Raw genomic sequence first — 56,866 nt, 5'->3', positions numbered from 1 at the left:
CCAGCTCTTGGATCAGCGCGACACGGTTGATCAGCCGCTGGCTGTTGGTGGCGTAGCCGGGCTGCTCGGCCAGGTCGGGACGGCCCATGACCTGGCAGTAGGCCCGGTACTGCGAGTCGTTCCCGATCGCCACGATCAGATGGCCATCGCTGGCCGCGAAGACCTGGTAGGGCACCACGTTCTGGTGCGCGTTGCCGGCTCGCGTGGGCGCCACGCCCGACGTCATGTAATTCAGGTTCTGGTTTGCCAGCATCGCGACGTGGCAATCGAGCAGCGCGACGTCGATAAACTGGCCCAGGCCGCTGCGTTGCCTTTCCTGCAAGGCGCCCAGGACGGCAACGGTGGCGTACATGCCGGTAATCAGGTCGGTAACGGCCACGCCGGCTTTCTGCGGACCGCCGCCCGGCAGGTCATCGCGTTCGCCGGTAATGCTCATCAGGCCGCCCATGCCCTGGATCATGAAGTCGTAGCCGGGCAAAGGCGCCATGGGGCCGGTTTGCCCGAAGCCGGTGATGGAGCAATAGATCAGGCGCGGGTTGACTTGCTTGATGCTGTCGTAATCCAGCCCGTACTTTTTCAGGCCGCCGACCTTGAAGTTCTCGACCAGGATGTCGCACTGCTTGGCTATTTCCCGGACCAGCTCCGCGCCTTCCGGGCTGGCGATATCGATGGCAATCGAGCGCTTGTTGCGATTGGTGCTCAGGTAATAGGCGGCTTCGCTGGTGTCCTTGCCGTCGGCGTCCTTCAGGTAGGGCGGGCCCCAGCCGCGGGTGTCGTCGCCGGTGCCGGGGCGCTCGACCTTGATGACGTCGGCGCCCAGGTCAGCCAGGTTCTGGCTGCACCATGGTCCGGCCAACACCCGGGATAAGTCCAATACTCTGATGCCATCAAGGGGCGCCTTGCGTTCACTCACTCTATTATTCCTGCAATACCGTTGCTTAACACCACGATGCCGCGTTCGACGGACCGGGCCTGAAACTGTACGCGGCCCTTGTCCCCCTTCCACATGTCGACCGCGAGCGTTTCGCCAGGAAAAAATGGCGCCGAGAATCGCGTATTCAGGCAGGTAAGGCGTTCGGGGTCGTAGCCGCACAGAGTCTTGACAATAGCATGAGCCGCCACCCCGTATGTGCACAGCCCGTGAAGTATAGGCTGGGGATAACCGGCTTGGCGAGCCACGGCGGGATCCACGTGCAGGGGATTGGGATCGGCGTTCAAGCGGTACAACAGGGCGGCTTGAGGCAAGGTGGGCAGTTCGCAGACCAGGTCGGGGGCCACGGCCGGCACTTTTGGCAAGGCTTCGGGGGGCTCATCGCCCTGCCCGAAGCCGCCATCGGCCCGGCAGAAGGTCGTTTGCTCGACCGTGGCAAGCAGGGTGTCGTCGGCGGCGTTGTACAGCTTTCGCTCGACCACCACCAGCGCGCCCTTGTCGCTGCCCTTGTCGATCACATGCGTGACCCGGCTGCGGCCGATCACTTCGCCCGCGGCGGGAAAGGGATGATGGAAACGCATGCGCTGCTCGCCGTGCACAAGCTTGACCCAGGTAATGCCCGCCTTGGGATCCTGCATCCAGAAGCCCGGATAGCCCAGCACCGCGGCCATGGTGGGGAACACCTTGAGCCCGGCCTCGTACACAAAAGGCAGTTGCGACGGGTCGAGCGGGTCTTGCCCCAGGCCGATGCTCAAGGCATACAGAATGCTGTCCTTGTCCGTATAGGCCTGGCGCACATCGGCAAAGGCCCAGTTCTTGATCAGATCGTAATCCAGTGCCATGGCGGTCTCTTAGATGGGGTCCCAGCCGATGACTTCGGGCGAGCGCTCAAGCTTGAAGAAGCTGTTCTGCATGGCGGGGATGGCGATTTCGGCAATGCCTTCGGGCGTCCAGCCATCGGACATATGCACGGAACGCAGCGGGCGGGGCTGGCTGAACAGCATGATCTCGTTGGCGCGCACCGCAAAGATCTGCGCGGTCACCGCGGCGGCCGCGTCGCTGCCCAGGTACACCACCAGCGGCGCGATCTTGCCGGCTTCCATTTTTTGCAGTTTGACGACACGCGCTTTTTCTTCCGGCGTTTCGGCGGGAATGGAGCTGGTCATGCTGGTCCAGGCGAAGGGCGCAATGCAATTGGAGCGCACATTGAAGCGCGACATGTCGAGCGCGATGGACTTGGACAAGCCGACAATGCCCATTTTGGCGGCGGAATAGTTGGCTTGGCCAAAGTTGCCGATCAGGCCCGACGTCGACGTCATGTGGACATAGGCGCCCGATTCCTGTTCGCGGAAATGCGGGGCGGCCGCGCGGCTGACGTAGAACGAGCCGTTCAAGTGCACGTCCAGCACCTGCGACCATTCTTCGTCGTTCATCTTGTGGAACAGGCGATCGCGCAGATTGCCGGCGTTGTTGACGACGATGTCGATTTTGCCGAAGACATCGACTGCGTTCTGCACGATTTTCTCGGCGCTTTCGCGCGTGGCGACGCTGTCGGTGTTGGCCACGGCCTGCCCGCCCGCCGCCTTGATCTCGTCGACCACGCTTTGGGCCGGACCGGCGCCAATGTCGTTGACGACCACGCTGGCGCCCGATGCGGCCAGCGCCAGGGCGATGCCTTTGCCGATGCCGCCGCCCGCTCCGGTCACGACAGCAACCTTACCCTTGACTATTTCGCTCATTCTGTTGACTCCCTGTTCTTTTTTCAGTGTGGCCGCCGCCAGCGATCCCTGGCGGAAAGCGCCACAAAAGGCCTATTCACAATAGATGAAATGCAGCCGGCCCTCAACTTCGATTTCAAAAACATCGAGTTAATGAATGCTTAAGCGAAGCCGCCGCAAGCCGGTCTGCCGGGGCGCTAGCGCCCGGTAAAGCGAGGGGGGCGTTTTTCGCCGAAGGCTTGCATGCCTTCCAGGTAATCGTCGGTGTAGCCCAGCTCGCGCTGCAGATCGCGTTCAGCGTTGATCTGCGCTTCCAGCGAGTTGTCGCCGGACGCATAGAGCGCCTGTTTGGTGGCGGCAAAAGCGCGCGTCGCGCCATCGGCCAGGTGCCGATGCACGGACTCCAGGGTTTCTTCAAGCGCTTCGTCGGGAATGCAGCGCCAGATCAGGCCCCATTGCTCCGCCTTTTCGGCGCTGACCGGCTCGGCGAACAGGGCGGCGCCCATCGAGCGCTGCATGCCGACCAGGCGCGGCCAGAAATACGTGCCGCCCGCATCGGGCAGCAAACCGATCTTGGCAAACGCCTGGATGAATTTTGCCGATTTCACCGCGATGACGATGTCGCAAGCCAGCACGACGCTGGCGCCGGCCCCGGCGGCCACGCCGTTCACGATGCACACCACCGGCGCGGGCAAAGCACGCAGGCGCAGCACCAGTGAACGGTAGTTGCGGTCTATGCCTTCGGACAGATCGCGCCGCTGGCCCGCAGGCAGCGGCTTGCGTTCAGACAGGTCTTGTCCGGCGCAGAATCCGCGGCCCGTGCCGGTCAGGATGACGCCGCGCAAATCATCGCGCGATTCCAGGAAGTCCAGCGCCGCCTTCAGGTCGTCGTGCATGATCTGGGTGAAGCTGTTCAGCGTGTCGGGGCGGTTCAGCACAATATGGCCGACCCCTTCCCGGTAATTGAACTGAATATGTTGATAGACGTGCGCCATGTGCCTGCCCTTGCCCCTTATGTATGTTGGCCAGCGCCTGGATGCTGCCTGCGGCGCCCGAGCCGTAAGCTTAGCGCCTGCGCACGCGGCTTGCTATTAAGCACATCGAAAGCCCGGCCTAAGCAAAACGAAATTGCCAAGCGCCGGGTTTACGGGGGACACTGCGGCAAACCCTATAAAACGAGCACACTATGCCTTCTTCACAGACAAGCTCCGCCGGCGGCGGAGTGGCGGCCACCGGCGCCGACCTCTATTACCGCACGCAACTGGATCAGGGCCATTTCCAGATCCAGCGCTGCCTCTCGTGCCAGCACAGCGTTTTCTATCCGCGCATGATCTGTCCGCATTGCGGCTCGGATCAGCTAGAGTGGTTCGCCCCTTCCGGCCTGGGCACGGTGTATTCCACCACGGTGGTCCGGCGCAAGGCGGAACTCGGCGGCGACTACAACGTGGCGCTGGTCGATCTTGACGAGGGTGTGCGCATGATGAGCCGTGTCGAAGGCATACAGCCCGACGCCGTTGCGATCGGCATGCCGGTGCGGGCCAAGGTGGTGGACAGCAATGAAGGCAAGCTGCTGGTCTTCAATCCGGAGGCCAAATAATGATAGACCCACGATTCAGGGGCGCCACCGCCATTGCGGGCGTCGGACATGCCGGCATTGGTTTTTCGACCGGATTCACCGAAATGGAAATCCTGGTCCAGGCCGCGCATCGCGCGGTCTCGGATGCGGGCCTGACCATGCAAGACATCGACGGCATCGCCACGGCAAGCGTTGCGGCCACAATGTGGGTCATGCCCGTCATCGAACACCTGGGCATCAAGCCGACGTTCATCGAAAGCACCATGCTGGGCGGTTCCAGCTTCGTGGCCCACCTGATGCCGGCCATCCATGCGCTGGAATCGGGCCAGTGCAAGGCGGTGCTGGTGTGCTACGGCAGCACGCAGCGCACGTCTACATTAAGCCGCGCCGAGATCGGCGCGGTTCGCAGCAAGCTGGACCCGCAGCCTTACGAAACGCCCTACAACCCGCTGAACCCCTTGAGCTCGTACGCCATGGCGGCCGCCCGCCACATGCATCAGTACGGCACCACGCGCGAACAACTCGCCGAGGTGGCGGTGGCGGCGCGCAAATGGGCTCAGCTGAACCCGGAAGCGCTGATGCGCGATCCGCTGACCATTGACGATGTCCTGTCGGCACGCATGGTGTCCGACCCGCTGACCACGCGCGACTGCTGCCTGGTCAACGACGGGGCGGGCGCTTTCGTGCTGGTGCGCGCCGACCGCGCCAAATCGCTGAAGCACAAACCGGTCTACGTCTTGGGCAACTCCACCGCCGTGTGGAATCGCCAGGTTTCCTCCATGGAAGACCTGACCGTGACAGCGGCGCAGCAGTCGGGCAAGCTGGCCTACGAGATGGCGCAGGTCGCCCCCGCCGACATCGATGTGGTCGAGGTCTACGATGCCTTCACCATCAATACGCTGCTGTTCCTCGAGGACCTGGGCTTTTGCAAGAAAGGCGAAGCCGGCGGCTTCGTCAGCGACGGCGCGATTGCGCCCGGGGGGCGCCTGCCGGTCAACACCAACGGCGGCGGGCTTTCCTGCGTGCATCCGGGCATGTACGGCATTTTCATCCTGATCGAAGCCGTCAGGCAGTTGCGCGGCGCCTGCGGCGAACGGCAAGTGAAGGACGCGGAACTGGCGCTGGTGCATGGCAATGGCGGGACCCTGTCCAGCCAATCCACCGCCATCCTGGGCACAGAGGCTACGCTCTAGCGCGGCCAGCCTGCCGTCCCCCCAGCGGGACGGCAGCGCCCATCCGGCCGGCCAAAATAAAAAAAGTCCATCAGTACAAGTACTTGTGGTATCATACCTAGGCTAAACGCAAGCGTCGTCATCAAGAATTTAGCAGCAACCCGGCAACATCACGACCCCCACCTGACGCCTGCACCACATACGTTCCACACCGGAACGCAGCACCAAACGCCGCTTTTGGCGTCACGAAGCACCTGTTCACCATTTAACTGCAACATGCGGTTTGTCGGATGCTACGCAGCGCGAGTCCGACCCCAAGGTGCTTTTGTTAATTTTTACAGGAAACCATCTATGGCCAAAGAAGAATTGATTGAAATGGGCGGACTCGTCACCGAGGTATTGCCCGACTCCCGCTTCCGTGTAACGCTTGATAACGGGCACCCCGTGGTCGCTTACACCGGCGGCAAAATGCGCAAGCACCATATCCGTATTCTGGCCGGCGACAAAGTCTCGCTGGAAATGTCCCCCTACGACCTGAGCAAAGGCCGTATTACCTTCCGTCATATCGCCGGCCGCGCACCGGGCGGCCCCAGCCAACGACGCCGCTAAAAGGCGCACGCAGGCAAGGGCGGTTTCTGGCATTACAATCGATGCTCGATGTCATGCCTTCAGCAAGGAACGCCCGTGTCTTGTGCCTTAACCAGCTTGCCCGAATGGGCGGCATTCGAAGCTGCCGCCAAGCAATCGCCCATCCATGTCCACGACCTGCGCATCATCCATGCGGCGGGCATCGATCTGGACATCAGCGGCCAGGGCAGTTCCCCCGCACTCAGTGACGCCGCCCAGGCACTGCTGGACGCGCGCGGCTTTGCGCCCATGCGCGAACGCCTGCTGTCCGGGGGCATTGCCAACGTCACCGAAGCGCGCGCCGCCTGGCATACGGCCCTGCGCGCGCCCGCCCCCATCAAGGAAGTCGCCGCCGAGCGCCAGCGCCTGAATGCGTTTGTACGCCTGGCCGATTCCGAACGGCGCTGGCGCAATATCGTGCATATCGGCATTGGCGGCAGCGACTGGGGCGTGCGGCTGGCCGTCAGCGCCTTCGGCTATGCCGGCACATGGCGGCAGGTACATTTCGTGGCCAACATCGACGGCCATGCCATACAGGGCGGACTGTCGGGGCTGGACCCGCACGATACGCTGATTGTGCTGGCGTCCAAGTCGTTCACAACGGCCGAAACGCTGCAGAACGGGCAGCGCGCGCTGGAATGGCTGCAGGCCTCCGGTGTGGAAAATCCTTATGAACAAGTCGTGGCGATCACCGCCCGGCCCGATGTGGCCCAGGCCTGGGGCGTGCCTCAGGCCCATATTTTCAAGTTGTGGGACTGGGTGGGCGGCCGTTTCTCCTTGTGGTCGGCGGTCAGCCTGACTACGGCGCTGGCCGTCAATGCGGATGTGGTCGCCGGCATGCAGGCGGGCGCCGCCGCCATGGATGCCCATTTTGCCGAGGCGCCCACCGAGCGGAATGCGCCGGTGCAAATGGCGCTGGCGGGCATTGTGAACCGCAGTGTACTGGGCTATGGGTCGCTGAATATCGCGCCGTATGATTTCAGACTGTCGAACCTGGTGCCCTATGTGCAGCAGCTGGAAATGGAGTCGCTGGGCAAGTCGATCAACCTGGACGGCCAGGCCGTGGGCGTGGCCACCGGCCCCGCCGTATGGGGCATGCCCGGCACCGACGCCCAGCACACCTTCTTCCAGTGGCTGCACCAGGGCAGCGACGGCGCGCCCGTCGATTTCATTGTGTGCCAGCACGCCGACCACGGCTGGCCCGAGCATCACAAAAGCCTGCTGGCCAATTGCCTGGCCCAGCGCGAGGCGCTGCTCAAAGGCAAGACCTACGACGGCGCCCTGAAAGAATGCCTGGACGCGGGAATGACGCAGGATAAGGCCGAATGGCTGGCGCAGCATCGGGTCCATCCTGGCGGACGTCCCTCTAACCTGATCGTGCTGCCGCGCCTGTCGCCTTACACACTGGGCGCCTTGCTGGCCTTGTATGAACACAAGGTGTTTGTGCAGGGGGTGATCTGGGGCATCAACCCCTTTGATCAGTGGGGGGTGGAATACGGCAAGGTCCTGGCCAAGGGCATTTCGGCCGAACTGTCCGGCAAAGCGGCGGACGCCGACAGCGCGGCGCACGACGCGTCCACGGCGCATTGGGTCAAGTCTTTTGGGAAATCGCTTTAATCACCGCCGCCAATGACGTATCCAGGGGTTTGGGCCGTATGCCCAGGGCCTCGATCTTTTCACACGACAATACCGAATAGGCCGGCCGCTGCGCCGCAGTGGGGTAATCACGCGTGGCGATGGCTTGCAGGCGCGGCACGGGAAAGCGTTCATCCCACTGCCGCGCGCATTCAAAAATAGACTGCGCAAAGCCGTGCCACGATACCGGCGTGGCGCCGCAATAATGATAGACACCGGAAATCGGCTGCGGGCATGCCGTCAGGCCGATGACCGCGTCGGCCAAGTCGCCGGCATAGGTGGGGCAGGTATGCTGGTCGGCCACGATGCGCAGCGTGGCGGCATCGGCGGGTTGCGCATCGCAAGCGCCCGGTTTCGCCGTCTTGGCCGCGTTCACTGCCAGGCGCAACATGGTCTTAACGAAATTGTTCCCATATTCGCTGTAGACGCCGGATGTTCTGAGTACGATGGCCTGCGGCAGGCTATGCAGCGCAGCGCGTTCGCCTTGCAGCTTGCTGCGTCCGTATTCATTCACGGGTTCAGTGGCGTCCTGCTCGGTGTAGGGCCGGTTTTGCTGCCCATCAAAGACATAATCAGTCGAAATATGCAGCAGCCGGGCGCCCGCGACGCCAGCCGCTTGAGCCAGGTGGGCGGGCCCCTGCGCATTGACCGCGTGGGCCTGCGCGCTTTCGCTTTCGGCCTGGTCTACCGCCGTGTAGGCGGCCGCGTTGATGATCCAGTCTGGCTGTTCACTGGCCACGCGCTGCAAGACCGCCTGAGGATTGGCAATATCCAGCGCCGCGCGGCTCAGGGCAAGCAGTTCCCAGTGGGCGGGGCAGCGGTCTTGCAGGCAGCGCGCCAATTGGCCGCCCGCGCCGGTCAGCAATACCTTCATGAAGCCTGTTCCTGTGCCGCCACCTGGCCTATACCCGCTGGAATATGCCGGCCGCCCCCATGCCGGTGCCCACGCACATGGTCAGCATGCCGTAATCGAGCTGGCGGCGCCGCAAGCCGTGCACGACGGTGGCCGCGCGGATGGCGCCGGTGGCGCCCAGCGGGTGGCCCAGCGCAATCGCGCCGCCCAGCGGGTTGACGATGTCCGGGTCCAGGCCCAGGTCGCGGATCACAGCCAGCGCTTGCGCGGCAAAGGCTTCATTCAGTTCTATCCAGCCCATCTGGTCCAGTTTCAGGCCAGCCAGTTTCAAGGCATGCGGAATCGCTTCTTTGGGGCCGATGCCCATGATTTCGGGCGGCACCCCCTTGACGGCAAACGATACAAAACGCGCCAGCGGCGTCAGGTTGTGGGTTTTCAGCGCGCGCTCGGACACCACCAGCAGCGCGCCCGCCCCGTCGGAAATCTGCGAACTGTTGCCCGCCGTGACGCTGCCCCGGGCCGCGAACACGGGCCGCAGCCTGGCCAGCGCTTCCAGGCTGGTGTCGACGCGCGGACCTTCGTCCAGCGACACGGTGTGATGCTGGGCCTGAACCTTGCCGCTGTCCAGATCGGGCGTGCGCCGCACAACGTCGATAGGCAGGATCTCGTCGGCGAATTCACCGGCCTGCTGCCCCGCCAGAGCGCGCTGATGCGAGCGCAGGGCGAAAGCGTCCTGGTCTTCACGCGACACCTTCCATTGCGTGGCCACCTGTTCGGCCGTCAGGCCCATGCCGTAGGCAATGCCCAGGTTTTCATCGCGTGAGAAAATATCGGGGCTGAACGAGGTGCTGACCCCCATGGTGGGCACCAGGCTCATGGATTCGGTGCCGGCGGCGATGATGACGTCGGCCTCGCCCACGCGGATGCGGTCGGCCGCCATGGCAATGGCCGTCAGGCCGGATGCGCAAAACCGGTTGACCGTCACCCCCGCCACCGACGTCGGCAAGCCCGACAGCAGCGCGCCGATGCGGGCCACATTCAGGCCTTGCGGACCTTCCGGAATGGCGCAGCCCACGATCGCGTCCTCGATGGCGGCCGGGTCCAGGCCCGGGGTTTGGGCCAGCAAGCCTTTGATGACGGCGGCCAGCAGGTCGTCGGGCCGGGTGTGCGAGAGCACGCCGCGCGGCGCCTTGCCGATGGGGCTGCGGGTGGCAGCGACAATATAAGCTTGTTGCAAAGAGGTCATGTCTGATTCCCTATCAATTGCGTACGGGCTTGCCGGTTTTCAGCAGGCCGGCGATCCGTTCCTGGGTCTTGGGCTGCACCAGCAGCGCCAGGAAGGCCTCGCGCTCGCGCGCCAGCATCCAGGCCTCGTCCACCAGGGACCCTGGGTCGACATCGCCGCCGCACATCGCGTGTGCCACTTTTTCAGCCACCACGAAGTCGTAATCGGAGATGAAGCCGCCGACTTTCATATTGACCAGTTGGGCGGTCAGGGTGGCGATGCCGTCGCGCCCGGCGACGGGAAAGCGCTGCGGCAAGGGCGGACGCCACCCGCTGTCGGCCAGCGCGCGGGCTTCGCGCGCCGCCACGTAGAGCAGCTCGTAGCGCTGCATGACGATGGTGTCGGACGGTTGCAGGTAGCCGATCTTGCGGGCGTCGAGCGCCGAAGCCGAGACCTGCGCGCTGGCCACCGACAAGGCGAACTTCTTCACAAAGGCCAGCAAAGGCGCGTCGGGCGCGGCTTCGGCCTGCTGCTCGGCGGCCCGGCGCGCGCAGTAGCTCAAGCCGCCGGCGCCGGGCACCAGGCCAATACCGACTTCAACCAGGCCGATATAGGTTTCAAAGTGGGCAACCCGCTTGGCACAATGCACCGACAGTTCGCAGCCGCCGCCCAGGGCCATGCCCGCCAGCGCCGCCACCACGGGCACTTGCGCATAGCGCAGGCGCAGCACCATATCCTGCATTTCGCGCTCGATGGGTTCGACCGCCGCGGCGCCGCCCTGTTCAAAGGCAGGCAGCATGGCCTTCAGGTCGGCGCCCGCCGAGAACGGTTCATCCAGCTGGCCTATGACCAGCGCCTGGTAAGAGGCTTCCGCCAGATCGACGGCATGCACGATGCCGCGCACCACGTCCGGGCTGAGGGTGTGCATCTTGGTCTTGAACGACACGATGAGCACATCGCCCGGATGCGGGTCGGGCAGGGTCCAGCAGCATACGGCGTCGTTCTCATACACGATGTTTTGTTCAAGACTGCTGGTTTCGCCCACCAGGCGCGGCGCGCCGATCTGGCGTTCGTATACCGGCAGCGTGCTGCGCCCTTCGAAGCGCTTGTCGCGCGGGTTCCACGAACCCGCCGCCGTGTGCACCCCCCGGGCTTCCCAGACCGGCCCGCGCGTGACCCAGTCGGGCAGCGGCGCGCCGGACAAAGTCTTGCCGGCCTTGATGTCTTCTTCTATCCATTGGGCGACCTCGTGCCAACCTGCCGCCTGCCAGATTTCGAAGGGGCCTTGCGCATGGCCGAAGCCCCATTTCATGGCCAGGTCGAGCTGCCGGGCGGTGTCCGCGATATCGGCCAGATGCACCGCGCTGTAATGGAAGCTGTCGCGCAATACCGCCCAGACGAATTGGGCTTGAGGGTGATCGGACGCATGCAGCGCCTTGAGCTTCTTGGCCGGATCGCGCTCAGCCAACATGGCCGCCACCGCCTCGTCGACCTTTGCATCGGCCGGCACATAGTCTTGGGTGGCCGGGTCCAGGCGCTGTATGGCTTTGCCCTGCTTGCGGTAAAAGCCGGCACCGGTTTTCTGGCCCAGGGCGCCGTGTTCGATCAGCGCGGCCAGCGTGGGCGGGACGCCGAAATGGGCATGGAAGGGATCGTCGGGCAACTGGTCTTGCATGGTGCGGATCACGTGCGCCAGGGTATCCAGCCCGACCACATCGGCCGTGCGGAAGGTACCCGACTTGGCGCGGCCAAGCCGCGTGCCGGTCAGCTCGTCTACCTGCTCGTAAGTCAGGCCAAACCGCTCGGCCTGGGCAAATACAGACAGAATTCCGAAAACGCCGATGCGGTTGCCGATGAAGTTGGGGGTGTCTTTGGCGCGCACCACCCCTTTGCCCAGTTGCGACACCAGGAAGGTTTCCAGCACATCCAGCAAGGGCGGTTCCGTATCGGCCGTGGGGATGAGTTCGACCAGCGTCATGTAGCGGGGCGGGTTGAAGAAATGCACGCCGCAAAAACGAGGGCGCAGCGAGTCGGGCAGGGCTTGCGCAAGCTGGGTGATCGACAGGCCGGAGGTATTGCTGGCCACAATGGCATGGGGCCCGACGGCCGGCGCAAGCTTTTGGTACAAGTCGCGCTTCCAGTCCAGGCGCTCGGCAATGGCTTCGATGACCAGATCGCAGTCCGACAGCAAATGCAGGCCATCGTCGTAGTTGGCGGGCGTGATCAGGTCGGCCAGCTCGGGCGTGCCCAGCGGGGCCGGCTTCATTTTGCGAAGCTGGGCAATGGCGCGCTTGGCAATGCCGTCTTTATCGCCTTCTTTCGCGGCCAGATCGAACAGCACCACCGGTACGCCGGCATTGACGCAATGGGCGGCAATCTGCGCCCCCATGACGCCGGCGCCGCACACCGCCACCTTGCGGACATGAAAACGGACGGACTGATTCAACTGCATGGACAACCCCCTGGTATGGATATGCCGGCGAATACGCCGACAATGAAGCAAGGCAGCATGTTGCGTGCCGGAGGCTGGCCCGGCCGCGCACGCCCGCACGGGATGAAAACTTAGGTTAATTCATTATCGCCGAGGCTGCACGCGTTAGAATACATGGCCGACACCCGCTCTTGAACCTTGCCGCCATGGCCCGATTGCCACGCCTTTACGCTCCGCAGATCCCGCAGCTTGTACAAGCGGAATTTGCCTACCCGCTGGCAGCCGTCAACGACCCGACACCTGTTGCGCAACTTGACCAGTTGCTGGAATGGCTGCGGCAGGATGTGCGCAGCAGCCCGCTGGCCCTGCATGGCTGGCTGCTGCTGAACGACCGCATTACCTTGCTGGCCACCCCCGCGGATGCGCAAAGCATCTCGCGGCTGATACAGGGCCTGGGCCGGCGCATGGCCGCCGCCATGCGGCACGGCCGCGTCTTCACCGGCCGCTATCGCAGCGCCCTGATCGAGCCGGGCCAATGGCTGTTGCCCGCGCTGATCTGGCTGGAGTCCCTGCCCGTTCAGCTGCATTATGTGGACAAGGCCGAAAACTGGCCCTGGTCGTCGGCCGCCGGGCACACCGGGCTGCATACCCGCCACGACGCCTTGCTGACCGACCACGACGATTACTGGCAAGACGGCAACACCCCCTTTGCCCGCCAGGCCCGCTATCGCGAGCGCCTTGGCCATGGCCTGACCGCAGGACAAAGCCGCCGCATTCAGCAGGCCCTGTTCGGCCAATGGGTGCTGGGCGAAGCCGACTTTCTGGCGCGCGTGGCATCCCGCGCCACCCGCCGCATTGCCCCCGCCCCCCGCGGCCGGCCCAGAAAGGTCCAGCCGGAAACCGCGTAATACGCAACCCCAGGCCTTCTGCTGCCGAACGTCTTGGCGCAACCCGGCCTCCGCTGTTCATGTAATATGCCCAAGTATTCGAACAAGAAGGAAAAGGCAGTGGGAGACAAGGCAATACGCAGCACAACGCAACACGGCGAGGTCATAGGCTGCCGCGACAACGGCACGGCGGTATTCCGGGCCATACCGTATGCCGCGGCGCCCGTCGGGGCGCTGCGCTTTGAACCGCCCGCGCCGCCCGCCCCCTACGGCACGCGGGATTGCACCCAAGCCGGCCCATTGGCGCCGCAACTGCCCTCGCGCCTTGAAGACGTCATGGGCCCGCTGGACCTTCCGCAATCGGAAGACTGTCTGCACTTGACCGTCTGGACGCCCGGCATCGATCGCAAGAAGCGCCCGGTCGTCATCTGGCTGCACGGCGGCGCATGGCAAAGCGGCGGCGGCGCGCCCGACTGGTATTCGGGCGAAAAGCTGGCGTCGCGCGGCGACATCGTCGTGGTCGCGCCCAACTACAGGCTTGCCGCGCTGGGCTGGCTGTATATACCGGGCGCCACCGCCAACCTGGGCTTGCTGGACCAGGAAGCCGCCATTCAATGGGTTCACGACAACATCGCCCACTTCGGCGGCGATCCCTCTAACATCACCGTCATGGGACAGTCCGCCGGCGGTTCCTGCATCGCCGCCCTGCTCAACCGCAAGCCCCTGTTCCGCAAAGCAATCCTGCAAAGCGCATCTTTGGGCCGCGGCTTCCGGCCTGCTGCCGAGGCGGCGGAACTGGGCCGACGGGTACTAGATGCCGCCGGCGCGGCCACGCTGGAAGACGCACGCCGCCTGCCTTATCAAGACCTGCTCAAGGCGCAGCGCGCCCCTGCCGTGCTGGAAGCCCTGAAGTCGGATGAAATCGGCCGGGCGCTGTTCTGCCCTGTGGTCGACGGCGATGTGATTGCCGAACCCGTCGATGCCGTGCGCGAGAAAATGGCTGGCCACGCAGACGTCCTGATCGGCTATACCCTGAACGAAATGGCCGCCTTTCCAAACGTACGCATCGGGGAAGAGAGCCAGCGCGCAGGCGAGCAAGTCTTCGGCGCGCCCTCGATGGCGTGGGCCCGCCAAGCCAGGGACCAGGGGCGGTCCGCCTGGGCCTATCGCTTCGACTATGCGCCCACCGCGCGGTTCGGGGCCTGCCACTGCATCGAGCTTCCTTTCGTCTTCGACACCTTCAAGGCGTTCGGCGCCGCCCCCATGCTTGCCGGCAGCCAGCCTCACGACCTGCGCCGCATCAGCGACACGATGCAGCGCAACTGGATCAGCTTCATCCGCGATGGCGCTGTGGACTGGCCAGCTTATCCACACATCGAACTTATCAAGTAACCCTTGCCCCTGCCAATGCGGAGACACACCATGATCAAGAAAATACTGGGCAGCCTGTTGCTTGCGGGCACGGCCTGCCTGTCCACAGCCAGCTTTGCCGCCTACCCGGAACGGCCGGTGACCATTATTGTTTCCAATCCGCCAGGCGGCCCCGTGGATGTCATGTTGCGGCTGGTGGCGGAACGGCTGGGTGCCAAATGGGGCCAGCCTGTCATCGTCGACAACAAGCCGGGCGCCTCGGGCATCATCAGCACACGCAGCATCGTCGAAGCGCCCGCCGATGGCTACACCCTGGGCATGGTCGTGGCCTCGGCCGTTACCATCATGCCTTTCACCGTCAAGCAATTGCCCTTCGATCCGGTCAAAGACCTTACACCCATCTCCCTGGTGGCGCGTACGCCCTTCATTTTCATCGTCCCGCAAGACAGCCCCTTCAAGACCTGGAGCGACTTCGTCGACGCCACCAAGGCGCGCGACGTGACCATCGGCTCGTTCACCGTCGGGACCGCATTCCACCTGGTATGGGAGCAGACCTCGCGGCGGGCCGGCATTCAGGCCTTGTATGTGCCTTCGTCCTCATCCGGCAAAACGCAGAATGACCTGATCGGCGGGCAATTGGATATTGCGCTGGATGCGCCGTCCAGCGCCAAGGGCCTGATCGACGGCGGCCGTGTACGCGCCCTGGCCATTACCAGCCCGGAACGTTTCTCGGGCCTGCCCGACGTTCCCACCTTGAACGAATCAGGGCTGGATGGCTATTCGTCGCAGCCCTGGATCAGCCTGATGGGCCCCAAGGGCCTGCCGCAAGAACGGGTGGCGGACATCCGGACGGCCCTGGTCGATGTGCTGCAAGAACCCGCCCTGCAGGAACGCCTGGCCCTTCTGGGCATGATCCCCATCGGCAGCACACCCGAAGAACTGGCCAAAACCATCGCCGACGACCGCGCCGTCATGGAGCCCTTGATCCGCGAGCTCGATATCAAGCTGCAGTAAGGGCCTGTGCTCAGCGGCTCAATGACCATCGCCAGCTTATTCGCCGTCATACTGGCTGGTTTTTTGATTGGCGCCACGGGTATTGGCGGCGTGTTGCTGGTCCCCGTTCTGACAGGCATGGGAGGGGTCGCCGCAACGCAGGCGATTGCCGCGTCTTCTTTGGCCTTCGGGTTTCCCGGTGTCATCGCCTTGTGGTTTCTTCATCGTGACCGGAAGCGCTTGCGCGAGGCCCTGCCCGTGGTGATGGGCACCCTGCCGGGCGCGGTATTGGGCGCCCTGCTTGTGCATAGGTTCGACACCCGGGTCGTGCTGGCACTGGTCACCGCCACCATTTTCTTCGCGGGCTTGCGCGGCCTGCTCGGCAAGCGCATGGCGGCAGAAGAAACGACACAAGCGCCTGTGGCCGCAGCCCGGCTGGCCTGCATGGGCATGGTGGTGGGCATAGGATCCGCGCTGACCGGCACCGGCGGCCCGGTGTTGCTGATCCCCTTGCTGATGCTCTTTCATCAGCCGCTACGCCTGGCGATTGTGACCGGGCAGGCGGTGCAGCTGCCGATCGCCCTGGCGGCAGTGGCCGTACACGCGCGTGCCGGCAGCCTGGATTGGGTGCTGGGCTGCACCCTGGGCGTGATACTCGTGCTGGCGTCCTTGGCCGGACAATGGGCAGCCCAACGGCTTCGCGTCGGTCTTTTGCAATCGGCGCTCTCTGTTTTCCTGCTGCTTATCGGCTTTTGGTTTACTTACTTGCTGTTTCTGTAAAGGCTCTCCGCCACGCAAGCCGTCCGGACGTTGCCCCCAGGAATCAATTTTTTCAACGCTATTTTCAAGTTGAAATAATCGGTTGAGCCGCTTTTTCCTAACGGAGCAATAAAAAATATATATTTATATTAACTATTTAGATACGTCCCCTATTTAATATAAAGAAAATATACCCCTATTTAATTAGGGACGCACCCCTATTTTTTTTATTGCGCAAGCGCCCGGAATCGCAGTATCGTCAAATTCTTGCACTGCATCAATTTAGCGAGCCTGCCATGTCTCAGCCCCATACTTCCATTACGCTGCCCGACGCTGCCGCCCAAGCCAGCACCCACGGCCTGTACAGCCCCCATAACGAGCACGACGCCTGTGGCGTCGGCTTTGTCGCCCATATCAAAGGGCGCAAAAGCCATGCCATCATCCAGCAGGGGCTGAAGATCCTTGAAAACCTGGACCACCGGGGCGCCGTCGGCGCCGACGAACTCATGGGCGACGGCGCGGGCATTCTGATCCAGATTCCCGACGCGCTGTACCGCCTGGACATGGCCTCGCAAGGCGTGGAACTGCCTCCGCCCGACGAATACGGCGTAGCCATGGTCTTCCTGCCCAAGGAAACCGCCTCGCGCCTGGCCTGTGAGCAGGAACTGGAGCGCGCCGTGCGCGACGAAGGCCAGGTTGTACTGGGCTGGCGCGACGTCCCCATTGACTGCGACATGCCCATGTCCCCCACTGTGCGCGCCTGTGAGCCGGTGATCCGCCAGCTGTTCATTGGCCGCGGCCCCGACATCATGGTGCCCGATGCGCTGGAGCGCAAACTGTACGTAATCCGCAAGACCGCCAGCCACGCCATCCAGCACATGCAACTGGCCCACGGGCAGGAATACTTCGTGCCGTCGATCTCCGTGCGCACGGTGGTGTACAAGGGCCTGCTGCTGGCCAACCAGGTGGGCAGCTACTACCGCGACCTGGCCGACACCCGCGCCGTGTCGGCGCTGGCCATGGTGCACCAGCGCTTTTCCACCAATACATTCCCGGCCTGGCCCCTGGCCCACCCCTACCGCATGATCGCCCACAACGGCGAAATCAATACGGTCAAGGGCAACTTCAACTGGCTGCGCGCCCGCGAAGGCATGATGCAGTCCGCCGTGCTGGGCGCCGACCTGCCCAAGCTCTACCCCATCGTCTACGAAGGCCAGTCGGACACGGCCACCTTCGACAACTGTCTTGAGCTGCTGGTGATGTCGGGCTATTCGCTGGCCCACGCGATGATGATCATGATTCCGGAAGCGTGGGAACAGCACGCCGACATGGACGAAAACCGCCGCGCGTTCTATGAATACCACGCGGCCATGATGGAACCCTGGGACGGCCCCGCCGCCGTGGCCTTTACCGATGGCCGCCAGATCGGCGCCACGCTGGACCGCAATGGCCTGCGTCCCGCCCGCTACCTGGTCACCGACGACGATATGGTGATCATGGCGTCCGAGGCCGGCACGCTGTCGATTCCGGAACACCGCATCATCAAGAAATGGCGCCTGCAGCCGGGCAAGATGTTCCTGATCGACCTGCAGCAAGGCCGCATCATCGACGACTCGGAAATCAAGTCGCAGTTGGCCAATACCCGGCCCTACCGCCAATGGATCGAACGCCTGCGCCTGAAGCTGGAAGCCCTGCCCGCGCAGAATGCAGAAGCCCCGCACAAGTCCGAAACGCTGCTCAAGCGCCAGCAGGCCTTCGGCTGGACGCAGGAAGACTTCAAGTTCGTGCTGCAGCCCATGGCCGCCAACGGCGAAGAAGCCACCGGCTCGATGGGCAACGATGCGCCCCTGGCCGTGCTGTCCAACCGCGCCAAACCCTTCTACAACTACTTCCGGCAGTTGTTCGCCCAGGTCACCAACCCGCCCATCGACCCCATACGCGAACAGCTGGTGATGTCGCTGGTGTCCTTCATTGGGCCCAAGCCCAACCTGCTGGACATCAACAATGTGAATCCGCCGCTGCGCCTGGAAGTTTCGCAGCCGGTGCTGGATTTTGCCGCCATGGCGCAAATACGCCATATCGCCGGGATCACGTCCAACAAGTTCCGCAGCCTGGAAATGGACATCACCTACCCCACCGCCTGGGGTCCGGACGGCATCGAAGCCTGTTTGGCCGGCCTGTGCGCCAATGCCGCCGACGCCGTGCGCAGCGGCTACAACATCCTGATCATCACCGACCGCAAGGTCGACAGCGAACACGTGGCCATTCCCGCCCTGCTGGCCACATCCGCCATCCACCTGCACCTGATCCGCGCCGGCCTGCGCACCAATACCGGCCTGGTGGTGGAAACGGGCTCGGCCCGCGAGGTGCACCACTTCGCCCTGCTGGGCGGCTTCGGCGCCGAAGCCATCCACCCCTACCTGGCGCTGGAGTCGCTGGCGGCCCTGCCCCAGCCCGACACCGCCGTCAAAAACTATATCAAGGCCATCGGCAAAGGCCTGAACAAGGTCATGTCCAAGATGGGCATTTCGACCTATATGTCGTACACCGGCGCGCAGATCTTCGAGGCGGTCGGCCTGCATTCCAGCCTGGTCAACAAATACTTTACGGGCACGCCCAGCCATATCGAGGGCATCGGCATTTTTGAAGTGGCCGAAGAGGCGCTGCGCGTGCATACGTCGGCATTCAGCGCCGACCCGGTCCTGGCCAATGCGCTGGACGCCGGCGGCGAATACGCCTGGCGCGTCCGGGGCGAGGAACACATGTGGTCGCCCGACTCCATCGCCAAGCTGCAGCACGCCGCGCGCGCCAACAACTACAGCACCTATAAAGAATACGCCCAACTGATCAATGACCAGTCGCGCCGCCACATGACCTTGCGCGGCCTGTTCGAGTTCAAGGTCGATCCCGCCCGCGCCATCCCCCTGAACGAAGTGGAGCCGGCCAAAGAGATCGTCAAGCGCTTCGCCACGGGCGCCATGTCGCTGGGGTCGATCTCGACCGAGGCGCACGCCACGCTGGCCGTGGCCATGAACCGCATCGGCGGCAAATCCAACACCGGCGAAGGCGGCGAAGACGAGCTGCGCTACCGCGCCGAAATGCGCGCCGGCAAGCCCACGGTTCGCAAGGGCGATACCCTGGCGTCCTTCCTGGGTTCGGACCGCATCGAGGCCGACGTGCCGCTGGCTGCGGGCGATTCGCTGCGGTCCCGCATCAAGCAGGTGGCCTCCGGGCGGTTCGGCGTGTCGGCCGAATACCTGTCCAGCGCCGACCAGATCCAGATCAAGATGGCGCAGGGGGCCAAGCCCGGCGAAGGCGGCCAGCTGCCCGGCCACAAGGTGTCGGAATATATCGCCAAGCTGCGCTACTCGGTGCCCGGCGTCGGCCTGATCTCGCCCCCGCCGCACCACGACATCTATTCGATCGAAGACTTGGCCCAACTCATACACGACCTGAAGAACGTGAATCCGCGCGCCTCGATTTCCGTGAAGCTGGTATCGGAAGTGGGCGTGGGCACGGTGGCCACCGGCGTGGCTAAGGCCAAAGCCGATCATGTGGTCATTGCCGGCCACGACGGGGGCACAGGCGCTTCGCCGGTGTCGTCCATCAAGCACGCCGGCACGCCCTGGGAACTGGGCCTGGCTGAAACACAGCAGACCCTGTTGCTGAACAATCTGCGCAACCGCATCCGCGTGCAGGCCGACGGCCAGATGAAAACCGGCCGCGATGTGGCCATCGGCGCCTTGCTGGGCGCCGATGAGTTCGGTTTCGCCACGGCGCCGCTGGTGGTCGAGGGCTGCATCATGATGCGCAAGTGCCACCTGAATACCTGCCCTGTGGGCGTGGCCACCCAAGACCCCGTCCTGCGCAAGAAATTCAGCGGCAAGCCCGAGCATGTCGTCAATTACTTCTTCTTCGTGGCCGAGGAAGTCCGCGAAATCATGGCCCAGTTGGGCATACGAACCTTCGACGAACTGGTCGGACGCGTCGACCTGCTGAACATGCGTCCCGGCATCGAGCACTGGAAGGCGCAAGGCCTGGACTTCAGCCGCGTTTTCCATGCGGTGCCCAGCAGCGCCCCCCTGTATCAAACCGACACGCAGGACCATGCCCTGGACCATGCCCTGGATCATCAACTGATCGAGCGCAGCAAGGCGGCCATCGAGCGCGGCGAAAAAGTCTCGTTCATCACGCCGGTGCGCAACCGCAATCGCACCATCGGCGCCATGCTGTCCGGCGTGGTGGCGGCCCGCTATGGCCACGAAGGCCTGCCCGACGACACCATACACATACAGTGCAACGGCACGGCCGGGCAAAGCTTTGGCGCCTTCCTGGCGCACGGCATCACGCTGGACCTGGTCGGCGAAGCCAACGACTATGTCGGCAAGGGCCTGTCGGGCGGCCGCATCGTGGTCCGCTCGCCCAATGACTTCCGCGGCTTTGGCCCCGATCACATCATTGCCGGCAATACCGTGCTGTACGGCGCGCTGTCGGGCGAAGCCTTTTTCAATGGCGTGGCCGGCGAGCGCTTTGCCGTGCGCAACTCGGGCGCGGCCACGGTCGTGGAAGGCACGGGCGACCACGGCTGCGAATACATGACGGGCGGCACGGTGGTCGTGCTGGGCGCCACCGGCCGCAACTTTGCCGCCGGGATGTCGGGCGGCGTGGCCTATGTGTGGGACCCGCACAACACCTTCCGCCCATCCTGCAATCTGTCCATGGTCGAACTGGAGCGGGTCGTGCCCCACGACGAGCAGTTCGAACAAGGCCAGGTCGAGACCTGGCACAGCGCGGTGCGCGGCGGCGAGCGCGAAACCGACGAGGCGATCTTGCGCCGCCTGATCGAAGATCACTACCGCTATACCGGCAGCTTCCGTTCCCGCGACGTTCTGGATAACTGGAACCAGTCCCGCCAGGCCTTTGTCAAGGTCATGCCGACGGAATACCGCCGCGCCCTGGGCGAGCTTTGGCGCGCCGCCAACCCCCAACAAATTGCTGCCTGAGGAAAATGAACATGGGCAAAGTCACCGGCTTTCTTGAATTCCAACGCGTCAAAGAAACCTATGAGGCGCCGCAACTGCGGCTGAAGCACTGGAATGAATTCGTCAACACCCTGACCGACACCGAGGCCAAGCAACAGGGCGCGCGCTGCATGGACTGCGGCATCCCCTTCTGCACCAGCGGCTGCCCGGTCAACAACATCATTCCCGACTGGAACGACCTGGTCTACAAGCAGGACTGGCGCCGTGCGCTGGACGTGCTGCACTCGACCAACAACTTCCCGGAATTCACCGGCCGCGTGTGCCCCGCCCCCTGCGAGGCCGCCTGTACCCTGAACATCAATAACGAGGCGGTGGGCATCAAATCCATCGAGCACGCCATCATCGACAAGGGTTGGGCCGAAGGCTGGGTCGTCCCACAGCCGCCCACCCGCAAGACCGGAAAAAGAGTGGCCGTCGTCGGCTCGGGCCCCGCCGGGCTAGCCTGCGCCCAGCAGCTGGCGCGCGCCGGCCACTCGGTCACCGTGTTCGAGAAAAGCAACCGCGTCGGCGGCCTGCTGCGCTACGGGATTCCGGACTTCAAGCTGGAAAAAAGCCATATCGACCGCCGCCTGGCGCAGATGGAGGCCGAAGGCGTGGAGTTCTGCCCCTCGACCTATGTAGGCGCCCAGGAGCACGCCGAAGAAGGCCTGAACGTCCGCACGCCCGAATCGCTGCAGGCCGAGTTCGACGCCGTGGTGCTGACCGGCGGCGCTGAAAACCCGCGCGACCTGCCCGCGCCGGGACGCGAGCTGCGCGGCATCCATTTCGCCATGGACTTCCTGCGCCAGCAGAACAAGGCCACCAATGGCGATCGCCTGAGCAAGCAGATTTCAGCCAAGGGCAAGCACGTCATTGTGATCGGCGGCGGCGATACCGGTTCGGATTGCGTGGGCACCAGCAACCGCCAGGGCGCGGCATCGGTCACCCAGTTCGAGCTGATGTCCAAGGCCCCCGACGTCGAGGACAAGCCGCTGACCTGGCCATACTGGCCCATCAAGCTGCGCAGCTCCTCGTCGCACGAAGAAGGCTGCGAGCGCGATTGGGCGGTGGCCACCAAGGCTTTTGAAGGCAAGGGCGGGAAGGTCGAGAAACTGATCGCCTCGCGCGTGGAATGGTTCAAGGACAAAGCCACCGGCCAGATGAAAATGCGCGAAGTCGAGGGCTCGCAGTTCGAACTGCCCGCCGACTTGGTGCTGCTCGCCATGGGCTTCGTCTCGCCCGTCAAGAACGTGCTGGATGCCTTCGGCATCGATCTGGACGCGCGCGGCAACGCCCAGGCCAATACCGACGACTACGCCACCAGCGTAAATAAGGTATTTGCCGCCGGCGACATGCGCCGCGGGCAGTCGCTGGTGGTCTGGGCCATCCGCGAAGGCCGCCAGTGCGCCAAGGCCGTCGATGCCTTCCTGATGGGGAGCAGTGTGCTGCCGCGCTAAGCGGCTTGGGCGGGGCGGCATCCAGGCCGCTTTCATTGCGGGGCGAAAAGGATACAATGCAAAGCTGATTGCCAAGCCGCCGTGCCTATGAACTCAACCTCTGCCAACGACGACCCCATCGTAAAGTTCAATAACGTAGCCTTGGGCTACGGCGACTTTACTGTGCTGCAAGACATCGACCTTGAGGTCCACAAGGGCCAGGTCGTGGCCATGATGGGCGGCTCCGGTTCGGGCAAGACCACCTTGCTGCGCGCGGCCACCGGCCAGATCAGCGCCCAGCGCGGCACCATTCGCGTCTTCGGCAGCGACATGGCGCAGGCCAGGGGCGAACAGCTGCGCGAACTGCGCCAGCGCATGGGGGTGCTGTTCCAGCAGGGCGCCCTGTTCACGGACCTGAACGTGTTCGAGAACGTGGCCTTTCCCTTGCGCGAGCATACCCAGGTATCTGAAAGCCAGGTCGTGGAACGCGTGCTGGACAAGCTCGACGCCGTGGGCCTGCGCGCCGCGGCTCACCTGAAGATCTCGGAAATATCCGGCGGCATGGCGCGGCGCGTGGCCCTGGCCCGGGCGATCGTGCTCGAACCCGAACTGATTCTGTACGACGAGCCCTTTGCCGGGCTGGACCCGATCTCGCTGGGCATTACCGCCCAACTGATCCGCAACCTGACCGACCGCCTGCACTGTGCCTCTGTATTGATTACGCACGATGTGGCCGAATCCTTCGCCATCGCCGACCAGGTCTATGTGGTGGGCCAGGGCAAGCTGATCGCCAGCGGCACGCCGCGGTCGCTGTCCGACTCGCAAGACGCCTATGTGCGCCAGTTCCTGGACGGCGCGCCCGACGGCCCCATCGCTTTTCACTACCCCGCCACGCCCGCCTTCCAGGCCTGGCTGGATCAACACGGCAAACGCTCATGACATCGCCTGTTCAATCGATCTCAAGGCTGGGCGCGCGGGTCCGCAACGGCATCAGCGGACTGGGGGCTTTCATGCGCCTGGCCGGCGCCATCCTGGCGCGCAGCAGCGTCGCGCTCAAGCGGCCCGGGCTGGTCTCGCAGCAAATTCACTTTATCGGCAATTATTCTTTGTTGATCATTGCCGTCTCGGGCCTGTTCGTGGGCTTTGTCCTGGGACTGCAAGGCTATTACACGCTGAATCGCTACGGTTCCGAAGAGGCGCTGGGCCTGCTGGTGGCCCTGTCCCTGACGCGCGAATTGGGCCCCGTCGTGACCGCCTTGCTGTTTGCCGGGCGCGCGGGCACATCGCTGACGGCCGAGATCGGCCTGATGAAAGCCGGCGAACAGATCGCCGCCATGGAAGTCATGGCGGTGGACCCCATACGCCGCGTGCTGGTGCCGCGCTTTTGGGGCGGCGTGGTCGCCATGCCCATCCTGGCCGCCGTGTTCTCGATGGTGGGCATTATTGGCGGCTGGATCGTGGGTGTGCTGCTGATCGGCATCGACCCGGGCGCCTTCTGGTCGCAAATGCAGAACGGCGTGGATGTTTTCAAGGATGTGCTCAACGGCGTCGTCAAGAGCGTGGTGTTCGGCATTGCGGTCACGCTGATCGCCCTGCACGCGGGCTGGACGGCCAAGGCCACGCCCGAAGGGGTGTCGCGCGCGACCACGCGCACCGTTGTCAGCGGCTCGCTGGTCGTGCTGGGGCTGGACTTCATATTGACCGCGCTGATGTTCAGCAACTAACGTAAATACGGACCAAGATTAATCATGACACGTGAAAAAACCGATTTCTGGGTTGGCCTGTTTGTATTGCTGGGCGGCATCGCCCTGCTGTTCCTGGCTTTGCGGGCCGGCAATATGAGCTCGTTTTCCTTTGCGCCCACCTATCAGGTGCAGGCCTATTTCGATAACCTGGGCGGCCTGAAGGTCCGCGCCCCGGTCAAGAGCAGCGGCGTGGTGGTGGGCCGCGTGGCCGCCATCGGCTTCGACAATGAACGCTTCCAGGCGGTGGCCACGCTCGACCTTGAGCAGCAATACCAGTTTCCCACCGATTCGTCGGCCTCGATCCTGACCTCGGGCTTGCTGGGCGAGCAGTACATTGGCCTGACCCCGGGCGGCGAAGACAAGAACCTGGCCCAGGGCAACCAGATTCAGTACACCCAAAGCGCGGTGGTGCTGGAAGAGCTGATCAGTAAATTCCTGTACAGCTCGGCCGACAAAGGGGGCAGCGCCCCCGCCGAACCCGCGCCGCCCACCTTGACGCCTCCGGGCGCCCAGCAGTGACTTTCTTTCGCCAACCCGGCCGACACAGCAGATTACAATCGAACGACTGTTGCCTACCCATATCCATCATATGACTACTTCTCCTGCCCCCTCGTCCACGAAACGGTTCCTGCGGCTCGGCAGCCTGATCGGCGCCACCGCGCTGGCCGCCGGCTGCGCCAGCGTGCCCAACCCCACCCCCGACGATCCATGGGAAAGCTATAACCGCAGCATGTACGCGTTCAACGACACCGTCGACCGCGCCTTCCTGAAACCCATCGCCACGGGCTATGACACGTTGATGCCGGATCCGGCGCAAACATGTGTCCACAACATATTCAACAACCTGGCCGATGTGTGGTCGGCCATCAACAGCTTCCTGCAGGCGCGCGGGCACGACTTCTTCAATACCCTGGGCCGCGTGCTGTTCAACTCCACCATGGGCCTGGGCGGTTGTATCGACGTGGCCTCCATGAACGGATCGACCCGCATCCGGAACGACTTCGGCACGACGCTGGGCGTCTGGGGCTTTGATTCCGGCCCGTATGTGGTGCTGCCTTTCCTTGGCGCCAGCTCCCTGCGCGACGGCACCGCCACGCTGGGCACCTTCGCCGCCGGCGTGTCGCCCGTCACGCCCGTGTTCGAAATCGACAACATTCCGCTGCGCAATTCCCTGATCGGCCTGTACATTGTCGATACGCGCGCAGGGCTGCTGGATGCTGACAAACTTGTTGACGATGTGGCGCTTGACCGTTACAGCTTTATCCGCGACGCTTACATACAGCATCGCAAAGCCATGGTCGACAGCCGCCGCGACGGCGTTGCCGCCCCGGATTATTCCGACGACGATCTGCCCGACTATGCCGATCCGGACGACGAAGCCGATACGTCCGGCACGCCGCCCACTGCCGGCGCGGCACAGTAAACGAACAGCCAGGAGTTCCCTACTTATGTTTCATGCATTTTTTACCCACCATGCCACGCACCGCCTGCAGTCCATGCTGGCCGCCGGCGTGCTGGCCCTGTCGGGGCTGATGGCTTCGAGCCCGGCCTTGGCCCAGGGCCAGGTCGACACCAATGCCGCACCGAACGATTTCGTTCAGGAAGTGGCCAACAACGCGCTCGAAGTGGTCAAGAAGAACCAGGCCGTACAAGCGGGCGACCTGGCCAGCATCAACAAGGTGATCGACGAGTACGTGCTGCCCTACGTCAATTTCGAGAAAACCACGCGCCTGGCGGCCGGCCGCCACTGGCGCCAGGCCACGCCCCAGCAGCAGCAGGGGCTGGTCCAGGCGTTCAAGGGCACGCTCATCCGCACTTATAGCGGCGCCCTGGCGCAGGTGGACCAGAAGTCGGCCATCAATATGCTGCCCTTCCGGGGCGATGCCTCGGCCGATGACGTCGTGGTCCGTTCTACGCTGACGCAAAGCAATGGGCCGGCGGTCGGGGTGGATTACCGGCTTGAGAAAACCCAGCAGGGCTGGAAAATCTACGATCTGAATGTGGAAGGTATCTGGCTGATCCAGAATTACCGGAATCAGTTTGCGCAGCAGATTGCGCAAAACGGCATCGACGGGCTGATCGCAGCGCTGAACCGCAGCGGCGGTTGATGTCTGCTGGCGGTGGGTTCTGGGCCGTTTTGGTTCAGGGCTAAAGGCTCAGGTTAGTATTGCGCGTGTTTGGTGTGGCTCAGGTCTTTGAACACGGGCTGTTCGGGCCTTTGCATGGGTTGTTCAGGTCTTAAACACGGGCTGTCCGGTTGACCAGGATTTCGGGCTAGTCGAAGGCGGTTCCGGCCTGCGGCCGGAACTTCCCGAATTTAGCGCCGAACCAGGGCGGTCGCGGAACTCATGCGCTCGGGCCAGTGGCCCGATAACGCGCATTCGAACAGCCGCGACCTTGCATCCCTGGCCCGGCGCTAAATCCGGCGCCTTCGAAAACCGCCCTACACCCCGGTCAACCGGACAGCCCTGTAAAGCGGCTGATTGGCTGAACCCATCGATTGGACTGCATCCAGCGATTGGACTGAATCCGCCGCTGTGCCATGGCGTCTTGAGTGAGCGCCCATGATTTAACGCGCGTGGTTTAACGCGCGTGGCTCGAAGCACAGGGCATTTGGGCGGTCATGCCCTGCATTGCATGACCTCAAGCGTGGGTGCATGCTGACTGTGTGACTTCTGGACTGTTTGACTTCTGAGCAGGTGCCCAAGCCACCCGTCATGGCAGGTAGCAAAGAGCTCAGTCTTGCCAACAGAGTCCGGCTGCATTCAGGCTGCAGTCGCTTGGTACAGGCATCGCATCCATGCCACCCGCCATGACAGACAGTAAGCTGCACAACAGCGTCCAGCGCCAATCACACGACATGACAAGCAAAACAGGGTGCCAATCCTATTTATGATGAGGCCTGCCGGGTGCTGGCGGGGTGGGAGGGCGACTTTGGGCCACGCCGTGGCAAGACGGGCTGGCGGAGAGGCAAGGGCGCAGTTGTTCGAGCGCCGGCTTATCGGGCCACCGGCCCGATGGCGCGAGTTCTGCGCCAGCCCGGCCAGTCAGGATTGACGCGGGCAGTCCTGCGCAGCAGGACCGGGGCACGGGAGCACGACCGCCCCGCCAGCACCCGGCAGGCCGTCTTAAAAAACCCAAACCACCCCAAAAGACACCAAAAACCCAGCCCATCAAACGCCAATTTCCAAACTGCCAGCCGGATAGCGCCCCCATTGGGCACACCGACTATAATACAAAGCTTGGCCTAATTTAGGGCCAGGCTTTTTTCATTACCTATGTCTGCCCTTGTTCTAGAACATATTTCAAAAGTATATGCCCCCCGCAGCCGAAGCTGGAAAGACAGGCTGTCGGCCGCCCCCGCCAAACCCGGCTTCCAGGCCCTGGACGACGTCAGCTTCACCGTCGAACACGGCGAATTCTTCGGCCTGCTCGGCCCCAACGGCGCGGGCAAGACCACACTGATCTCCATACTGGCGGGCCTGGCGCAAGCCACGGCCGGCAAAGCCCGCGTCTGCGGCTACGACGTCGTCGACGACTTCCGGCAATCGCGCCGCGCACTGGGCGTCGTCCCCCAGGAAATCGTCTACGACCCCTTCTTTACCGTGCGCGAAACCCTGCGCATACAGTCGGGCTACTTCGGATTGCGCAATAACGACGACTGGATCGACGAAATCCTGCACAATCTGGGCCTGGCCGACAAAGCCGAAACCAATATGCGCGCCCTATCGGGCGGCATGAAGCGCCGCGTGCTGGTGGCACAGGCCCTGGTGCACCGCCCGCCCGTCATCATCCTGGACGAACCCACCGCCGGCGTCGACGTCGACCTGCGCCGCAACCTGTGGGAATTCATTGCCCGGCTGAACAAGGAAGGCCACACCATCTTGCTCACCACCCATTATCTTGAAGAGGCCGAAGCGCTGTGCGGGCGCATCGCCATGCTCAGGAGCGGCCGGGTCGTGGCGCTGGACACCACACAGGCCCTGCTGGCCCGGGTAGGCGGATCGCACCTTGAAGAAGCCTTCGTACGCATCATGCACGACGACGAATTCCTGGGGGTGACGGCATGAGCGCGACCCCCATCATCGAGCCGCGCAGCGACATGGGCTCGGGCTTCCCCACCCTGCTGCGCAAAGAACTGTCGCGATTCTGGAAGGTGGCCTTCCAGACCATTGCCGCGCCGGTCTTGACGGCGCTGCTGTATTTGCTGATTTTCGCCCATGTGCTGGAAGGCCGGGTCCAGGTGTACGGCACCGTGCCCTACACCTCTTTCCTGATCCCGGGGCTGATGATGATGAGCATGCTGCAGAACGCCTTCGCTAACCCCTCGTCATCCCTGATACAAAGCCGCATCACCGGGAATCTGGTCTTCATCCTGCTGCCGCCCCTGTCGCACCGCGAGATCTTCAGCGCCTACCTGCTGGCCTCGATCGCGCGCGGGCTGTGCGTAGGCGCCTGTGTCTGGCTGGTGGCGCTGTTCTTCGTGCGCCTGCCCGTTGCCAATATACTGTGGGTGCTGGCCTTTGCCGTGCTGTCTTGCGGCATTATGGGCACGCTGGGGCTGGTGGCCGGCCTGTGGTCCGAAAAATTCGACCAGTTGGCCGCCTTCCAGAACTTCCTGATCATGCCCGCCACCTTCCTGTCCGGCGTGTTCTACTCCATACACAGCCTGCCGCCGTTCTGGCAAGCCGTCTCGCACTGGAACCCGGTTTTTTATACGATAGACGGCTTCCGCTACGGCTTTTTCGCCGTCTCGGACGTATCGCCATGGCACAGCCTGGCCGTTGTCGCCGCCGTTTTCATTGCGCTTTGTTTCTTTGCCCTGCGCCTGCTGGCCAGCGGCTATAAACTTCGGAATTGATTCTTATGTTGCCTACCCCAGAACAAGTACGCCAGTACATCGCCGACAACCTCGACTGTGAACAGCTTGAAGTGCGGGGCGATGGATCCCATTTCGAAGCCCTGATCGTCAGCCCGGCCTTCGAAGGCAAGCGCCTGATCGCCCGCCATCAATTGGTGTATTCCGCGCTGGGTGAACGCATGAAGGCAGAAATCCACGCGCTGTCCATGCGCACACTGACCCCGGACGAATACAAGGCGAACCCGAATGGATAAACTCCACATTACCGGAGGCAACCGTCTTAACGGCGAAATCACCATCTCGGGCGCCAAGAACGCGGCCCTGCCCATCCTGTGCGCCAGCCTGCTGACGGCCGACACCGTTACGCTGCAGAATGTGCCCGCCCTGAACGATATCGGCACGACCCTGCGCCTGCTCAAGCAGATGGGCGTTCAGTCCGATCACAGCAAAGACGGTGTCGTGCACCTTGACGCCTCGCAGGTCAACAGCCTGGAAGCGCCCTACGAGCTGGTCAAGACCATGCGCGCCTCTATCCTGGTGTTGGGGCCGCTGCTGACCCGTTTCGGCGAAGCCCGCGTCAGCCTGCCCGGCGGCTGCGCCATTGGCCAGCGCCCGGTGGACCAGCACATCAAGGGCCTGGAAGCCATGGGGGCCGACATCAAGATCGAGCATGGCTTCGTGGTCGCCAAGGCCAAGCGCCTGAAAGGCGCATCGATCCGCACCGACATGGTCACCGTGACAGGCACCGAGAACCTGATGATGGCGGCCGTGCTGGCTGAAGGCCGCAGCACGCTTGAAAATGCCGCGCGCGAGCCGGAAATCACCGACCTGGCCGAGCTGCTCAACAAAATGGGCGCCCGCATCCAGGGCCACGGCACCGACCGCATCGTCATCGACGGGGTCGAACGCCTGCACGGCGCCAGCCACCAGGTGGTGGCCGACCGCATTGAAGCGGGTACTTTCCTGTGCGCCGTGGGCGCCGCCGGCGGCGAGATCATGCTGCGCCGCGCCGCGCCGCACACCATGGGCGCCGTCATCGACAAATTGCAGGAAGCCGGCCTGACCATTGAGTGCGGCGACGACTGGATACGCGGGTCCATGAACAAGCGGCCGCGCGCCACCGGTTTTCGCACGCGCGAATACCCCGGCTTTCCCACCGACATGCAGGCGCAGCTGATGGCGCTGAACACGATTGCCGACGGCACTGCCGTCATCGTCGAGAACATCTTCGAAAATCGCTACATGCACGTGCAGGAACTGGGCCGCATGGGCGCGCAAATCGATATCGACGGGCATACCGCCGTCGTCACGGGCGTTCCCCAGCTATCGGGCGCCACTGTCATGGCAACCGACTTGCGCGCATCGGCCAGCCTGGTCATTGCCGGCCTTGCCGCCTTTGGCGACACCGTGGTCGAGCGCATTTATCACCTGGACCGCGGCTATGAGCGCATGGAAGAAAAACTGCGTTCGGTCGGCGCCCAGATTCAACGCCTAACCCGGGAAGCCGCATGAGCCCTGCCAGCCTTGAACGTCCCCTGACGCTTGCCCTGTCCAAAGGGCGGATTTTCGACGAAACCATGCCGCTGCTGGCCGCGGCCGGCGTCGAAGTAGCCGAGAACCCCGAAACCTCGCGCAAGCTTATTCTGCCCACCAGCAGTCCCGACCTGCAACTGATTATCGTGCGCGCCTCTGACGTGCCCACCTATGTGCAATATGGCGCCGCCGACTTCGGCATTGCCGGCAAAGACGTGCTGTACGAGCACGCCGCCCAGCACCCGGGCGGCCTGTACCAGCCTATCGACCTGAACATTGCGCGGTGCCGCCTGTGCGTGGCCGTGGCCAATGGCTTCGACTATGAAAAGGCGGTGCGCCAGGGCTCGCGCCTGCGCATTGCCACCAAATACGTGCAGGCCGCGCGCGAGCACTTCGCCAGGAAAGGCGTATACGTGGACATCATCAAGCTGTACGGCTCCATGGAGCTGGCCCCGCTGGTGGGCCTGGCCGACGCCATTGTCGACCTGGTGTCCACAGGCGGCACGCTGAAGGCCAACAATCTGGTCGCGGTGGAAGACATTGCCCCGATATCGTCGCGGCTGATCGTCAACCAGGCCTCGCTCAAGACGCGCGCCGGCAAGCTTCAGCCGCTGATCGACGCCTTTGCGCGGGCGTCGGCCACCCTGGCCTGAACCCGGGCCCCGTTACGGTATACACTCATTGAACGATATCGCCTTCGCCACCTGAATCATGTCTTCAATCAAACGCCTGAGCACCCAGTCCGAGCAGTTCAACCCAACCCTGCGCACGCTGCTGGCCTTCGACGCCTCGCAGGACGAATCGATCGAACGCGCCACCGCCGACATCCTCAGGCATGTGCAGGCAAACGGCGACCAGGCGCTGCTGGACTACACGCAGCGCTTCGACCGTGTATCGGCCGCGTCGGTGGCGGCGCTGGAAATCGAGCGGCACGAATGGCTGGCGGCCCGCGACGCCCTGCCCGCCGACCAGCGCAAGGCGCTGGAGGCGGCGGCCGAGCGCGTGCACCGCTATCACGAGCACCAGCGCGCGCAAACCTGGTCGTACACGGAAGACGACGGCACGGTGCTGGGGCAGAAGATCACGCCACTGGACCGCGTGGGGCTGTATGTGCCGGGCGGCAAGGCCGCCTACCCCTCGTCGGTGCTCATGAATGCCGTGCCGGCCAAAGTGGCCGGCGTGCCCGAAGTCATCATGGTGACCCCCACGCCCGACGGCGTGCGCAACCCCATCGTGCTGGCGGCCGCGGCTATCGGCGGCGTGGACCGGGTCTGGGGCATAGGCGGCGCGCAAGCCGTGGCCGCCCTGGCCTATGGCACCGCCACCATTGCGCCGGTCGATAAAATTGTCGGGCCCGGCAATGCCTATGTAGCCGCCGCCAAGCGCCGCGTATACGGCACGGTGGGCATAGACATGATCGCCGGCCCCAGTGAAATCCTGATCATTGCCGACGGCTCCACCCCGGCCGACTGGATCGCCATGGACCTGTTCTCGCAAGCTGAACACGACGAGCTCGCCCAGGCCATTTTGCTCTGCCCCGACCTGGCCTACCTGGACGAGGTGGAAGCCGCCATCGAGCGTCTGCTGCCAAGCATGCCGCGCGCCGGCATCATCCGCACCAGCCTGGGCAACCGCGGCGCGCTGATCCACGTGCGCGATCTGGACGAAGCCTGTGCCATCGCCAACGATATCGCCGCCGAGCACTTGGAAATATCCACCCGGAACCCGCAACAGTGGGCCGACCAGATCCGCCATGCCGGCGCCATTTTCCTGGGCCGCTACAGTTCTGAAGCCCTGGGCGACTACTGCGCCGGCCCCAATCACGTGTTACCCACTTCGCGTACCGCCCGTTTTTCATCACCGCTGGGCGTGTATGATTTCCAGAAGCGCTCCAGCCTGATTCATGTCTCGCAGGAAGGCGCGCAAACCCTGGGGCGCGTGGCGGCCACGCTGGCCTACGGCGAAGGGCTGCAGGCCCATGCCGCCAGTGCCGAATACCGCCTGAACCCCGCCGATACCGAATCCTGATCATGCGTACTGCCGATATCACCCGAAACACCAACGAAACGCGCGTGCGCGTGTCCATCAACCTGGACGGCACCGGCCGGCAAACCATCAATACCGGCGTGCCGTTCCTGGATCACATGCTGGACCAGATCGCCCGCCACGGCCTGATCGACCTGGACATCCATTGCGATGGCGATACGCATATCGACGACCACCACACCGTGGAAGATGTGGGCATCACCCTGGGCCAGGCCTTTGCCGCCGCCGTGGGCGACAAGGCCGGCTTGCGCCGCTACGGCCATTCCTACGTGCCGCTGGACGAAGCCCTGTCGCGCGTGGTCATCGATTTTTCAGGCCGCCCCGGGCTGTACTACCATATTCCCTTCACACGTTCGCATATCGGCCGCTTCGATGTCGACCTGGCCCGCGAGTTCTTCCAGGGCTTCGTCAATCACGCCCTGGTCACCATGCACATCGACAATCTGCGCGGCGAAAACTCGCACCATCAATGTGAAACCGTGTTCAAGGCCTTCGGCCGCGCCTTGCGCATGGCCGTCGAACTAGACCCACGCAATGCCGGCGTGGTGCCATCCACCAAGGGTGTCCTGTAAACCCGGCTTTCCCCCCTTTAACGGCTGATTACCGTGAATACTATCGCGATTGTTGACTACGGCATGGGCAATTTCCATTCAGTGGCCCGTGCCTTGCAGGCGGCCGCGCCCGCCGCCGACATAAAAATCTGCAATACCCCCCAAGGCATAGACCAGGCTTCGCGCGTGGTCTTTCCCGGCCAGGGCGCCATGCCCGACTGCATGCGCACGCTGGACGCATCCGGCCTGCGCGACGCCGTCTTGCGCGCGGCGCGCAGCAAGCCCCTGCTGGGCGTGTGCGTCGGCGAGCAGATGCTGTTCAGCGAAAGTGAAGAAGGCCATGTGCCGTGCCTGGATATTTTCCCGGGCAAGGTCAGGCGCTTTGCCGGGCCGCAATATGCCGGCGCGCAGGGCCAGCCCCAGGGCCCCGAGCTGCTGAAGGTGCCCCACATGGGCTGGAATCCGGTGCAGCAGGTAAAAAGCCATGCCTTGTGGAACGGCATTCCCGATCTGACGCATTTTTACTTCGTGCACAGCTACTACGCCGTGCCCGACGACCCGGCCCTGACTGTTGGGGTAAGCCACTACGGCACCAGCTTTACCTGCGCCATCGCAGCGGCTAACATTTTCGCAGTACAGTTCCATCCCGAAAAAAGCGCAAGCCATGGTTTGCGCCTGTACCGGAATTTTGTTGATTGGAATCCATAACATCATGCTACTCATACCCGCCATAGACCTTAAAGACGGGCGTTGCGTGCGCCTTCGCCAGGGCGACCTGGATGACGCAACGGTTTTTTCCGATGACCCCTCCGCCATGGCAACGCAATGGCTGGATCAGGGCGCCCGGCGCCTGCACCTGGTCGACCTGAACGGCGCTGTCGCCGGCAAGCCGAAAAACGAAGCGGCCATCAAGGCCATCATCCAGGCCGTGGCCGACGACATTCCGGTGCAGATCGGCGGCGGCATACGCGACCTGGACACCATCGAACGCTATCTGGACGCCGGCATTTCGTATGTAATTATCGGCACCGCCGCGGTCAAAGACCCCGGCTTCCTGCGCGATGCCTGCAGCGCCTTTCCCGGCAACATCATCGTCGGGCTGGACGCGCGCGACGGCAAGGTGGCCACCGACGGCTGGAGCAAGCTCACCCGCCACGACGTGCTCGACCTGGCCCGCAAGTTCGAAGACTACGGCTGCGAGGCCATCATCTACACGGACATCGGCCGCGACGGCATGCTGTCGGGCGTCAACATCGAAGCCACCGTGGCCCTGGCCCAGCACGTGAACATCCCCATCATTGCGTCGGGCGGCGTCACCGACCTGAAAGACATCGAAGCGCTGTGCGCCGTTGAAGACGAAGGCGTCGAAGGCGCCATCCTGGGCCGCAGCCTGTACGAAGGCACGCTGGATTTCGCCGCCGCGCAGAACCTGGCCGACGGGCTGGGCACGCCATGACCCAGCCGGACAAGGCCCTGGCCGATACGGCGCTGACACGCCGCATCATCCCCTGCCTGGATGTCACGGCGGGCCGGGTCGTGAAAGGCGTGAACTTCGTCGATCTGGTCGATGCCGGCGACCCGGTCGAAATCGCCCGCAAATACAACGAGCAGGGCGCCGACGAGCTCACCTTTCTTGACATCACCGCCACCAGCGACGCGCGCGACCTGATCCTGCCCATTATCGAATCGGTGGCCAGCCAGGTCTTCATTCCCCTGACGGTGGGCGGCGGCGTGCGCCAGGTCTCCGACATCCAGCGCCTGCTGAATGCGGGCGCCGACAAGGTCTCGATCAACAGCGCCGCCGTGGCCAACCCCGAACTGGTGCGCGCGGCGGCCGACTATCACGGCTCGCAGTGCATTGTGGTGGCCATCGACGCGCGCCGCGTCTCGGCGCCCGGCGAGCCCCCAAAGTGGGAAATCTTCACCCACGGCGGGCGCAAGGCCACTGGCATCGACGTGATCGAATGGGCCCGCAAAATGGCCGAGTACGGCGCGGGCGAACTGCTGCTGACCAGCATGGATCGCGACGGCACCAAATCGGGCTTCGACCTTGAACTGACGCGCGCCGTGTCCGACGCCGTCCCCATCCCCGTGATCGCCTCGGGCGGGGTGGGCAATCTGCAGCACCTGGCCGACGGCGTGACCGGCGGCAGGGCCAGCGCGGTACTGGCCGCCAGCATCTTTCATTACGGAGAATACACTGTGCAGCAAGCCAAGGAGTTCATGGCTGCGCAAGGTATTAAGGTACGATTACCCGCATGACACAAGATCCCCTTTGGCTCAATGCTATTTCATTCGACGAGAACGGCCTGATCCCGGCCATTGCCCAAGATGCGGAAACCGGCACCATACTGATGGTGGCCTGGATGAACGCCGAGTCGCTGGCTGAAACCGTGGCGACCGGGCACGCCGTCTACTGGTCGCGCTCGCGCAATCGGCTGTGGCGCAAGGGCGAAGAATCCGGCCACATACAGATCGTGCATGAAATCCGCCTGGACTGCGATGGCGATGTCATTTTGCTGAAGGTCATGCAAGAAGGCGGCATTGCCTGCCACACGGGCCGCGCCAGCTGTTTTTTCCGGCGCCTTGACGGCACCCCCGACGACGCCGTCTGGGCCAGCGTCGACCCTGTCCTGAAAGATCCCGAGCTGATATACAAATGAGCCCAGCCGATACCGCCACCATCCTGGCCCGCCTGGCCGACACGCTGGAATCCCGCCTGCCGGCCCGGGGCGGCGATCCGGGCAGCTCGTACACCGCCAAGCTGCTGGCCAAGGGGCCCGACGCCTTCCTGAAGAAAATAGGCGAAGAAGCCACCGAACTGGTCATGGCCGCCAAAGACAACACGCCCGAGCGCATCGTCAGCGAAACCGCCGACTTGTGGTTCCACAGCATGGTGGCCCTGGCCTATTATGGCCTGCGGCCCGAGCAGGTGCTGGCCGAGCTGGCCCGCCGCGAAGGCACCTCGGGCCTGGCGGAAAAAGCCAGCCGAGCCGAACACTGACCCACCCACACGAGACCGTCATGAGCGACAACTGCCTGTTCTGCAAAATTGCCAAAGGCGATATTCCTTCAAAGAAAGCGTACGAAGACGAAGATTTTTTTGTTTTTCACGACATAAACCCCGCCGCTCCCGTACACTTGCTAGTTATACCGAAACACCACGTTGTGTCCATGCAGGCAGTACAGGCGGACGATGCGCAATGGTTGGGTAGAATGATGGCCCTGGCGCCCAAGCTGGCACAAGAAAACGGCTGCACGCCAGGCCACGAAGGCGGCTTCCGGCTGGTCATCAACACAGGTATTGAAGGCGGACAAGAAATTGACCACCTGCATATGCATATTATTGGGGGCCCGCGCCCCTGGGACAAACGTGCAGCCCCGGCTGCGTAGGAGAAATCATGGGTAGTTTCAGTATCTGGCATTGGCTTATCGTCCTGGTCATCGTCGCCTTGGTGTTCGGCACCAAGAAAATCCGCAACATGGGCGAAGACCTGGGCGGCGCCGTCAAAGGCTTCAAGAAAGGCATGAAAGATGCCAACGAAGAAAAAACCCCTGAGGCCGTTACACAGCAACGCGTTCAAAGCGAAGACACCATCGACGTCCAGGCCAAGGAAAAAACCGACGTCTGAAAAGAGCACGGCGCCTTTTCCCAACTCTTTTCTTTAAGCGAACCCGTTACTCATGTTTGACGTCAGCTTTAGTGAACTTATGCTGATCGGCGTGATTGCGCTGATCGTCATCGGGCCCGAGCGCCTGCCCAAAGTTGCCCGCACCATCGGGCATTTGGTGGGCCGCGCGCAGCGTTACGTCAGCGACGTCAAGACAGATATCCAGCGTGAAATGGACCTGGACGAGCTCAACAACCTGAAAGGCCAGATGGAAGAAGCCGCCAAGTCGGTCAAGTCGTCCATGCAAGACGCCACCGACTCCTTGCGCGCACCGCTGGACGAAGCCCAGCAGGCGCTTAAGGACGCGTCGGCATCGGTCGAGTCCCTGGTCGACAGCGCCAAGGCCGAAGCGTCCGACAACAAGCAGGACAAGCCACAGGAACGCATCCCCGAACCGCTGTCCGAGCCCCCGGCCGAGGCCGCGCCCCCGGCCGCCGATGCGCCGGCGGCGGAACAGGACACCGCTACGCTGCCGCTGCCCGGCTTCGACGACACTTCCAAGACAAAAACAGGGACGCCAACGTGACACAGGACGCATCCCCGTCGCAAGACACTTTCATTTCCCACCTGGTCGAGCTGCGCACCCGCCTGTTGCGGGCCGTACTCGCCGTGCTGGCCGTTTTCGTGGTGCTGTTCATCTACCCCGGGCCATCGGCCATTTACGACGTCCTGGCCCAACCCATGCTGGCTTCGCTGCCCGAAGGCACGCGCATGATCGCCACCGGTGTGATCACTCCCTTCATGGTGCCCATCAAAGTCACGATGCTGGCGTCTTTCGTGCTGGCGCTGCCCGTTGTGCTGTACCAGGCCTGGGCCTTTGTGGCGCCCGGGCTGTATAAGCACGAACAGCGGCTTGCCCTGCCGCTGATCGCATCCAGCACGCTGTTGTTCCTGCTGGGCATGGCGTTCTGCTACTTCTTCGTGTTCCGCACAGTGTTCCACTTTATTGCGGGCTTTGCGCCGGAGTCCATTACCCCCGCGCCCGATATCGAAGCCTATGTCAGCTTTGTCATGACCATGTTCATTGCCTTCGGGGTCACCTTCGAGGTGCCGGTGGCGGTTATTCTGCTGGTCATGAGCGGCATGGTCACCGTCGAAAAGCTGCGCGCTGCGCGCGGCTATGTGGTGGTGGGGGCTTTTGTGATTGCGGCGGTGGTCACGCCGCCCGACGTGGTCAGCCAGTTCATGCTGGCCGTGCCGCTATGCCTGCTGTTCGAGGTCGGCGTGCTGCTGGCCAGCGGCATCAAGAAAAAACAGGCCCGCGAACCCGACGACGAAACGTCCGACGCCGACGAAATCGCCACGCGCAACGACTAAGCAATACGCCAAGCGAAACGCCCCAAAGGTTGGATGTATGTCCAACCTTTGGGGCAATCCAATCCGGGGCGTTCTTTTTTCATCCGGCGCCTTGCTGCCCCGATCAGGGCCGGCGTATGCGCGGCCGCGTTCCCACTTCCACTTTGATGTCGCGAGCCTTGCCGTCGCGCGCAATGGTCAGGGTCACGGCCTGGCCAGGCGGCAATGGCGCGATCTGGTTCAGGAAGCCGATGGAGTCCACCACCTGTTCATCGCCAATCTTCAACACGATATCGCCTACCCTGAGGCCACCGTGCCAGGCAGGCCCATTGCGCTGCACGCTGGCCACGATGACGCCGTCGCTCTGCCGCAGCTTGAAGGCACGGGCCAGGTCGGGCGTGATGTCCTGCGGCTCGATGCCCAGCCAACCGCGTGTCACCGTGCCGGTCTGGATGATCTGCTCCATGATGGTTTGCGCCGCGTGGGCCGGTATGGCAAACCCGATGCCCAGCGATCCGCCTGTTTCGGAATAAATGGCGGTATTGATGCCGACCAGCCGCCCCGACGTGTCGATCAGCGCCCCGCCCGAATTGCCCGGATTGATGGCGGCATCGGTCTGAATGAAATTTTCGTAAATGTTGATGCCCAGCCGATTGCGGCCTAACCCCGACACAATCCCCATGGTGGTGGTTTGCCCGACCCCAAAGGGGTTGCCGATGGCGAGCACGACATCGCCGATGCGGACCGGGTGCGCGCCATTGAAGGCAATGCTGTGCAGGCCGGGCAGATTGATCTTGAGCACGGCCAGGTCGCTTTCCGGGTCGGCGCCCACCAGCTCGGCCCGGCTTTCACGGCCGTCGCTCAGGGCGACCTGAATCGCATCGGCGGCTTCCACCACATGGAAGTTGGTCAGGATATAGCCGTCGCCGCGCACGATGACGCCCGAACCTAGGCTGGTCGACTCCTTGCGGCGGCTGAAACCGGGAATTTCACGGAACAGCCGCTCCAGCTCGGGGTCGGCAGGCGTGGGAATCAGCGGTACATTGATATGCTTGCTGGTATAAATGTTGACGACCGACGGCGTGGCCTGCGCAACGGCCGCGGCGTACGAGGCCTGGGGCAGGCTGGCAGCCGCGCCGGGGGCGGCCGGGGCAGGCGCAGTGGCCGGCGCTGGCGCCTTGGTCCCGGAGCCCAGCCAATCGGGGCGCAAGGTTGCCACAATGAATAAAATACCCAGGCAAACCGTTACCGTTTGGGCAAATAGCAACCACAATCGACGCATAAGGCTATAAGGAAATAGGCAAACAATGAATCAGGTTTCTACGCAGCAACTGGCCAGTTGGCTTGACTCCACCCTGCAGCCGCAACGCTTCAAAGACTATTGCCCCAACGGGCTGCAGGTAGAAGGCAAAACCGCCATCCGCCACATTATCACCGGAGTGACGGCCTCGCAGGCATTGCTCGAGGCCGCCATCGAAAGAAATGCCGACGCCATCCTGGTGCATCACGGCTGGTTCTGGAAGAACGAGAACCCGGTCGTGCGCGGCCCCAAGCGCGAAAGACTGGCCCTGGCCCTGCGGCACAATCTGAACGTGTTCGCCTACCATCTGCCGCTGGACGCCCATGTGGCACTAGGCAATAACGCACAACTGGGCCGCGTACTGGGCCTGGAGCCGGAACTGGACGAAGACGGCAACCCGCGGCGTTGCGGACCCGATAATCTGGTCTGGCTGGGCCGTTGCCCGGGCGGCAAAACACTGGAAGAATTTGGTAGCGATATTTGCAATGCTTTACAACGACGCCCTTTACTTGTGGGAAATCCGCAACAAAAAATCCAGCGTATCGCGTGGTGTACGGGTGGCGCCCAAAGCATGATGGAAGCGGCGGTGGCCGAGGGCGTGGATGCCTACCTGACGGGCGAGGCCTCGGAGCCCACTTTTCATCTGTCGCGGGAAACCGGCACCGCCTTCATCGGGGCCGGGCATCATGCCACGGAACGCTATGGTGTACAGGCCCTGGGCCGCGCCATTGCCGACGCGTTCCCCATACAAGTGGATTTCATCGATATCGACAACCCGATCTGACCTGGAGGCCAGACCGGGGGGGCGCCATCCGCGCCCGGCGACCCTACTTTTTCAGCAGGTCGCGGATTTCGCGCAGCAACGCGACATCTTCCGCCGGGGGCGGAGGCGCCGCGGCTTCTTCTACTTGCTGTTGCCGGAAGACACGCTCACGCGCGGAATTGACGGCCTTGACCAGGCAAAAGACCACGAAGGCCAGCAGGATGAAGTTGATGAGAATGGTGATGAAGTTGCCCCACGACAACAGCACCGCGCCGGCCTTGCTCAGCGCATCGTAGGTTTCGGGGCCCACATAGCCTTCGGGTGCGCGCAAGACCCAGAACTTGTTGGTGAAATCGACTTCGCCGCCCAATATGAACGAGATGATGGGCATGATGATGTCTTTGACCAAAGAGTCGATGATCTTGCCGAATGCCGCGCCGATAATGACGCCGACAGCCAGATCGATCATATTGCCCTTGACCGCGAACTCTTGGAATTCCTGAAGAAAACCCCGTGCTTTGCTCATATCCTCTTCCTTTCACGTTACACCCGATAGCGGGCTAACGCTATAATACGCGGTTGATAAGATAGTACACAGCCAAAAACAGTAAATGGTATGCCCCGCGCGGGCATGAATTAAGGATACTAGAATGAGTCAGATTACGACACAGCTCGATGATTCCGGCGCGGTTGATCCCAACCTTCCGCCCGACCCATCGCGCCGTTTCTGGGTAGCTTCTGCCTGTGCCGTCGGCGGCGCCGCAGGCGTCGCCACGGCGGTTCCCTTCGTCAGCTCCTTTGCGCCATCGGAAAAAGCGCGCGCAGCGGGTGCCCCGGTCGAAGTCGATGTCTCTAATATCGCTCCCGGCCAGATGCTCACGGTCGAGTGGCGCGGCAAGCCGGTATGGATCATGCACCGTACCGACGCACAACTGGCCGGCCTGAAGGCGCACGACGGCGAACTGGCCGACCCCAACTCCGACCGGCCCGGCTATACGCCCGAATACGCCAAAAACGAGTATCGTTCACGCAAGCCCGAGCTCTTCGTCTGCGTTGGCATCTGCACCCATCTGGGCTGCTCGCCATCGCCGGCCTTTACGCCCGGCCCGCAGCCCGGCCTGCCTTCCGACTGGGCCGGCGGTTTCTTTTGTCCTTGCCACGGGTCTTACTTCGATCTGGCCGGGCGCGTGTACAGCAACAAGCCCGCACCCGACAACCTCGAAGTGCCTCCGTATTCGTACTCAGCCGATGGTTCGCACATCACCATCGGCGTGGACGAAGACAACAAGGCTTGATGCCGCGGCGGGCCCGCGCGCCCGCGAACTGAACCCGTAATACGCCTCGTAAGATAGAAAAAAGGAGCCGTTTCATGGCTGGCGAGAAAACCGTCGATACGACAGGACTTTTGGGATGGATAGATAGGCGCTTCCCGCTATCTACCCTGTTCAAAGAGCATATGTCGGAATACTATGCGCCCAAAAATTTCAATTTTTGGTACTTCTTTGGCTCGCTGGCCTTGCTGGTGCTGGTCATCCAGATCGTGACCGGTATTTTCCTGGTCATGAACTACAAGCCCGACGCCAAGCTGGCATTCGAGTCGGTCGAGTACATCATGCGCGAAGTGCCATGGGGCTGGCTGATCCGCTACATGCACTCCACCGGCGCGTCCATGTTCTTCGTGGTCGTCTACCTGCACATGCTGCGCGGCCTGTTCTACGGCTCGTACCGCAAGCCGCGCGAACTGGTCTGGATCTTCGGCGTTGCCATTTTCCTGTGCCTGATGGGCGAAGCCTTCATGGGCTATCTGCTGCCCTGGGGCCAAATGTCGTACTGGGGCGCCCAGGTCATCGTGAACCTGTTCTCGGCCATTCCGTTCATCGGCCCCGAACTGGCCATCTGGATCCGCGGCGACTACGTCGTGTCCGATGCCACGCTGAACCGCTTCTTCGCGTTCCACGTCATCGCCATTCCGCTGGTGCTGATCGGCCTGGTCGTTGCGCACATCATTGCGCTGCATGAAGTGGGCTCGAACAACCCCGACGGCGTCGAAATCAAGCAAGGCCCCAAAGACCGCTACGGCCGCCCCCTGGACGGCATTCCCTTCCACCCGTATTACTCGGTGCACGACATCGTCGGCGTGGCGGGTTTCCTGATCGTCTTTGCCGCCATCATCTTCTTCGCGCCGGAAATGGGCGGGTACTTCCTTGAGTACAACAACTTCATTCCGGCCGATCCCCTGAAGACGCCGCCGCACATTGCCCCGGTCTGGTATTTCACGCCGTTCTATTCCATGCTGCGCGCCATTACCTCCGACTTCACCTGGGTCCTGGCCGCCGGCTCCCTGATCGCCGCCATCGCCCTGTTCTTCAAGGGCAATCTGAAAGGCCTCTGGCGCATCGCCGTCCCTGTCGTCCTGATCCTGGTCGCCGTGCTGCTGCGCACGATCGACGCCAAGTTCTGGGGCGTGGTGGCCATGGGCGGCGCGGTCGTGATCCTGTTCTTCCTGCCCTGGCTCGACCACTCGCCGGTCAAGTCCATACGCTACCGTCCCACCTGGCACAAGTATCTGTACGCTATCTTCATCATCAACTTCCTGGTGTTGGGCTATCTGGGCACGCAAGCGCCCAATCCGACCTTCAACCTCATGAGCCAGATCGGAACGCTGATCTATCTGGGCTTCTTCCTGCTGATGCCCATCTGGAGCCGTCTGGGTACTTTCAAGCAAGTCCCCGACCGCGTCACGTTTCACGCTCATTAAGGCCACCAATACGTTACGGAATGATCATGATTAAAAAGCTGCTAGGCACCATTGCTTTATCACTGACCTGCGCGATTACGTTCGCTGCCGACGGTGGTTACAAGCTTGACTCCGCGCCCGACCGTATCAACGACATGGCTTCGTTGCAGAACGGCGCCAAACTGTTCGTCAACTACTGTCTGGGCTGTCATAGCGCCAACGCCATGCGCTATAACAAGCTCGCTGAAATCGGCCTGACCGACGAGCAGATCAAGAAGAACCTGCTGTTCACCGGCGAAAAAGTCGGCGACCTGATGCACATCGCCATGACGCCGCAAGACGCCAAGAAGTGGTTCGGCGCCGCGCCGCCCGACCTGTCCGTCATTGCACGCGCCAAGTCGACCACCATGGGCCCTTCAGGCGTCGATTACGTCTATACCTTCCTGCGCACGTTCTACCGCGACACATCCAAGACAACCGGCTGGAACAACCTGGTCTTCCCCAGCGTGGGCATGCCCAACGTGCTGTGGGAACTCCAGGGTCCGCGCGCGCTCGAGCACGTGACCATTCACGAAGCCGAAAAAGACGGCGCCACGCAATGGGAACGCATTACCGCCAAGTACGACGACCAGGGTTTCTCTGAAATCAAGACCGATGTGCTTCAGGATTACAGCGGCAACCCCGTCAACAGGGCCATTCTCTCGTCGCCCGACCCCAAAATGGCGGCCGTCTTCGACAACCACGTTGCCGACCTGAGCAACTTCCTGGGCTGGATGGCCGAACCAATGCAGCTTCAGCGCAAACAGATGGGTGTGTGGATTCTGCTGTTCCTGGCCTTCTTCCTGCTCGTCGCCTGGCGCCTGAATTCGGTATATTGGAAGGACGTCAAGTAAAATGACGCCAGCCCGGTAGCTGCAGCGCCCGGCGCTGCCTCCAGGCTACCGGCTACAGAGGCGTAGTGTCATACGCCTCTGCTTTTTCGGAGCCGCACTTTTTTGTGCGCGCTCTTGTTTTTATTTCTACGATTGGAATCCGCGACATGATGGTGCTCTATTCTGGAACGACTTGCCCGTTCTCCCAACGCTGCCGCTTTGTGTTGTTTGAAAAAGGCATGGATTTTGAGATCCGCGATATCGACTTGTACAACAAGCCCGAAGACATTGCGGTCATGAATCCTTACGGCCAAGTACCCATTCTGGTCGAGCGCGACTTGGTGCTGTACGAGTCCAACATCATCAACGAATACATCGACGAGCGCTTCCCGCATCCTCAGCTCATGCCGGCCGACCCCGTCATGCGCGCGCGCACCCGCCTGTTCCTGTACAACTTCGAAAAAGAACTGTTCGTACACGTGTCGGCGCTTGAAGACCGCAGCTCCACCGATACCAAGGCGCAAGACTTTGCGCGCCAGAACATCCGCGACCGCCTTGCGCAACTGGCTCCCTTGCTGTTAAAAAACAAGTTCATGCTGGGCGAAGAGTTCTCGATGCTGGACGTGGCCGTGGCCCCCTTGCTGTGGCGTCTTGACCACTACGGCATCGAACTGCCCAAGAATGCGGCCCCCATCCAGAAATACGCCGAACGCATTTTCTCGCGTCCGGCCTACATCGAAGCACTGACCCCGTCCGAAAAGGTCATGCGTCGCTAAGCACCATGCAAGAGTCTTCGACCAAGCCCTACCTGATACGCGCCCTGCACGAGTGGTGCACCGACAACGGATACACACCCCATATCGTCGTCACGGTCGACGCCAATACGGTGGTGCCGCCGGCGCATATCCACGATGGCCAGATCACCCTGAACATCGGCACCATGGCCACCAACCGCCTGACCCTGGGCAACGACTATATCGAGTTCCAGACCCGTTTTGGCGGCGTCACCGAACAGATATTCGTGCCCGTTGCGGCGGTCTCGGCCATTTACGCCCGTGAAACAGGGGCCGGCATGGGTTTTGACGTGGTCGAGTCGCAACCCTACCCCGGCGGCGGCGACGCCACCGCCGCCGCGGCGCCCAAAGCGGTACCGGACACGGGCGAAGCCAGTTCCGATACCGCCTCTTCGCCGAAGCCGCCCAAGCTGACCGTGATCAAGTAGCCCGGAAGCGGGCCGCCAGCTTTTCGGTTTCGCGGGCCAGTATGGCCACATCCATCCCAACCGCGGTAAACAGGGTGCCCACTTCCATATAGCGCCGTGCCAGCGCCTCGTCGAAAGTCAGAATGCCCGGCGCCTTGCCGCAGGCCTTGACGCGCCTGATGGCGTCTTCGATGGCGCTTTGCACCTGCGGATGCGTCAGTTGGCCCGGAAAGCCCATGCTCGCCGCCAGATCGGCGGGGCCGATGAACACCCCGTCCACGCCGTCGACCGAGGCGATCTTCTCCAGGTTGTTCAAGCCTTCCACCGTTTCGACCTGCACCAGCAAACACAGTTCGTCCTGGCAAGACTGCGTATAGCCCGTCATCCGGCCAAACCCGCTGGCGCGCATCGTACCGCCCGCGCCCCGTATGCCGGCCGGCGCATAGCGCGTACCCGCCACGGCCAGGGCAGCTTCTTCGGCGGTTTGCACATAAGGAATCAACAAGGTCTGGGCGCCGATATCCAGATAGCGCTTTTGCTGCACAGGATCGTTCCAGCTTGGCCGGACCAGGCACGACACCGGATAAGGCGCCGCCGCCTGCAACTGCCCCAGCACCGACGACACCTCATTGGGCGCGTGCTCGGTGTCGATCAGCAGCCAGTCGAAGCCGGAACCGGCGACGACCTCGGCGCTATAGGGGCTGGTCAACGACACCCACAGGCCCAACTGATGCTGGCCCGCCTGAATGGCGCGCTTGAAACGATTTACGGGTAGCTGCATGGCTAAGCACCTTGACGTGTTGTAATGAAGGACTCAAGCGTATCATTAAATTTTTTAGTAGAATACCGAGTCCGCCGGTTTAGCTCAGTTGGTAGAGCAGCGCACTTGTAATGCGAAGGTCAGGAGTTCGACTCTTCTAACCGGCACCAGAATTCAAGCGGGTTTACCGCGAAACAGGGCCATGTCTTAAAGACTGGCCCTTTTTCTTTGGCCGGCATCTTTGGCCGGCGCATGGTTTGCCGCGCTCAAACGCACTGCCGCCGCTCTATCGGCTTTGGTATACTGAATCTAAATCATTATTATTTAATATACAGATAAAGACAGCTCAAACCCCTTACCGGAGCGTGCCATGCAAGCCATTACACATCGCGGGATTCGCCCTCCGATTGCTGCGGCTGCGGATCTCACGCGATGGCGGTCGGCCATCACGCAAGGCAATCATGCCTTTGACGCAGCGGACTACATCAAGGCGGCGCATCACTACCGTCTTGCGCGCGCCATCGCGGGAGAACTGTTCGGCATCGCGGCCGACGCCGATGCCGGCGTGGCGGCGCTGGTCATCGCCCACCACAATCTTGCCGATGCCTGCGAGTACATGAACCGGCATGCAGAGCAAGGCGCACAGCTATGCGCAGTGCACCAGCAGCTTTGCCAGGCGATGGATGACCCGGCGCTGGACGCCTCCTGGCGCATGGCGGCATGGCGTCACAGCCAGCGTACTTATGCCGAGCTGACGCGCTTCGCCAACCGCCATCCGGGGCATGCGCAGGCACGCGCCTTGCTCGCCCAAGGGGCTGCGGGCCCAAGATCCGGACCAGGCGCGCATTGATGCCGACAGCGTCTTCCACCCCGGTCCCCGGCTCCCGTCCGCGTCTGCTTCATTCCCTTATCCGCTCATTACGAGCCTTCAAAAGGAGTCATCCGTGTCCTATACATTGCCCCCCCTGCCCTACGCTTATGACGCGCTGGAGCCGCACATCGACGCCCAGACCATGGAGATCCACTACACCAAGCACCACCAGACTTACATTAATAATGTGAATGCCGCCCTGGAAGGCGCAGGACTTGATTTCCCCCCTGTCGAAGAATTGGTGGCCGGCATCGACAAGCTGCCCGAGTCGGTACGCGGCGCCGTGCGCAACAATGGCGGCGGCCATGCCAACCACAGCCTGTTCTGGCTGGTCATGTCGCCCAGTGGCGGCGGAAAACCCGAAGGCGACCTGGCTGCGGCGATCGACGCCGAACTGGGCGGCCTGGATCAGTTCAAAGAAGCGTTCACCAAGGCTGCGCTGACGCGTTTCGGCAGCGGCTGGGCCTGGCTGAGCGTGACGCCGCAAAAGAAACTGGTGGTTGAAAGCACCGGCAACCAGGACAGCCCGCTCATGACTGGCAACACACCGATTCTGGGCCTGGACGTCTGGGAGCACGCCTATTACCTGAAATACCAGAACCGCCGTCCCGACTACATTGCCGCTTTCTACAATGTCGTCAACTGGCCCGAGGTGGCGCGCCGCTACCAGGCCGCGCTGGGCTGACCCAGGGGGGCACAGCCCCCCAATGCCCAACGGAAAAAACGCAACACCCAACTTTGAAGCGGGGCGCCTGATCATAGGCGCCCCGCTTGTTGTTTTCATCCTCTTGCGGTGAATCCTGTTGACCGCAAGCGCGGGACGCCTGCGCACGCCGCAGCGGTACAAACCCTAATTGCCCATTGCATAACGCATGACTAGACTGCTTTGAGTTCATCTTATTAAACACGTTCAATATATTGAACGACGTAAAAATGGATATGATCAAAGATACTTCGGGCAATCGCGGTTACGAGCGGGTCCTGCAACTCATCGAGTGGCTGTCCGCCCAAGCGGAACCCGTCACACTGGCTCAGGTGGTGCAACACCTGGGCTGGCCTAAAAGCAGCGCCCTGCTTCTGCTGCGCTCGCTGGTCGACAACGCCTATGTCGCCCGGCTGGCCGACAACCGCTACCAGCTTGTACGGCTTCCCGGCGAACCCTCGCCGCACAACACAGCGTGGGGCACCCTGGTCAGGATGAGCGAACCTATTCTGCGCGAGACCGTCGATGCAGTGAAGGAAACCGGTTTTGTGGCGGTGCTGACGCCCGATCTGCACTTGCGCTACCTGAACAAGTTATTGCCGCCACGCGAAATTCGCTATGACCGCGATATCAGCAAACTGCGCATACCCCATCACGTGGCCAGCGGCCTGATGCTGCTGGCGGGCATGAGCGAGCCCGAACTCGAGGCGTATATAGCGCAGATAGCGCGGGCGTCCGGCGACGACATTGAACAGATCCGCTCACTTGTAGACACCGCCCGGCGCAACGGATATGCCGTGAACCTTCAAGGCCGCGTAGAAGGGGCCGCCGGTGTCTCGGCGCCCATTATCGGTTCGAACGGACGTTTTATCGCGGCCATCAATATTTCGGGCCCCCGCGAACGTTTCACCAACCATCTCGATGAGCTCATTGCAGGGGCCGTCGAAGCCGCCCGGCGGGTAAGCGAAACACTCAACCGCCTTATTTCCACATCTTGAATCCGCTCTCGGAGGAGACCCCATGAACATAAGAAACACCCTTGCAGTTCTGGCGCTTGGCGCCGCCGCGCTACCCGCCGCCCATGTCCTGGCGCAAACCAGTAACGTCCCCGATTATTATCCGGCCAATTATTCCGAATTGGCCGACGCCTCGCGCAGCGAAAACGGTCTGGTCATCTATTCCAACATGGCGGACAACAACTGGCAGCCCGTCATTCAAGGATTCAACAAGCATTACCCCTGGATCAAGGTTGAAACCCTGGACCTGGGCTCGGGTACGGTGCACTCGCGCTGGGAAGCCGAAGCCGGCAGCGGTTCGCGCACCGCCGACATCCTCGTGTCGGGCGCCAACGACCGCTGGGCGCGTTATGGCCAGGAAGGCACCATGCTGCCTTATGAAAGTCCTGAATCCGGCAAGCTGCCCGACTTCGCCAAGCCATACCCCGGCGTCAATGTGATGTCTACGGACCCCCTGGTCATTACCTATAACGCAGCCCTGCTCCCCGAAGGCAAGCGCCCCACCGGATTCCAGTCTCTGGTGGACATGGCCAAGGCCGAGCCGTCGAAATTCAAGGGCCGCATCACCACTTACGATGCGGCGCGGAATTCATTCGGGCTAGCCTCATGGTGGCAAACGCTGCAGGTCAAGGGCGAGCCGGGCTGGGCCGCGCTGCGCGAGATCGGCCCCATGATACGCGGCGAAACATCGGGCGGCCCCATGAACGAGAAAATCGCCGCTGGCGAGTATCTGGTGGGCATTGGCGTGTCGGGCATCACGATCTTTCCCAGGCTCGAACAGCCCGGCGGCAAGATCCTGGGTTTCGCGTTTCCCGATGACGGCACGCCGGTCATGATGCGCGGCCTGGGCATCGCCAAAGACAGCGCCAATCCCAACTCGGCCAAGCTGATGCTGGACTATCTGCTCAGCGTCGAGGGCCAGACCCTGATCGGAAAAGGCGGCCTGACGCCTTACCGCGAAGAAGTCAAGGAAGACGAAGTACGCTACACCTACCAGGCCATCTCCGAACTCGTCGGCAAGGACAACGTCATTGTCGTGGGTTTCGACAAGGCCCTGATCGACGAGGCGGCCGCCTTCGCTAAGAAGTGGACTGCCGCCATGTCGGGAAAATAAGTCTGAATCTGTCGTAACCCGCAGCCGGCGGCACCGCCGGCTGTTTCACAGCGATAAATCATCATGATTCAAACGTCATCCGGGACCCTGTCGACAGCGGATTCATCCGTGCAGCCGAAAGCCAGCCGTTCCCCCATCATTTTCTGGACGGTGGCCATTCTGACCGCCGTCATGGTCATCGGGCCACTGGCGCCCATCGTCATCCAGGCGTTTCTTGACAAGCCCCTGTATGTCAGCGACGCGGCGCTCACCGCCACCAATTTCGTCCGCCTGTTCACTGAGGCGGGCATGGGCGAAATCGCCCTGAACACCCTTTACTTTTCCATCTTGACCATGGCGGTGGCCCAGGTTTTCGGCGCGGTCATGGCGGTGGTGATCGGCCGGACCAATCTGCCGGGCCGCAGCTGGATGGGCGAGATGCTGATCTGGCCGCTGTTCGTCAGCAACCTGGTGATTGCTTTTGGCTGGTTCACGATGTACGGCCCGTCGGGCTATATCACGCTGGGCGTGCGGGCCTGGACCGGCCTGGAGCCCTGGAATCTGTACACTCTGACAGGCATGGGCCTGGTCGCCGGCCTGAGCCAGGCGCCGCTGACCTACCTGATGTGCATAGGTTCGGTCACCAAGGCCGACGCCCAGCTTGAGGCGGCCGCGCGTTCGGCCGGCGCCAGCCCGATGCGAGCCTTGCTAAGCGTGACCGTGCCCATGATGCGTCCGGCCATTATTTATTCGGCCGTGCTCAACTTCGTGATCGGCGTCGAGATGCTTGCCATTCCGCTGGTGTTCGGCGGCCCCGTCGGCCTGGATACCGTCACGACCTTTCTGTACGACAAAGGCATCAATGCCGCAGTGCAGTCCGACTATGGCATCGTGGGCGCTGCCGCCATCATGCTGCTGATGGTGGTGGGCTTCCTGGTCTGGCTGCAGGGCCGCCTGATGCGGGACAGCGACCGCTTCGTCACCGTGCGCGGCAAGGCCTCGCGTCCGTCCATCGTCGACCTGGGCGCATGGCGGTGGCCGGCTTTCATCCTGGTTTTCGCTTATCTGTTCTTCTCGGTGATCACCGTATTCGCAGGCATCCTGATGCGCGCCAGCGTGACTTTCCTGACACCGCTGGTGCCTTTCTGGGAACTGCTCACCACCCATAATTTCGAACTGATCTTCAGCCAGGCCAGCTATGTGCGCTCCATCTGGAACTCGGTCGTCATCTCGGTGGTCGGCGGCATCATCGGTACCATCGTGGTCATCATGATCGCTTTTGTCGCGCGGCGCTCAGGCTTTCGCTTCAGCCGCGCGCTGGAATACGTGGCACTGTTTCCACGGTCGCTGCCCGGCATTATCGCGGGCCTGGGGTTTTTCTACGCCGTCGTCTGGATACCCGGCCTGGATATCCTGCGGGGCACGATCTGGATTCTTGTCGCGGCCTTCGTCCTGCGCTACATACCGATTGGTTTCGGCACGATCGCGCCGGCGCTGTCGCAGATCGGGTCCGAGCTGGACCGCGCCGCGCGCATCTCGGGCGCCGACTGGTGGTCGACGATGCGCCACATCGTGCTGCCCTTGCTGCGGCCTGCGCTGTTTTCCACTTTCGCCCTGCTTTTCATTCACTTCTTCAAAGAGTACGTCACTGCGGTATTCCTGTACCAATCCGGCTCGGAAATCATCGGAACCACCATGCTGGCCCTCTACGCCCAAGGCGACAATGGCCCGGTTTCGGCATTGGCCGCCGTACAGGTCATCATTACCGCGCTGTTCGTCTTCATTGCCCGCCGCCTCTTAGGGGTCAAAATCTATGGCTGATCTGATTCTTGAACAATTGACCATTGCCTACGGCAACGTGACCGCCGTGGACAATATTTCGCTCTCCGTGCCTTCAGGCGAGTTCCTGACGCTGCTGGGCCCGTCGGGTTGCGGAAAATCCACGACGCTGTTTTCCATCGCCGGCCTGAACCAGGCCACCTCCGGCACCATCCGCATCGGCGACACGGTGCTGTTCAATGGCGAAAACGGCACGTCGATCGAGCCGGAGCATCGCAATATCGGCCTGGTGTTCCAAAGCTACGCGCTATGGCCGCACATGTCGGTGGGGGAGAACCTGGCTTTTCCGCTGAAACTGCGCAAGGTCAATAAGACCGAACGCGAAAAGCGCATCAAAGAAGCGCTGGCGCTCGTCGAAATGGCGGCGTTCGCGGACCGCTATCCTTTCGAACTGTCGGGCGGGCAGCAGCAGCGCGTCGCCCTGGCACGCGCCCTGGTCTACCGGCCGGGCTTGCTGCTGCTGGACGAGCCCCTGTCGAACCTGGACGCCAAACTCAGGGAACGCGCGCGTATCTGGCTGCGCGAGCTACAGGAACGGCTTCAGGTCACAACGGTATACGTCACCCATGACCAGGCCGAGGCGCTGGCCGTGTCCGACCGGATAGCGGTGATGTCGGAAGGGCGCATCCGCCAGTTGGGCACGCCCAAAGAAATCTACGAAACACCCGCGGACGCATTCGTGGCTGACTTCATCGGCTCGTCGAACTTCCTGAAGGGTAAACTGATCGAACACAATGGCCCCTGGGCCAATGTGCAGCTGGATGACGGCAGTGTGCTGCGCGCCGGCGCTGGCAAGGGCGAGCTGGCGGGCGACGTCGTGATCGCGATCCGGCCCGAACGCATAGAAGTCGTCAACGAGCCCGGCCAGAACATTCTGCGGGTCGACCTGGTCGGCGGCGCCTATCTGGGCTCGATCTATCAGTATGAAGTCAAGGGGCCCGGCGGCCAATATCGCATCCAGACCAATCATGAAATGACGGACAAGCAAGCGTACGTGCGCATACCGCCTGAAGCCGCAACACTTTTCCGCGGCGATTCAGTGCCCCAGATAGGATGAGAATGAGCATGAAACCGTCCAAGACTCCCGCAGCACCCGCCGTCAAGTTCGACCCTGGCACCCGGGGCCCTCTTTCGGGATACCGCGTCATCGATTTATCAAGGCTTGTTGCCGGCAATATGCTGTCCTTGCAATTGGGTGATTTTGGCGCGGACGTCATCAAGATCGAGCCGCCGACCGGCGACCCGCTGCGCGACTGGCGCGACGATGGCAAGCCGCTGCACTGGAAAACCTACGGGCGCAACAAGCGTTCGGTGGCGCTGAATCTTCGCCGCGAAAGCGATATGCTGGCGCTGAAGACCCTGATCGACCAGGCGGATGTCCTGATCGAGAACTATCGGCCCGGCACCCTGGAAAAAATGGGGCTTGCGCCCGACACTCTGCTCGAACGGAATCCGGGCCTGATCGTGGTGCGCATCTCGGGCTTTGGGCAAACCGGCCCCTATGCAAAACTGCCTGGCTTCGGCACATTGGTCGAGGCCATGAGCGGCTTTGCCGCAAGAACAGGCTTTCCCGATCGCGAGCCGATCCTTCCCCCCCTGGCGCTGGCCGACATGATCGCGGGCGTATATGGTTCATCGGCGGTCAGCATGGCCTTGCTGGCGCGCGAACGCGGCCAGGCGCAAGGACAAGTCATCGACCTTTCTCTGCTAGAGCCGATATTCTCGGTGCTTGGCCCGGAAGCAGCCATTTACCAGTTTACCGGCGCCATCAAGGAGCGTGTCGGCAGCGCATCGAACACATCTTCGCCCCGCAACGTCTATGCCTGCTCCGACGGCAAGTATGTCGCGCTTTCGGGCTCCACCCAGACCGTCGCCCAGCGCATCTTCCAGATCATAGGCCGCCCCGATATGATCGACGACCCGCGCTTCGCGACCAATACCGACCGAGTGAAGCATCGCCCGCTGGTGGACGAGGCCGTAGGCGCCTGGTTTGCGCGCCATCCGCGCGATGAGGCGCTGCGCATCATGCGGGACGCGGGCGCCACCGTGGGGCCGGTCTACAACATTGCCGATGCGGTCGTCGATCCTCACTTCCGCGAACGCGGCGTTTTCCTGGACGTCGAAGATGAGGAATACGGCTCCGTACCCATGCACAATATCGTGCCCCGGCTGTCGCAAACACCCGGCGTCTGGAACAGGGCGGCGCCCGCGCTCGGGCAGCATACGGAAGAGGTCCTGAAAGCCGCCGGCGTCCCTTCTGAACAGGTCCAGGCCATACTCAACAAGGAGAAACCATGATTCGCTCGCTTCTGTATGTGCCGGGCAGCGCCGAACGCTTCATCGCCAAAGCCCACCTGCGTGGCGCGGATGCCATTATTGTGGACCTGGAAGATGCGGTGGCGCCCAAAGAAAAAGTCAGCGCGCGCGAAGCACTGGCCGACGTCGTGGCCCGTGTCGGGCAAGGCGGCGCCAAGGTCTTCGTCCGGGTCAACAATGACCCGGAACTTTTACTGGCCGATGCCCAGGCAGCTTGCCGGGCCGGCGCCTTCGGCTTGTACGTACCCAAGGTTTCGTCGGCCGGCCTCCTGCATACTCTGGATGCGGCCTTGGCCCCCATCGAATCGTCGCTGGCCCGCCCCCCTATGGTCTTCGTCCCTTTGCTTGAAGACGCGGGAAGCGTCCTGGCGGCACAGTCCATTGCGGGCGGCCCCAGGGTCTTTGCCTTGAGCGCGGGCGGCGAAGACCTGGCGACCTCGATGGGCGCCGAGCCCACGCCAGAGGTGCTGCGCTTGCCCAAGCTGATGATCCATATGGCGGCAAAAGCCGCCGGGCGGTATTCATTCGGCTTGCTGCGCACCGTCGCCGACTATCAAGACCTTGATGTCCTGAAAGCCGCCGTCAAAGAGGCCAGGACTTTCGGGTTCGACGGGGCAAGCTGCATACACCCCAGCGTGGTGGCGGTCCTGAATGAAGGCTTCTCACCCTCGGAAACCGAGCTTGCCCGGGCCAGGCGCCTGATAGATGCCGCAGAGCAGGCAGCGCAAGACGGCATCGGCGCATTCACCTTCGAAGGCGCCTTCATCGACGCCCCCATCGTTACCCGGGCGCGCGAACTGCTTGCCCGGTTCGGCGCCGCTCGCTGAGCGGCGCGCAGAACGCTTGTGCGGCCGGACGACAAGTTCGTGCATCGCCGCAGCGCATCCCATCACTATAATGACTGGCTATGCCATCCACCTTCAATAAGGATAGTCCATGTCGATGACCTCAACGCTCCGTAGCGGCCTCTTGCTGAGCCTTGCCTGCTTTGCCATGGCCAACGCGCATGCGGCCGATAAAAAGGCCGCCTTGCCTGCAACGCTCACCCTTGTGGTGGGCTATGCGCCGGGCGGCGCAGCCGATACAACGGCGCGCATCTATGCAGAACAGTTGCGCAAGGATGGCGTTGCAAACATTGTCGTGGAGAACCGGGCCGGTGCTTCGGGCCGGATTGGACTCAACTATGTCAAGGACGCAAAGCCGGATGGCGGCACCCTGTATCTGGTCCCCTCGCCGCTATTGACCATTTTCCCCCTGACGTACAAAGCACCCGGTTACGATGCGCAGCAAGACTTGCGCGCCGTCGCCACACTGGTCGATATCCCGACCGCCATCGTCACGGGCGCATCGCAGCCTTTCAACAGCATGGGTGAATACGTCGAATGGGCGAAGCAGGATTCGGCGGGAGCCAATCTGGGGGTTGCAACGCTCGGCAGTTCGGGGCATTTGGGCATACTGGCCCTTAACGAAAGCCAGAAACTCAATATCGAACCGGTTGCTTACCGGGGTGCATCGCCTATGCTGATCGATGTCGCCAGCGGCGTGGTTTCTATCGGCTGGGATGCCGTCGCCAGCATGATGCCTCTATACGAAGGTGGCCGGGTCAAATTCCTGGGTGTCAGCGGCACCCAACGGCTTGATGCCCTGCCCGATGTCAAGACACTGGCGGAACAGGGCTTTCCCGAATTCAAGGCGGCAACCAGTTTTTACGGCATCGTCGTGCCGGCCCAAACACCGGACGACGCCGTTGCCGCGCTTGAAGAGGCCTTCCTGAAAGCATCCGAAGCGCCCGAACTGCGCAAACAACTCGCTGCCAAGGGTCTGGTCATGGCTCCCGCCCAAGGCGCCAGCATGGCGCAACGGGCGCATGACGAACTCGAATTCTGGCGTCCTATCGTAGAGCGCAGCGGCATCGCGATGGACTGAACGCCGTCAAGACCCATACCGGCAGCGGCATCCGCCCGCTGCCTTCCGTCTTCATAATACGGGTTGGGGCGCCTGCCCCATCACGTTTTCAAATGCGGACGCAAACCTTAGCAGATCTTCATCGGCGCCATAACGTGTCACGAATTGAATGCCGACGGGCAGTCCGTCCGAGGCCAGCCCGCAAGGCAGCGTCACGGCGGGATGCCCGGTCATATTGAACACCATGGTCCACGGGTACCAGTGCGTGCGTATCCCATCATATTGCTCGCCATCGATGTCGATGGGATCAAACAGATCCATGTCCAATGGCAATGCCGTGCGGGTAATCGTGGGCGTGACAAACAAGTCGGCGGCGTCGAACAAAGCCTGTATGCGCTTGAACAGCGTTGTACGGGCGAACATTGCCTCTTGATAGTCGCCCGCGCTGAACGTCCCTGCTGACAGAATCTGCTGCCGGAAGGTCGGACTGAATGTATCCCCATGCCGCTCGACCAGCGGCAAGAATCGTGTCCGCCAAACAGTATGATTGATGGTCCGCCAAATGGGCTCGACGATGAAATCCTGGGCCTCGAAGGGTTCAAGCGCAGCACCCAATTCCACCAGCCGCTGAAGCGCCAAGTCAAAGTATTGCCTTACCTCGGCCGACACAGCCCGCCCCTGCGGCGCATAGCAATAGCGAATGCGTTTCCCGCGCAAATCCCCCTGATAGCGCGCGGCTTGGCAATAGTCCCCGCGCTTCAAGCCGATAGACCAAGGATCAAGCGCATAGTCGCCACTCATCACCTGCAGCATCAATCCGGTATCCGCCACGGTTCGCGTCATTGGCGTCACATAAGTTTGATTGCCGAACAGATCCTGGGCTTGACTGTGCGGAATGACTCCATTGCTCTGCTTAATGCCCACAACGCCATTGCAGGCAGCGGGAATACGGGTCGAGCCGCCCCCATCCGTGGCAATCGCCAGCGGCGTAATCCCGGCAGCCGTCGCCACGGCGGCGCCGCCGCTGGAGCCCCCGCTGGTCCGCTCCGCGCTCCACGCATTGCGCGTCTGTCCGAATAGCGGTGAACGGGTGAACGGCTGGGACCCGAACTCCGGCGTGGTCGTTTTACCGATCAAAATCGCCCCCTCGGC

At 62.6% G+C, this 56,866-nt stretch carries 57 protein-coding genes and 1 tRNA gene (2 of these 58 only partly in view); 47 read left to right on the top strand and 11 right to left on the bottom strand.

Going from position 1 to position 56,866, the window contains the following annotated elements; all coding sequences use genetic code 11:
• The 4 genes from RE432_RS06045 to RE432_RS06030 form a co-directional block, all read right to left on the bottom strand.
• Positions 1–913 carry the 5' portion of a CaiB/BaiF CoA-transferase family protein gene (locus RE432_RS06045; protein WP_310932361.1) on the bottom strand. The gene continues 284 nt to the left of window position 1, outside the view, so only the first 913 of its 1,197 coding nucleotides appear in the window; its start codon is at positions 911–913; its stop codon lies off the left edge, out of view.
• The gene (locus RE432_RS06040; RefSeq protein ID WP_310932360.1) at positions 910–1,773 is read right to left on the bottom strand and encodes a MaoC/PaaZ C-terminal domain-containing protein; all 864 of its coding nucleotides are present in this window, start codon (positions 1,771–1,773) and stop codon (positions 910–912) included. Before RE432_RS06040 ends, RE432_RS06045 begins: the two co-directional genes overlap by 4 nt.
• Before the next feature lie 9 nt (positions 1,774–1,782).
• Positions 1,783–2,670: an SDR family NAD(P)-dependent oxidoreductase gene (locus tag RE432_RS06035; RefSeq protein WP_310932359.1), complete on the bottom strand. Its 888-nt coding sequence runs from the start codon at positions 2,668–2,670 to the stop codon at positions 1,783–1,785.
• Between the two features lie 176 nt (positions 2,671–2,846).
• Positions 2,847–3,644: an enoyl-CoA hydratase gene (locus RE432_RS06030; protein ID WP_310932358.1), complete on the bottom strand. Its 798-nt coding sequence runs from the start codon at positions 3,642–3,644 to the stop codon at positions 2,847–2,849.
• Between the two features lie 191 nt (positions 3,645–3,835).
• Here RE432_RS06030 and RE432_RS06025 point away from each other — a divergent pair, with 191 nt between their 5' ends.
• The 4 genes from RE432_RS06025 to pgi all read left to right on the top strand — a co-directional run bounded on the left by RE432_RS06025 (position 3,836) and on the right by pgi (position 7,641).
• Positions 3,836–4,246, top strand: a complete 411-nt coding sequence (locus tag RE432_RS06025) for a Zn-ribbon domain-containing OB-fold protein (RefSeq protein WP_310932357.1) — start codon at positions 3,836–3,838, stop codon at positions 4,244–4,246.
• On the top strand, positions 4,246–5,418 hold the full coding sequence (locus tag RE432_RS06020; RefSeq protein WP_310932356.1) for a thiolase: 1,173 nt from the start codon (positions 4,246–4,248) through the stop codon (positions 5,416–5,418). The genes RE432_RS06025 and RE432_RS06020 overlap by 1 nt, the downstream gene beginning before the upstream one ends.
• 330 nt (positions 5,419–5,748) lie before the next feature.
• Positions 5,749–6,006, top strand: coding sequence for a translation initiation factor IF-1 (infA, locus tag RE432_RS06015; RefSeq protein WP_013744218.1), 258 nt, complete (start codon positions 5,749–5,751; stop codon positions 6,004–6,006).
• 75 nt (positions 6,007–6,081) lie between these two features.
• A complete protein-coding gene (gene pgi, locus RE432_RS06010) occupies positions 6,082–7,641 on the top strand; it encodes a glucose-6-phosphate isomerase (protein ID WP_310932355.1) in 1,560 nt (519 codons plus the stop codon).
• On the opposite strand, the gene rfbD is transcribed toward pgi, so the two are convergent.
• From rfbD to RE432_RS05995, 3 genes are read right to left on the bottom strand one after another with little or no spacing between them, the layout of a single operon-like run.
• Positions 7,616–8,533: a dTDP-4-dehydrorhamnose reductase gene (gene rfbD, locus RE432_RS06005; RefSeq protein WP_310932354.1), complete on the bottom strand. Its 918-nt coding sequence runs from the start codon at positions 8,531–8,533 to the stop codon at positions 7,616–7,618. The genes pgi and rfbD overlap by 26 nt on opposite strands.
• Before the next feature lie 28 nt (positions 8,534–8,561).
• Positions 8,562–9,758: an acetyl-CoA C-acyltransferase gene (locus RE432_RS06000; protein WP_310932353.1), complete on the bottom strand. Its 1,197-nt coding sequence runs from the start codon at positions 9,756–9,758 to the stop codon at positions 8,562–8,564.
• 13 nt (positions 9,759–9,771) lie between these two features.
• Positions 9,772–12,189 carry a 3-hydroxyacyl-CoA dehydrogenase/enoyl-CoA hydratase family protein gene (locus tag RE432_RS05995; RefSeq protein WP_310932352.1) on the bottom strand — a complete coding sequence of 806 codons (2,418 nt, stop codon included), beginning with the start codon at positions 12,187–12,189 and terminating at the stop codon, positions 9,772–9,774.
• Positions 12,190–12,374: 185 nt separating this feature from the next.
• Between RE432_RS05995 and RE432_RS05990 the strand changes: the two genes are divergently transcribed.
• The 27 genes from RE432_RS05990 to tatC all read left to right on the top strand — a co-directional run bounded on the left by RE432_RS05990 (position 12,375) and on the right by tatC (position 38,359).
• A complete protein-coding gene (locus RE432_RS05990) occupies positions 12,375–13,076 on the top strand; it encodes a hypothetical protein (protein WP_310932351.1) in 702 nt (233 codons plus the stop codon).
• Between the two features lie 99 nt (positions 13,077–13,175).
• On the top strand, positions 13,176–14,447 hold the full coding sequence (locus RE432_RS05985; RefSeq protein WP_310932350.1) for a carboxylesterase family protein: 1,272 nt from the start codon (positions 13,176–13,178) through the stop codon (positions 14,445–14,447).
• Between the two features lie 30 nt (positions 14,448–14,477).
• Entirely contained in the window at positions 14,478–15,440 is a 963-nt protein-coding gene (locus RE432_RS05980) for a tripartite tricarboxylate transporter substrate binding protein (protein ID WP_310932349.1), read from the top strand.
• Positions 15,441–15,461: 21 nt separating this feature from the next.
• On the top strand, positions 15,462–16,199 hold the full coding sequence (locus RE432_RS05975) for a sulfite exporter TauE/SafE family protein (protein WP_310932348.1): 738 nt from the start codon (positions 15,462–15,464) through the stop codon (positions 16,197–16,199).
• 275 nt (positions 16,200–16,474) lie between these two features.
• Positions 16,475–21,181 carry a glutamate synthase-related protein gene (locus tag RE432_RS05970; protein ID WP_310932347.1) on the top strand — a complete coding sequence of 1,569 codons (4,707 nt, stop codon included), beginning with the start codon at positions 16,475–16,477 and terminating at the stop codon, positions 21,179–21,181.
• An 11-nt stretch (positions 21,182–21,192) separates the two neighbouring features.
• A complete protein-coding gene (locus tag RE432_RS05965; RefSeq protein WP_310932346.1) occupies positions 21,193–22,656 on the top strand; it encodes a glutamate synthase subunit beta in 1,464 nt (487 codons plus the stop codon).
• Between the two features lie 87 nt (positions 22,657–22,743).
• Positions 22,744–23,574, top strand: coding sequence for an ABC transporter ATP-binding protein (locus tag RE432_RS05960; protein ID WP_310932345.1), 831 nt, complete (start codon positions 22,744–22,746; stop codon positions 23,572–23,574).
• Entirely contained in the window at positions 23,571–24,359 is a 789-nt protein-coding gene (gene mlaE / locus RE432_RS05955; RefSeq protein WP_310932344.1) for a lipid asymmetry maintenance ABC transporter permease subunit MlaE, read from the top strand. The genes RE432_RS05960 and mlaE overlap by 4 nt, the downstream gene beginning before the upstream one ends.
• Before the next feature lie 24 nt (positions 24,360–24,383).
• A complete protein-coding gene (mlaD, locus tag RE432_RS05950; protein ID WP_310932343.1) occupies positions 24,384–24,899 on the top strand; it encodes an outer membrane lipid asymmetry maintenance protein MlaD in 516 nt (171 codons plus the stop codon).
• 70 nt (positions 24,900–24,969) lie between these two features.
• Entirely contained in the window at positions 24,970–25,803 is an 834-nt protein-coding gene (locus RE432_RS05945) for a VacJ family lipoprotein (protein WP_310932342.1), read from the top strand.
• 25 nt (positions 25,804–25,828) lie between these two features.
• A complete protein-coding gene (locus RE432_RS05940) occupies positions 25,829–26,488 on the top strand; it encodes a phospholipid-binding protein MlaC (RefSeq protein ID WP_409079814.1) in 660 nt (219 codons plus the stop codon).
• A 1,170-nt stretch (positions 26,489–27,658) separates the two neighbouring features.
• The gene (locus RE432_RS05935) at positions 27,659–28,450 is read left to right on the top strand and encodes an ABC transporter ATP-binding protein (protein ID WP_310932341.1); all 792 of its coding nucleotides are present in this window, start codon (positions 27,659–27,661) and stop codon (positions 28,448–28,450) included.
• A complete protein-coding gene (locus RE432_RS05930) occupies positions 28,447–29,241 on the top strand; it encodes an ABC transporter permease (RefSeq protein ID WP_310932340.1) in 795 nt (264 codons plus the stop codon). Before RE432_RS05935 ends, RE432_RS05930 begins: the two co-directional genes overlap by 4 nt.
• 5 nt (positions 29,242–29,246) lie before the next feature.
• A complete protein-coding gene (locus tag RE432_RS05925; RefSeq protein WP_310932339.1) occupies positions 29,247–29,495 on the top strand; it encodes a BolA family protein in 249 nt (82 codons plus the stop codon).
• Entirely contained in the window at positions 29,488–30,753 is a 1,266-nt protein-coding gene (gene murA, locus RE432_RS05920) for a UDP-N-acetylglucosamine 1-carboxyvinyltransferase (RefSeq protein ID WP_310932338.1), read from the top strand. Before RE432_RS05925 ends, murA begins: the two co-directional genes overlap by 8 nt.
• Positions 30,750–31,427 carry an ATP phosphoribosyltransferase gene (gene hisG / locus RE432_RS05915; protein ID WP_310932337.1) on the top strand — a complete coding sequence of 226 codons (678 nt, stop codon included), beginning with the start codon at positions 30,750–30,752 and terminating at the stop codon, positions 31,425–31,427. Before murA ends, hisG begins: the two co-directional genes overlap by 4 nt.
• A gap of 58 nt (positions 31,428–31,485) precedes the next feature.
• The gene (hisD, locus tag RE432_RS05910; protein WP_310932336.1) at positions 31,486–32,802 is read left to right on the top strand and encodes a histidinol dehydrogenase; all 1,317 of its coding nucleotides are present in this window, start codon (positions 31,486–31,488) and stop codon (positions 32,800–32,802) included.
• Between the two features lie 2 nt (positions 32,803–32,804).
• Positions 32,805–33,392, top strand: a complete 588-nt coding sequence (gene hisB / locus RE432_RS05905) for an imidazoleglycerol-phosphate dehydratase HisB (protein WP_310932335.1) — start codon at positions 32,805–32,807, stop codon at positions 33,390–33,392.
• A 33-nt stretch (positions 33,393–33,425) separates the two neighbouring features.
• Entirely contained in the window at positions 33,426–34,079 is a 654-nt protein-coding gene (gene hisH, locus RE432_RS05900; RefSeq protein ID WP_310932334.1) for an imidazole glycerol phosphate synthase subunit HisH, read from the top strand.
• Between the two features lie 4 nt (positions 34,080–34,083).
• Positions 34,084–34,827: a 1-(5-phosphoribosyl)-5-[(5-phosphoribosylamino)methylideneamino]imidazole-4-carboxamide isomerase gene (gene hisA, locus RE432_RS05895; RefSeq protein ID WP_310932333.1), complete on the top strand. Its 744-nt coding sequence runs from the start codon at positions 34,084–34,086 to the stop codon at positions 34,825–34,827.
• The gene (gene hisF / locus RE432_RS05890) at positions 34,824–35,633 is read left to right on the top strand and encodes an imidazole glycerol phosphate synthase subunit HisF (protein WP_310932332.1); all 810 of its coding nucleotides are present in this window, start codon (positions 34,824–34,826) and stop codon (positions 35,631–35,633) included. Before hisA ends, hisF begins: the two co-directional genes overlap by 4 nt.
• Complete coding sequence (gene hisI, locus RE432_RS05885; RefSeq protein WP_310932331.1) at positions 35,630–36,034, top strand: phosphoribosyl-AMP cyclohydrolase; 405 nt, start codon at positions 35,630–35,632, stop codon at positions 36,032–36,034. The genes hisF and hisI overlap by 4 nt, the downstream gene beginning before the upstream one ends.
• On the top strand, positions 36,031–36,375 hold the full coding sequence (locus tag RE432_RS05880) for a phosphoribosyl-ATP diphosphatase (RefSeq protein WP_310932330.1): 345 nt from the start codon (positions 36,031–36,033) through the stop codon (positions 36,373–36,375). The genes hisI and RE432_RS05880 overlap by 4 nt, the downstream gene beginning before the upstream one ends.
• A 20-nt stretch (positions 36,376–36,395) precedes the next feature.
• On the top strand, positions 36,396–36,764 hold the full coding sequence (locus tag RE432_RS05875) for a histidine triad nucleotide-binding protein (RefSeq protein ID WP_310932329.1): 369 nt from the start codon (positions 36,396–36,398) through the stop codon (positions 36,762–36,764).
• Positions 36,765–36,772: 8 nt separating this feature from the next.
• Positions 36,773–37,003, top strand: a complete 231-nt coding sequence (gene tatA / locus RE432_RS05870) for a Sec-independent protein translocase subunit TatA (protein ID WP_310932328.1) — start codon at positions 36,773–36,775, stop codon at positions 37,001–37,003.
• A gap of 52 nt (positions 37,004–37,055) precedes the next feature.
• Positions 37,056–37,568 (top strand): Sec-independent protein translocase protein TatB, encoded by a 513-nt coding sequence (tatB, locus tag RE432_RS05865; RefSeq protein ID WP_310932327.1) that lies wholly within the window; start codon positions 37,056–37,058, stop codon positions 37,566–37,568.
• Entirely contained in the window at positions 37,565–38,359 is a 795-nt protein-coding gene (gene tatC, locus RE432_RS05860; protein WP_310932326.1) for a twin-arginine translocase subunit TatC, read from the top strand. The genes tatB and tatC overlap by 4 nt, the downstream gene beginning before the upstream one ends.
• A 103-nt stretch (positions 38,360–38,462) precedes the next feature.
• On the opposite strand, the gene RE432_RS05855 is transcribed toward tatC, so the two are convergent.
• Complete coding sequence (locus RE432_RS05855) at positions 38,463–39,620, bottom strand: trypsin-like peptidase domain-containing protein (RefSeq protein ID WP_310932325.1); 1,158 nt, start codon at positions 39,618–39,620, stop codon at positions 38,463–38,465.
• Between the two features lie 25 nt (positions 39,621–39,645).
• Here RE432_RS05855 and RE432_RS05850 point away from each other — a divergent pair, with 25 nt between their 5' ends.
• Positions 39,646–40,422, top strand: a complete 777-nt coding sequence (locus RE432_RS05850) for a Nif3-like dinuclear metal center hexameric protein (RefSeq protein WP_310932324.1) — start codon at positions 39,646–39,648, stop codon at positions 40,420–40,422.
• A gap of 43 nt (positions 40,423–40,465) precedes the next feature.
• Here the strand turns inward: RE432_RS05850 and mscL are convergent, their stop codons facing one another.
• Positions 40,466–40,927, bottom strand: coding sequence for a large conductance mechanosensitive channel protein MscL (mscL, locus tag RE432_RS05845; protein WP_310932323.1), 462 nt, complete (start codon positions 40,925–40,927; stop codon positions 40,466–40,468).
• A gap of 124 nt (positions 40,928–41,051) precedes the next feature.
• Here mscL and petA point away from each other — a divergent pair, with 124 nt between their 5' ends.
• The 5 genes from petA (at position 41,052) to RE432_RS05820 (ending at position 45,232) form a co-directional block, all read left to right on the top strand.
• A complete protein-coding gene (gene petA / locus RE432_RS05840) occupies positions 41,052–41,696 on the top strand; it encodes a ubiquinol-cytochrome c reductase iron-sulfur subunit (RefSeq protein ID WP_310932321.1) in 645 nt (214 codons plus the stop codon).
• 74 nt (positions 41,697–41,770) lie between these two features.
• Positions 41,771–43,159 (top strand): cytochrome bc complex cytochrome b subunit, encoded by a 1,389-nt coding sequence (locus tag RE432_RS05835; protein WP_310932320.1) that lies wholly within the window; start codon positions 41,771–41,773, stop codon positions 43,157–43,159.
• A 20-nt stretch (positions 43,160–43,179) separates the two neighbouring features.
• On the top strand, positions 43,180–44,031 hold the full coding sequence (locus tag RE432_RS05830; protein ID WP_310932319.1) for a cytochrome c1: 852 nt from the start codon (positions 43,180–43,182) through the stop codon (positions 44,029–44,031).
• A gap of 146 nt (positions 44,032–44,177) precedes the next feature.
• The gene (locus RE432_RS05825) at positions 44,178–44,786 is read left to right on the top strand and encodes a glutathione S-transferase N-terminal domain-containing protein (RefSeq protein ID WP_310932317.1); all 609 of its coding nucleotides are present in this window, start codon (positions 44,178–44,180) and stop codon (positions 44,784–44,786) included.
• Between the two features lie 5 nt (positions 44,787–44,791).
• Positions 44,792–45,232: a ClpXP protease specificity-enhancing factor gene (locus RE432_RS05820; protein ID WP_310932316.1), complete on the top strand. Its 441-nt coding sequence runs from the start codon at positions 44,792–44,794 to the stop codon at positions 45,230–45,232.
• On the opposite strand, the gene RE432_RS05815 is transcribed toward RE432_RS05820, so the two are convergent.
• Positions 45,225–45,992, bottom strand: coding sequence for an aldolase/citrate lyase family protein (locus RE432_RS05815; protein ID WP_310932314.1), 768 nt, complete (start codon positions 45,990–45,992; stop codon positions 45,225–45,227). The genes RE432_RS05820 and RE432_RS05815 overlap by 8 nt on opposite strands.
• Positions 45,993–46,065: 73 nt before the next feature.
• Between RE432_RS05815 and RE432_RS05810 the strand changes: the two genes are divergently transcribed.
• The 10 genes from RE432_RS05810 to RE432_RS05765 all read left to right on the top strand — a co-directional run bounded on the left by RE432_RS05810 (position 46,066) and on the right by RE432_RS05765 (position 55,735).
• Positions 46,066–46,141: transfer RNA gene (locus RE432_RS05810), tRNA-Thr, on the top strand.
• A gap of 200 nt (positions 46,142–46,341) precedes the next feature.
• Complete coding sequence (locus RE432_RS05805) at positions 46,342–46,821, top strand: hypothetical protein (protein WP_310932313.1); 480 nt, start codon at positions 46,342–46,344, stop codon at positions 46,819–46,821.
• A gap of 94 nt (positions 46,822–46,915) precedes the next feature.
• Positions 46,916–47,527 carry a superoxide dismutase gene (locus RE432_RS05800; protein WP_310932312.1) on the top strand — a complete coding sequence of 204 codons (612 nt, stop codon included), beginning with the start codon at positions 46,916–46,918 and terminating at the stop codon, positions 47,525–47,527.
• 254 nt (positions 47,528–47,781) lie between these two features.
• Positions 47,782–48,543 carry an IclR family transcriptional regulator C-terminal domain-containing protein gene (locus tag RE432_RS05795; protein ID WP_310932311.1) on the top strand — a complete coding sequence of 254 codons (762 nt, stop codon included), beginning with the start codon at positions 47,782–47,784 and terminating at the stop codon, positions 48,541–48,543.
• Between the two features lie 22 nt (positions 48,544–48,565).
• The gene (locus tag RE432_RS05790) at positions 48,566–49,675 is read left to right on the top strand and encodes an extracellular solute-binding protein (RefSeq protein WP_310932309.1); all 1,110 of its coding nucleotides are present in this window, start codon (positions 48,566–48,568) and stop codon (positions 49,673–49,675) included.
• Between the two features lie 63 nt (positions 49,676–49,738).
• A complete protein-coding gene (locus tag RE432_RS05785) occupies positions 49,739–51,475 on the top strand; it encodes an iron ABC transporter permease (RefSeq protein ID WP_310932308.1) in 1,737 nt (578 codons plus the stop codon).
• Entirely contained in the window at positions 51,468–52,550 is a 1,083-nt protein-coding gene (locus RE432_RS05780; protein WP_310932307.1) for an ABC transporter ATP-binding protein, read from the top strand. Before RE432_RS05785 ends, RE432_RS05780 begins: the two co-directional genes overlap by 8 nt.
• 8 nt (positions 52,551–52,558) lie before the next feature.
• On the top strand, positions 52,559–53,791 hold the full coding sequence (locus RE432_RS05775; RefSeq protein WP_310932306.1) for a CoA transferase: 1,233 nt from the start codon (positions 52,559–52,561) through the stop codon (positions 53,789–53,791).
• Positions 53,788–54,636, top strand: a complete 849-nt coding sequence (locus RE432_RS05770) for a CoA ester lyase (protein ID WP_310932305.1) — start codon at positions 53,788–53,790, stop codon at positions 54,634–54,636. The genes RE432_RS05775 and RE432_RS05770 overlap by 4 nt, the downstream gene beginning before the upstream one ends.
• A gap of 109 nt (positions 54,637–54,745) precedes the next feature.
• A complete protein-coding gene (locus RE432_RS05765) occupies positions 54,746–55,735 on the top strand; it encodes a tripartite tricarboxylate transporter substrate binding protein (RefSeq protein WP_310932304.1) in 990 nt (329 codons plus the stop codon).
• Positions 55,736–55,786: 51 nt separating this feature from the next.
• Here the strand turns inward: RE432_RS05765 and RE432_RS05760 are convergent, their stop codons facing one another.
• Positions 55,787–56,866, bottom strand: partial view of an amidase gene (locus RE432_RS05760; protein WP_310932303.1) — the 3' portion only. 339 nt of this gene lie beyond the right edge of the window; the window shows 1,080 of its 1,419 coding nt (coding positions 340–1,419); its start codon lies beyond the right edge, outside the window; the stop codon is at positions 55,787–55,789.

It is taken from the genome of Pusillimonas sp. SM2304 (genome assembly GCF_031628915.1).
GTDB lineage: Bacteria > Pseudomonadota > Gammaproteobacteria > Burkholderiales > Burkholderiaceae_B > Pusillimonas_C.
Note: the sequence above shows the minus strand (reverse complement) of the source record. Positions and strands in the feature narration are given on the sequence as shown.

Coding starts and splice junctions, on each gene's coding strand:
- RE432_RS06040 (WP_310932360.1), bottom strand. CDS start 1,773: ATGGCACTGGATTACGATCTGATCAAGAACTGGGCCTTTGCCGATGTG.
- RE432_RS06035 (WP_310932359.1), bottom strand. CDS start 2,670: ATGAGCGAAATAGTCAAGGGTAAGGTTGCTGTCGTGACCGGAGCGGGC.
- RE432_RS06030 (WP_310932358.1), bottom strand. CDS start 3,644: ATGGCGCACGTCTATCAACATATTCAGTTCAATTACCGGGAAGGGGTC.
- RE432_RS06025 (WP_310932357.1), top strand. CDS start 3,836: ATGCCTTCTTCACAGACAAGCTCCGCCGGCGGCGGAGTGGCGGCCACC.
- RE432_RS06020 (WP_310932356.1), top strand. CDS start 4,246: ATGATAGACCCACGATTCAGGGGCGCCACCGCCATTGCGGGCGTCGGA.
- infA (WP_013744218.1), top strand. CDS start 5,749: ATGGCCAAAGAAGAATTGATTGAAATGGGCGGACTCGTCACCGAGGTA.
- rfbD (WP_310932354.1), bottom strand. CDS start 8,533: ATGAAGGTATTGCTGACCGGCGCGGGCGGCCAATTGGCGCGCTGCCTG.
- RE432_RS06000 (WP_310932353.1), bottom strand. CDS start 9,758: ATGACCTCTTTGCAACAAGCTTATATTGTCGCTGCCACCCGCAGCCCC.
- RE432_RS05995 (WP_310932352.1), bottom strand. CDS start 12,189: ATGCAGTTGAATCAGTCCGTCCGTTTTCATGTCCGCAAGGTGGCGGTG.
- RE432_RS05990 (WP_310932351.1), top strand. CDS start 12,375: ATGGCCCGATTGCCACGCCTTTACGCTCCGCAGATCCCGCAGCTTGTA.
- RE432_RS05980 (WP_310932349.1), top strand. CDS start 14,478: ATGATCAAGAAAATACTGGGCAGCCTGTTGCTTGCGGGCACGGCCTGC.
- RE432_RS05975 (WP_310932348.1), top strand. CDS start 15,462: ATGACCATCGCCAGCTTATTCGCCGTCATACTGGCTGGTTTTTTGATT.
- RE432_RS05970 (WP_310932347.1), top strand. CDS start 16,475: ATGTCTCAGCCCCATACTTCCATTACGCTGCCCGACGCTGCCGCCCAA.
- RE432_RS05965 (WP_310932346.1), top strand. CDS start 21,193: ATGGGCAAAGTCACCGGCTTTCTTGAATTCCAACGCGTCAAAGAAACC.
- RE432_RS05960 (WP_310932345.1), top strand. CDS start 22,744: ATGAACTCAACCTCTGCCAACGACGACCCCATCGTAAAGTTCAATAAC.
- mlaE (WP_310932344.1), top strand. CDS start 23,571: ATGACATCGCCTGTTCAATCGATCTCAAGGCTGGGCGCGCGGGTCCGC.
- mlaD (WP_310932343.1), top strand. CDS start 24,384: ATGACACGTGAAAAAACCGATTTCTGGGTTGGCCTGTTTGTATTGCTG.
- RE432_RS05945 (WP_310932342.1), top strand. CDS start 24,970: ATGACTACTTCTCCTGCCCCCTCGTCCACGAAACGGTTCCTGCGGCTC.
- RE432_RS05940 (WP_409079814.1), top strand. CDS start 25,829: ATGTTTCATGCATTTTTTACCCACCATGCCACGCACCGCCTGCAGTCC.
- RE432_RS05935 (WP_310932341.1), top strand. CDS start 27,659: ATGTCTGCCCTTGTTCTAGAACATATTTCAAAAGTATATGCCCCCCGC.
- RE432_RS05930 (WP_310932340.1), top strand. CDS start 28,447: ATGAGCGCGACCCCCATCATCGAGCCGCGCAGCGACATGGGCTCGGGC.
- RE432_RS05925 (WP_310932339.1), top strand. CDS start 29,247: ATGTTGCCTACCCCAGAACAAGTACGCCAGTACATCGCCGACAACCTC.
- murA (WP_310932338.1), top strand. CDS start 29,488: ATGGATAAACTCCACATTACCGGAGGCAACCGTCTTAACGGCGAAATC.
- hisG (WP_310932337.1), top strand. CDS start 30,750: ATGAGCCCTGCCAGCCTTGAACGTCCCCTGACGCTTGCCCTGTCCAAA.
- hisD (WP_310932336.1), top strand. CDS start 31,486: ATGTCTTCAATCAAACGCCTGAGCACCCAGTCCGAGCAGTTCAACCCA.
- hisB (WP_310932335.1), top strand. CDS start 32,805: ATGCGTACTGCCGATATCACCCGAAACACCAACGAAACGCGCGTGCGC.
- hisA (WP_310932333.1), top strand. CDS start 34,084: ATGCTACTCATACCCGCCATAGACCTTAAAGACGGGCGTTGCGTGCGC.
- hisF (WP_310932332.1), top strand. CDS start 34,824: ATGACCCAGCCGGACAAGGCCCTGGCCGATACGGCGCTGACACGCCGC.
- hisI (WP_310932331.1), top strand. CDS start 35,630: ATGACACAAGATCCCCTTTGGCTCAATGCTATTTCATTCGACGAGAAC.
- RE432_RS05880 (WP_310932330.1), top strand. CDS start 36,031: ATGAGCCCAGCCGATACCGCCACCATCCTGGCCCGCCTGGCCGACACG.
- RE432_RS05875 (WP_310932329.1), top strand. CDS start 36,396: ATGAGCGACAACTGCCTGTTCTGCAAAATTGCCAAAGGCGATATTCCT.
- tatA (WP_310932328.1), top strand. CDS start 36,773: ATGGGTAGTTTCAGTATCTGGCATTGGCTTATCGTCCTGGTCATCGTC.
- tatB (WP_310932327.1), top strand. CDS start 37,056: ATGTTTGACGTCAGCTTTAGTGAACTTATGCTGATCGGCGTGATTGCG.
- RE432_RS05855 (WP_310932325.1), bottom strand. CDS start 39,620: ATGCGTCGATTGTGGTTGCTATTTGCCCAAACGGTAACGGTTTGCCTG.
- RE432_RS05850 (WP_310932324.1), top strand. CDS start 39,646: ATGAATCAGGTTTCTACGCAGCAACTGGCCAGTTGGCTTGACTCCACC.
- mscL (WP_310932323.1), bottom strand. CDS start 40,927: ATGAGCAAAGCACGGGGTTTTCTTCAGGAATTCCAAGAGTTCGCGGTC.
- petA (WP_310932321.1), top strand. CDS start 41,052: ATGAGTCAGATTACGACACAGCTCGATGATTCCGGCGCGGTTGATCCC.
- RE432_RS05835 (WP_310932320.1), top strand. CDS start 41,771: ATGGCTGGCGAGAAAACCGTCGATACGACAGGACTTTTGGGATGGATA.
- RE432_RS05830 (WP_310932319.1), top strand. CDS start 43,180: ATGATCATGATTAAAAAGCTGCTAGGCACCATTGCTTTATCACTGACC.
- RE432_RS05825 (WP_310932317.1), top strand. CDS start 44,178: ATGATGGTGCTCTATTCTGGAACGACTTGCCCGTTCTCCCAACGCTGC.
- RE432_RS05820 (WP_310932316.1), top strand. CDS start 44,792: ATGCAAGAGTCTTCGACCAAGCCCTACCTGATACGCGCCCTGCACGAG.
- RE432_RS05815 (WP_310932314.1), bottom strand. CDS start 45,992: ATGCAGCTACCCGTAAATCGTTTCAAGCGCGCCATTCAGGCGGGCCAG.
- RE432_RS05805 (WP_310932313.1), top strand. CDS start 46,342: ATGCAAGCCATTACACATCGCGGGATTCGCCCTCCGATTGCTGCGGCT.
- RE432_RS05795 (WP_310932311.1), top strand. CDS start 47,782: ATGATCAAAGATACTTCGGGCAATCGCGGTTACGAGCGGGTCCTGCAA.
- RE432_RS05790 (WP_310932309.1), top strand. CDS start 48,566: ATGAACATAAGAAACACCCTTGCAGTTCTGGCGCTTGGCGCCGCCGCG.
- RE432_RS05785 (WP_310932308.1), top strand. CDS start 49,739: ATGATTCAAACGTCATCCGGGACCCTGTCGACAGCGGATTCATCCGTG.
- RE432_RS05780 (WP_310932307.1), top strand. CDS start 51,468: ATGGCTGATCTGATTCTTGAACAATTGACCATTGCCTACGGCAACGTG.
- RE432_RS05775 (WP_310932306.1), top strand. CDS start 52,559: ATGAAACCGTCCAAGACTCCCGCAGCACCCGCCGTCAAGTTCGACCCT.
- RE432_RS05770 (WP_310932305.1), top strand. CDS start 53,788: ATGATTCGCTCGCTTCTGTATGTGCCGGGCAGCGCCGAACGCTTCATC.
- RE432_RS05765 (WP_310932304.1), top strand. CDS start 54,746: ATGTCGATGACCTCAACGCTCCGTAGCGGCCTCTTGCTGAGCCTTGCC.